Genomic DNA, 56,651 nt, shown 5'->3' with positions numbered 1-56,651 from the left:
AATCCAGGTCGTGTCTTTACTTCAAGCTATAAACTGAAAGATATCGACCAAGCTTATAAGGCTATGGATGAACGCAAGACTATCAAGTCTATGATTGTGATGGATTAATACTCTTCGAAAATCTCTTCAAACCACGTCATCTTCGTCTTGGATTATATATGTGACTGACTTCGTCAGTCTTATCTACAACCTCAAAGCAGTGCTTTGAGCAACCTGCGGCTAGCTTCCTAGTTTGCCCTTTGATTTTCATTGAGTATAAAAAGAAAAACCTAATAGGATTTGAGAATCTCTATTAGGATTTTTTTATGTTCAAGTGTTGTACTTAATGCAAGGTACTTTCTCTTAACGTCAGTTTGGTTCCAAGCATAGTGAGGCTTGGAATTTTACGGCCGTGAAGGACTTCTCTGTTCAAAATATCCATTCCTGTGCGTCCCATTTCTTCGGTGTAGACTGAGATACTGGAAAGGGGTGGGAACACTTGCTTGGTTAGAATGGTATCATTAAAGGAAATAATGCTGACGCGCTCTGGTATGCTGATGCTGGCTTCTTGAAGGGCGCGAAGAGCACCGATTGCCAAACTATCACTAGCTGCAAAAAAGGCTTGTGGAAGTTTATCTCCTAATTTTTCGATAGCCTCTTTCATCAAGTCGTATCCAGATTGGGCAGTAAATAGTCCTTGGAAAATGAATTTCTCGTTATAAATTCCTTTTTCTTGTGTATAGGATTTAAAGTAACCTAAGCGTTTATCTGCGATGACTTCTTCTTGGTCAGTAGTCGTTTCAAGACCGGATAAGATACCAATCTTCTTAATCCCGTGGTCTGTAAAGTAATCGACTACCTGTTTAACAGCATTATTAAAATCTGTAATGACACAGGTGTGTCCCAAGGCTATGGTGTCACTATCTAGAAAAACTAGAGGTTTTTGATACTCTTCAAATGATGCAATCTGTGCTTGGCTAAATTTTCCAATACAAAGAATTCCAATGACTTCTTCGCTAAGCGTAAAAGGTTGATCGTTGAAATAGCGTAAGATTTCGTAATCTAATTCTTGTGCCCTATTTTCGATTCCTAGTCGAATCTGGTAGTAGTAGAGGTCTTCCAACTCACCTTGTTCGCTGACCCACTGGATAATGGCAATCTTTTGTTTCAGTTTGTGACTTTCGCCTGTTTTAAGATGTTTGGTATAACCTAGTTCTTCGGCGACAGTTAAAATACGATGTCGGGTTTCTTCTGTGACAGATAGACTCTGATCGCGATTGAGGACACGGGATACAGTTGCGATTGAGACAGAGGCTAACTGAGCAATATCTTTGAGTGTAGCCATAATTCCCCTCCTTTTTAGGTTATTATATCATATTTTTCTATCTTTTTACTCATAGTTTAGTAAAATATCGGTAAAAATGTTGACCAAAGCAAAACCCTTGGGTACAATAGAAGAAAACGATTACAAGGTAAACTTTTTTACCTAACAAATTGTCAAAGGAGAATTCATATGACACAACATCTTACTGCTGATGCACTTCGCAAGGACTTTCTTGCTGTTTTTGGTCAAGAAGCAGATCAAACCTTCTTCTCACCAGGCCGTATCAACTTGATTGGGGAGCATACTGACTACAACGGTGGCCATGTTTTCCCAGCTGCTATTTCACTAGGAACTTATGGAGCAGCACGCAAGCGTGATGACCAAGTTTTGCGTTTCTACTCCGCAAACTTTGAGGACAAAGGCATTATCGAAGTTCCTCTGGCTGACCTTAAGTTTGAGAAAGAGCACAACTGGACCAACTATCCAAAAGGTGTCCTTCATTTCTTGAAAGAAGCTGGGCATGTGATTGATAAAGGGTTTGATTTCTATGTCTATGGGAATATCCCAAATGGTGCTGGTTTGTCTTCATCTGCATCCTTAGAGCTTTTGACAGGTGTCGTGGCAGAATACTTCTTTGACCTAAAATTGGACCGTCTAGATTTAGTAAAAATCGGGAAATTGACAGAGAATAACTTTATCGGTGTTAACTCTGGTATCATGGATCAATTTGCTATCGGTATGGGGGCAGACCAACGTGCTATTTACTTAGATACTAATACTCTAGAATACGACTTGGTCCCCCTTGATCTGAAGGACAATGTTGTTGTTATCATGAATACCAATAAACGCCGTGAACTAGCAGATTCTAAGTACAATGAACGTCGCGCTGAGTGTGAAAAAGCAGTAGAAGAACTCCAAGTGGCCTTAAATATTCAAACCTTGGGTGAATTGGATGAGTGGGCTTTTGATGAATATAGCTATCTCATCAAAGACGAAAATCGCTTGAAACGTGCTCGCCATGCCGTTCTTGAAAATCAACGTACACTTAAAGCGCAGGCGGCTCTTCAAGCAGGAGATTTGGGCAAATTTGGTCGTTTGATGAATGCATCTCACGTTTCTCTTGAGCATGATTATGAAGTGACTGGTTTGGAATTAGACACCCTTGTTCATACAGCTTGGGCTCAAGAAGGTGTTCTTGGTGCTCGTATGACAGGAGCAGGTTTTGGCGGTTGTGCGATTGCCTTGGTTCAAAAGGATGCTGTTGAGTCCTTTAAAGAAGCTGTAGGCAAACACTACGAGGAAGTAGTTGGTTACGCTCCAAGTTTCTATATCGCTGAAGTGGCAGGTGGAACTCGCATTCTTGAATAGTCAGAAGGAGGTTATCTAGTGACCTTAGTAGAAAATTTTGTGACCAAAGTCATTGCTGGAAGTAGCTTTGAAGAGTTGGATCGGATCTATCTGACCAATCGCGTCTTGGCACTGGTGGGAGATGGAGTTCTCGATGTTGAGACTGACCAAGATAACTTGATTGACCTTAAAGATCAGCTTGTCGAGGAAGCCGTTTGCATGGAAACGATTGAAGATAGTCAGGCTGCGCGTGAGATTCTTGGTACTGACCTCATGGACTTGGTAACCCCTTGTCCAAGTCAGGTCAATCATGACTTTTGGGCTAGCTATGCCCATTCACCAGAGCAGGCAATTGCGGATTTCTACCAACTCAGTCAAAAAAATGACTACATCAAACTGAAGGCTATCGCAAAGAATATTGCTTATCGTGTACCATCTGACTACGGTGAACTAGAGATTACCATCAATCTCTCTAAGCCTGAAAAGGATCCAAAAGAGATAGCGGCAGCTAAGTTGGTTAAGTCGAGTAACTATCCTCAATGTCAGCTCTGTATGGAAAATGAAGGATACCATGGTCGTGTCAATCATCCAGCTAGAAGCAACCATCGTATTATACGTTTTGATATTTCTGGTCAGGAGTGGGGCTTCCAGTATTCGCCTTACGCTTACTTTAATGAGCACTGTATTTTCCTAGATAGCAAGCATCGTCCTATGGCTATTAGTCGCCAAAGTTTTGAACGTTTGTTAGCAATTGTGGAGCAATTTCCAGGCTACTTTGCTGGTTCAAATGCTGATTTACCAATCGTGGGTGGTTCCATCCTGACACACGATCATTATCAAGGTGGTCGTCATGTTTTCCCAATGGAAGTGGCTCCTATTCAGAAAAGCGTTACATTTGCAGGTTTTAAAACTGTTAAAGCAGGGATTGTTAAATGGCCTATGTCTGTGATTCGACTAACTTCAGATTCTAAAGAGGATTTGACAGAACTAGCGGATAAAATCTTACTGGCTTGGCGTCAGTATTCTGACCCAAGTGTGCAGGTCTTGGCAGAAAGTAATGGAACACCGCATCACACTATCACACCGATTGCGCGTAAAAGAGATGGGCAGTTTGAGTTGGATTTGGTCTTGCGGGACAATCAAACATCTCCAGAGCATCCTGATGGTATCTATCATCCCCACAAGGATGTCCAACATATCAAGAAGGAAAATATCGGCTTGATAGAGGTCATGGGTTTGGCAATCTTGCCACCACGCTTGAAGGAAGAAGTGGAGCAAGTAGCAGCTTACCTAGTCGGAAAGGATGTTTCAGTAGCAGATTATCACCAAGCATGGGCGGATGAATTGAAAGACTCCCATCCTGACTTGACTGACAAAGACCAAGCTCTTGAAATCGTCCAAGAATCTGTAGGTAAAATCTTCGCTCGAGTTTTGGAAGATGCAGGAGTTTACAAGCAAACAGAAGAAGGACAAGCTGCCTTTATGCGCTTTGTGGAGAAGGTTGGTATTTTACCCGAATAAGTACTTGTCTCTTGCGTAGAGTCTTGAAAAGTAGTATCATAGTGTCGTTTGAAATATCAGGAGGAACGTATGAAAGATTTTCACTTTGACGCTATATCTGCCTTTGAAAATTACGAAATTGAAAAAATGAGAGACGGTCACGTGGTGGTGACAACAAAAGTAGTGGACTCTTCACTCAACTACTATGGAAATGCTCATGGAGGCTATCTCTTTACCCTATGTGACCAAATCAGTGGACTTGTGGTGATTTCGCTAGGATTAGACGGGGTGACACTCCAGTCTTCCATCAACTATCTGAAAGCTGGAAATCTAGAAGATGTTCTCACTATCAAAGGAGAATGTGTCCATCAAGGACGTACCACTTGTGTCGTCGATGTTGACATCATCAACCAAGATGGCCGAAATGTCTGCAAGGCAACCTTCACCATGTTTGTCACAGGACAACGATCTGAAGATAGACAGGTGAGGATATAAAAGAAAGAATGAGTAGGAAAACTATCCTACTCATTTTAGTTTATAAGAGTAGTGAAATACCAAGCTAATGGTTATGTTTCTGTGGTATAATAATCTTAGTTTATTTTAATAGCTAATATCAAGTGAATTCTCATTTGTGTGAGGAATTTTTTAATGAATTTACAGTTTAATTTAGAATTAGTAGAAACTTATAAAAGTAATAGCCAAAAGGCTCGTATCTTAACAGAGGATTGGGTTTATCGTCAGTCTTATTGTCCCAATTGTGGAAAGAAATCGTTAAATCATTTTGAAAACAATCGGCCTGTAGCAGATTTTTTCTGTCATGACTGTAGTGAGGAGTTTGAGCTAAAAAGTAAAAAAGGAAATTTCTCATCAACAATCAATGATGGTGCTTATGCAACAATGATGGAGCGTGTTCAAGCAGATAATAATCCCAACTTCTTTTTTTTAACTTACACAAAAAATTTTGAGGTGGATAATTTTCTTGTCCTTCCGAAGCAATTTGTTACACCGAAATCAATTATTAAAAGGAAACCACTTGCGCCCACTGCTAGACGAGCAGGTTGGATTGGTTGTAACATTGATTTATCACAAGTACCTTCTAAAGGAAGAATATTTCTTGTAAAAAATGGACAAGTTAGGGATCCAGAAAAAGTTACAAAAGAATTTAAGCAAAGTTTATTTTTAAGGAAGAACTCTCTTTCATCAAGAGGATGGACAATAGAAATTCTAAATTGTATAGATAAGATAGAGGGTTCAGAATTTACTCTTGAAGATATGTATCGTTTTGAAGGTGACTTAAAAAATATCTTTGTTAAAAACAATCATATCAAAGAAAAAATTAGGCAACAGCTTCAAATACTAAGAGATAAAGAAATAATAGAATTTAAAGGTAGAGGAAAGTATCGGAAATTATGAAAATGAAACAACTTATTGCACCTGAAGAGGTATATGATTTCTTAAAAGTCATCTGGTCTGATTATGAAACAGAGAGTAATTATGAAAACTTAAGTATAATGGTCTATACTTTATCAGATCCTGATTGTGTCAGATGGTTATCTGAAAATATAGAATTTGGTGATAGGGAACAACTTTCTTTACTGAATAAAAAATATAGCTGGGAATATGGAGATGAGTTACCAGAGTGGTTGGAAAGTCCAAAACATAGATTATTGCTAATTAGTGAGTTATTGGAGAGAAACTTAAGATGAAAAAGTATACTATAGAAATTACTGAAACTCTAACTCGTATAGTGAGTATAGAAGCTGATACTGAATATGAGGCAGAACGCATTGTGAGAGAAAAGTATAAGAATTGTGAAATAGTTCTTGATGATGATGATTTTGTTGACTATGAAATCCATATATGTGAATAGGTGAGCGCATAGAAGACAGCTAGATTAGGATTTAGTAATAAAAAAAAAGAGGCAGATGCCTCTTTTCTTATTTTTTTCCACTGTAGTGCTCGATTATCCTATTCACTAAATCTTAAAAAATAGCCATCTGGGTCTAAAACTGCAAATTCATGAGGATAGATATAATGGTCGTCAACACGAAATTTTCTTTTGGTCAAAGGACGATGGATGGGATAGTCAGCTTCCAGCAGTTTTTGGTGGAGCTGAGGAACATCCTCAATGCCAAAGGAAATATTGACACCACGCCCGAAAGGATAAGTCAGCTGAGCTAATTCTTCTGCGTCGCCTTCTTCTAACATGAGTTGGCAGTCTTCAAGGGAGAGGAAGAGAAATTTTTCCTCGGGGCGTTCGTATTCGACAGAGAAGCCCAGCAAGTCACAGTAGAAGGAACGGGACTTTTCGATGTTGGATACCACAAATTCGGGGATGACAGCTTGATAGTCCATTAGCTTTCTCCTTAGAGTTCAATCTCCAAGACAATCGGTGTGTGGTCTTGGCGTGGGCCTGAGTCGATCATGTCTGACTTGGTAACCTTATCTGCTACACGGTTACTTGTGAGCCAGTAGTCGATTCTCCAGCCTGTGTTGTTGATTTTTGAAGTCTTGCTACGTTGTGCCCACCAAGTATAGCGTTCTGGAACATCTCCGTGAACATGGCGGAAGGTGTCAGTAAATCCTTTGGCTAAAAGGTTTGTAAATCCTTCACGTTCTTCGTCTGTGAAACCTGGTGAACGGCGATTGCTGGCTGGGTTGGCAAGGTCGATTTCCTTGTGGGCGACGTTGTAGTCCCCTGTTGCTAGAACAGGTTTTTGCTTATCTAGTTGAGCCAAGTATTCTGCATATTTGACATCCCAGACTTGACGTTCTTCCAAACGTTTGAGCCCATCTCCAGCATTAGGAGTGTATACTTGAGTCACGAAAAATGTATCAAATTCTAGGGTAATGATACGGCCTTCAGAGTCCATGGTAGAAGGAGCACCGATTTCTGGGAAGCTGATAGTTGGAGTCAGTTCTTTCTTATAGAGGAACATGGTTCCAGCATAGCCTTTACGAGCAGGCTCTTGAGAGGAACGCCAAGTATTTTCATATCCAGGGAAGAGTTCTTCTAACACCTCGAGGTGTTTCTTTGTAGGTCCTGTAGCTGAAAGCTTGGTTTCTTGGATAGCGATAATATCGGCATCTTCGGCTACCAAGGTTTGGAGGACGTCTTGTGATAATTTCGCACGCGCAGAATCACTTGTCAATGCTGCATTGAGGGAATCAATATTCCATGAGATCAATTTCATAATGTTTACCTTTTCATTCAGATTATAGACAATATTATACCAGAAAAAGAAGCAATTCCCCAGCGTATAGTTTGAAAAATCAAGGTCATTCCTATATAATAAAGAATGATTTATGTAAAAGATTGAAAATAAATGAAATGTTACTCCTTTGAGTATCTTTATCGCTGAATATGACAAAGTTTAAGTTAGTGTCATCACCTATGAATAGGAAAAACCTGAGGCAGTCGCCTCAGGTTTCCATTTGTCATTAGAAAGGAATTTTATGTCCATCATCCAAAAACTCTGGTGGTTTTTTAAATTAGAAAAACGCCGTTACCTAGTTGGAATCGTAGCTTTGGTTTTGGTTTCTGTACTAAACCTTATCCCACCTATGGTCATGGGGCGCGTGATTGATGCCATTACTTCGGGACGATTAACACAAGATGAGCTCCTACGTCATCTCTTTTATCTCCTGCTGGCAGCTTTCGGGATGTACTACTTGCGTTACGTTTGGCGCATGTATATCCTAGGAACCTCCTACCGACTTGGACAAATCATGCGTTCAAGACTATTTGAGCATTTTACAAAAATGTCTCCCGCTTTTTATCAGAATTATCGAACTGGGGATTTGATGGCTCACGCCACCAATGATATCAATGCTCTGACTCGTCTAGCAGGTGGTGGTGTCATGTCTGCGGTAGATGCCTCTATCACTGCCTTGGTGACTCTCTTGACCATGCTCTTTAGCATTTCTTGGCAGATGACCTTGGTTGCCATTCTGCCCTTGCCATTTATGGCCTATGCGACTAGTCGTCTGGGGAGAAAGACCCATAAGGCTTTTGGCGAATCCCAAGCAGCCTTTTCTGAACTCAACAATAAGGTTCAAGAATCTGTATCGGGTATCAAGGTAACCAAGTCCTTTGGTTATCAGTCTGATGAATTGGCATCTTTCCAGGAAGTCAATGATTTGACCTTCCAAAAGAATCTGCAAACCATGAAATATGATAGTCTCTTTGACCCCATGGTTCTACTCTTTGTTGGTTCTTCCTATGCCTTAACTCTCTTAGTCGGTGCCTTTATGGTGCAAGCGGGACAAGTAACCGTTGGTAATCTTGTCACCTTTATCTCTTACTTGGATATGTTGGTCTGGCCCTTGATGGCTATTGGTTTCCTCTTTAATATTACTCAAAGAGGGAAGGTTTCTTATCAACGAATTGAGAGTCTCTTGTCTCAAGAGTCACCTGTCAAAAATCCAGAATCTCCACTTGACGGGATTGAAAATGGGCGCTTGGACTATGCCATTGATCGTTTTGCCTTTGAAGACGAAGAGACGCTGAGAGATATACATTTTAGTCTCGAAAAAGGGCAAACCTTGGGCTTGGTTGGACAGACTGGTTCAGGGAAAACAGCTTTGATTAAATTGCTCCTACGTGAGTATGACGTTGACCAAGGAGCTATTTATCTAAATGGTCATGACATTCGTGATTATCGACTAGCTGACTTACGAAGTTTGATGGGATACGTTCCACAGGACCAATTTCTCTTTGCTAGCTCTATCTTAGAGAATATTTGTTTTGGAAATCCCGACCTGCCTTTCTCAGCAGTAGAAGAAGCGACAAAGTTGGCTCAAGTCTATCAAGATATTCAAGACATGCCTGAGGGATTTGATACAGTTATCGGGGAAAAAGGTGTCAGTCTATCCGGTGGACAAAAGCAACGTCTGGCTATGAGTCGGGCTATGATTTTAAATCCTGATATCTTGATTTTAGATGATTCCTTGTCAGCTGTGGATGCTAAGACAGAGTTCGCAATCATCGATAATCTCAAGGAAACTCGCAAAGATAAAACGACTATCATCACTGCCCATCGTCTCAGTGCAGTTGTTCATGCAGATTTGATTTTGGTCATGCAGGATGGTCGCATCATTGAACGAGGTAGGCATGAAGATTTACTAGCCTTGGATGGTTGGTATGCCCAAACCTACCAGTCTCAACAGTTAGAAATGAAAGGAGAAGAAGATGCGGAATAAACAAGAACAATGGACTGTATTGAAGCGTTTATTGTCTTATCTCAAGCCCTATAGTCTCCTCACCTTTTTAGCCCTTGCTTTTCTCCTCGCGACGACTGTTGTTAAGAGTATTATCCCCTTGGTAGCTTCGCACTTTATCGACCAGTATCTAAACAATCTCAATCAGCTTGCTGTTACAGTTTTGCTCGTTTACTATGGGCTTTACATTCTTCAAACCATTGTCCAATATGTGGGGAATCTCCTTTTTGCGCGCGTGTCTTACAGTATCGTTAGAGATATTCGACGTGATGCCTTTGCCAATATGGAGAAGCTAGGCATGTCTTATTTTGATAAAACACCTGCAGGATCCATCGTTTCTCGTTTGACCAACGACACTGAGACTATTAGTGATATGTTTTCAGGGATCTTGTCCAGCTTTATCTCGGCGATCTTTATCTTTGTGACGACCCTTTATACCATGCTTGTTTTGGACTATCGTCTGACAGCTTTGGTTCTACTCTTTTTACCCTTGATTTTCCTTTTGGTCAATCTCTATCGTAAAAAATCTGTCAAGGTTATCGAAAAAACCAGAAGTCTCTTATCAGATATTAACAGTAAGTTGGCTGAAAATATCGAAGGTATTCGCATCATTCAAGCCTTTAACCAAGAAAAACGTCTGCAAGAAGAGTTTGATGAGATAAATCAGGAACATCTGGTCTACGCTAATCGTTCAGTAGCCTTGGATTCTCTCTTTTTACGCCCAGCTATGAGTTTGTTGAAGCTGTTGGGATACGCAGTTTTGATGGCTTACTTTGGCTATCGTGGTCTTTATCTAGGAATAACGGCAGGGACTATGTATGCCTTTATCCAGTACATCAATCGTCTCTTTGATCCCCTCATCGAGGTGACACAAAACTTTTCTACCCTTCAAACATCCATGGTGTCAGCAGGTCGTGTTTTTGCACTTATCGATGAGACCAACTATGAACCGACTCAAGAAAATGGACAAGCCGAGATTAAAGAAGGAAATATCCGTTTTGAACATGTATCTTTCTCCTATGATGGGGAACACCAGATTCTTGATGATATCTCCTTTACCGTTAATAAAGGTGAAACCATCGCCTTTGTCGGGCATACTGGCTCTGGGAAATCTTCTATCATTAATGTTCTCATGCGCTTTTATGAATTCCAGTCTGGTCGAGTTCTCATAGATGGTGTGGATATTCGTAAGTATAGCCAAGAGGAGTTGAGAAAAAACATCGGTCTGGTCCTACAGGAACCTTTCCTCTATCATGGGACCATCAAGTCCAATATCGCTATGTACCAAGATATCAGCGATGACCAAGTCAAGGCTGCAGCAGAGTTTGTGGATGCAGATTCTTTCATTCAGGATCTTCCATTAGGCTATGATGCCCCTGTGTCTGAGCGTGGTTCGAGTTTTTCAACCGGGCAACGTCAACTTCTTGCCTTTGCTAGAACGGTTGCCAGTCAACCGAAAATTCTGATTTTGGATGAAGCGACAGCTAATATTGACTCTGAAACAGAATCCCTGGTTCAAAATTCTCTAGCCAAGATGAGACAGGGCCGGACAACCATTGCCATCGCCCATCGTCTCTCTACTATCCAAGATGCCAACTGTATCTATGTCCTTGATAAGGGACGTATTATTGAGAGTGGAACCCATGAGGAACTTTTGGCCTTGGGTGGAACCTATCACAAGATGTATAGTTTGCAAGCAGGGGCCCTTTCCTAGGGAAGAATTCCTTTAAAATACAGATTTCTTGTACCGCCTCTTTCATTTTGTGGTATAATGTAGAATGTTTAAAGATTACATATTAAAAAACAGAGGAGAATGTGCATGCTGAAATGGGATGAACTACCTCAGGAGATGAAATTGAGCGAGGTAAAACCATACTACCAGCTCGTCTCTGGAAGAAAAGGTTCACTGATTCTCAAGCGTTGTCTAGACTTGTTTCTAGCCTTGGTCTTGTTAATCTTGACTTCTCCCGTATTTCTGATTCTAAGCATTTGGATCAAGCTAGATAGCAAGGGTCCAGTTATTTACAAGCAGGTGCGGGTAACCCAGTACAACCGACATTTCAAGATTTGGAAATTCCGGACCATGGTGACCGATGCGGATAAGAAAGGAAGTCTCGTAACTTCTGCAAATGACAGTCGTATCACTAAAGTTGGAAATTTCATTCGACGTGTTCGTTTGGATGAATTGCCGCAATTGGTCAATGTCCTCAAAGGCGAAATGTCCTTTGTAGGAACACGCCCAGAAGTACCACGCTACACAGAGCAGTATAGCCCTGAAATGATGGCTACCTTGCTCTTACCTGCGGGGATTACTTCCCTTGCCAGCATAAACTATAAGGATGAGGATGCCATCATCAGTCAAATGACTGCAAAAGGTATGACAGTTGACCAGGCTTATGTGGAAAGAGTCCTTCCAGAGAAAATGCACTTTAACCTAGCCTATCTACGTGATTTTAGTTTCTTCGGAGATATCAAAATCATGTTCCAGACTGTAGTTGAAGTTTTAAAATAAAGTAGTCACAAGAGTGAATACAGTAAAAGGAGTAAATCAATGACAAAGTATAATATTCCATTTTCACCACCCGATATTACCGAAGCTGAAATTGCTGAAGTAGCCGATACCCTTCGTTCTGGTTGGATCACAACAGGTCCGAAGACAAAAGAACTAGAGCGTCGTCTGTCCGTCTATACTCAAACGCCTAAGACAGTCTGCCTCAACTCTGCAACAGCAGCTCTTGAATTGATCTTGCGCGTGCTTGAAGTAGGGCCTGGTGACGAAGTCATCGTTCCAGCTATGACTTATACAGCATCATGTAGTGTCATCACTCACGTAGGTGCGACACCAGTGATGGTTGATATCCAAGATGATACCTTTGAAATGGACTATGACAAGCTTGAGCAAGCAATTACTGAGAAGACTAAGGTTATCATCCCAGTTGAACTTGCAGGGATTATCTGTGACTATGACCGTTTGTTCCAAGTTGTAGAAAAGAAACGTGACCTCTTTACAGCAGCTAGCAAGTGGCAAAAGGCCTTTAACCGTATTGTGATTGTCTCTGATAGTGCCCACGCTTTGGGTTCAACCTACAAGGGACAACCAGCCGGTTCAATTGCAGACTTCACATCATTTTCTTTCCACGCAGTCAAGAACTTTACAACTGCTGAGGGAGGAAGTGCCACTTGGAAAGCCGATCCAGCTATTGATGATGAAGAAATGTACAAGGAATTCCAAATCCTTTCTCTTCATGGTCAAACCAAAGATGCGCTTGCCAAGATGCAACTGGGTTCATGGGAATACGATATCGTAACTCCTGCCTACAAGTGCAACATGACGGATATCATGGCTTCGATTGGTTTGGTACAATTGGATCGTTATCCTGGCTTGCTTCAACGTCGTAAAGAAATCGTAACTCGCTATGACCGTGGATTTGCAGGAACTCGGATTCACCCATTGGCTCATGAGACAGATGCAGTTGAATCTTGTCGTCACCTCTACATCACCCATGTAGAAGGAGCAAATCTCGAACAACGCAACCAAATTATTCAAGAATTAGCCAAGGCAGGAGTCGCAAGTAACGTCCACTACAAACCACTTCCGCTTTTGACAGCCTATAAGAATCTTGGCTTTGATATGGCAGATTATCCGCGAGCTTATGCCTTCTTTGTAAACGAGATTACACTACCACTTCACACGAAATTAACGGACGAAGAAGTAGATTATATCATTGAGACATTTGTCAGAGTTTCCGAAGAAGTTCTAGGTACTTCACAAAAATAATTAAAAAAATTAGTAAAAAATGAATGAAAACGATTGACAAAGAAAAAACAATAACATATAATTAACTCAACAAATCAGAAAAGTAGTTATTTTTGATCTTCAGGGAGCCTGTGGTTACTGTGAACAGGTGTTTGAAAGTAGTGAAATTGGGCTGATTTGAAAAAATGAATTTGAAACAATGAAAATTCGGTAGGCACACCTTACAGTGCAACTTGTTGTTAGACAAGGCAGAGATGTAAAGAGGATATTCTCTTTACAATTGAGGTGGTACCGCGTTACGAACGCCCTCACATGGAAGTAGATTCCGTGTGTGGGCTTTTTCTATCCGTCATTTTGTTTATCTTTTATTAGGGCGTTAACTGAGAGTAATATTCAAGTTTCACTTGTTCTTTTAGTAAAGGCTGAAATGGTCCCCCAGACCATTTCACTACCAAAAGCAAATAAAAAGCCGGATTCATATAGAAGGAGGAAAAATTTATGACAACTAAAGGATATTTTGGACAATTTGGTGGTAGTTTTGTACCAGAACCAATTCAGGTTTTGCTAGATGAATTGGAAGTGACTTTTGAAAAATACAAGGATGATCCAGAGTTTTTAGCTGAGTTTCGCCATTACTTGAAGGATTATTCAGGTCGTGAAACACCGCTTTACTATGCAGAGAGCTTGACAGAGCACTTAGGTGGCGCTAAGATTTATCTCAAGCGCGAAGATCTGAATCACCTTGGTTCTCACAAGCTCAACAACGTTTTAGGACAAATCCTTCTAGCAAAACGCATGGGTAAAAAGCGTGTCATTGCTGAGACAGGAGCTGGTCAGCACGGTGTTGCGACTGCGGCTGCTGCAGCCAAGTTTGGTATGGCTTGTGACGTCTACATGGGGGCAGAAGATGTGGAGCGTCAACGTCTCAATGTCTTCCGCATGGAGATGATGGGAGCAACTGTTCACGCAGTTGAAACTGGGACTCGTACCCTCAAAGATGCGGTTGATGCAGCCTTTGGAGCATGGATGAACGACCTTGAAGCCTTCTACGTTTTAGGTTCTGCTGTTGGACCTCACCCTTATCCAACTATTGTTCATGAATTCCAAAAGGTTATTAGTGAAGAATCACGTCGTCAAATCTTGGAAAAAGAAGGACGTCTACCAGACTACGTCATTGCCTGTGTGGGCGGTGGTTCTAATGCCATCGGTGCCTTTTCACAGTATGTAGCTGATGAAGAAGTAAAATTGGTTGGGGTAGAAGCTGCTGGTCATGGTTTAGATACCGACAAACACGCGGCAACTATGACTAAGGGTAGTGTCGGAATTGTTGATGGAATGAAGACCTATGCAGTATTTAAGGAAGATGGAGAGCTCGCGCCAGTTTACTCTATTTCAGCAGGTTTGGACTATCCAGGGGTTGGTCCAGAACATGCCTTCTTTAAAGACTCTGGTCGAGTAGAATATGTAGCAGCGACAGATGAAGAAGCTGTCCAAGCCTTGCTTTTATTAAGCAAAACAGAAGGAATCATCCCTGCAATTGAAAGCTCACATGCTATTGCTGAAGCAGTCAAACGCGCACCAAAACTAAGTAAAGATGAGATTATCATCATCAATGTCTCTGGTCGTGGAGACAAGGACGTAGCTGCCATTGCAGACTACCTTGAAGCTAAAAAATAAAATATGGAAAAGATACAGAGATTTCTCTCACAGAGAGCTTGTGGTTGCTGAAAACAAGCAGAGAAAGCTGTAAGGTTGGGTCCATCTGAAATGAGAGAAGAAAACATAATTCTCAAGGGAGTGCCCTTTATCGCACAACCTGTTACAGGAGCTATCTGAGACAGGAATGAGAGATAGGAGAAATCCTATAATTGAGGTGGCACCGCGAATTTCGTCCTCACGCAAGTTATTTTGCGTGGGGATTTTTTGTAGAATCAACACGGGATTTAAGAAGAACTGAAAGGGAAATTACAATGGAACGAATCATTCATGGAGATGTTTTATCACCAATCTTGGCTTATATGCGTTTGAACGGAGAACACAAGGTCATACTTGAAAGTATCCCAAGAGAAAAGGAAAATGCTCGATTTTCTATCTTAGCCTATAACCCAGTTTTCGAGATTAAGTTTGAAAATGGAGTCCTTTATCAAAATGGTCAGGTGATTGATCGTGATCCTTTGGATTTCCTTTATGAGGTGACTCATAAGAGTCAGCACCATTCAGACCTACCTTTTGGTGGTGGAGCTATTGGCTTTGTCGGCTACGATATGATTTCTCTCTATGAAGAAATTGGCCAACTCCCTGAGGATACGATTGGGACACCAGATATGCATTTCTTCGTATATGAGAGTTATATAGTTTTTGACCATAAGAAAGAAAAAATTCATGTCATAGAGGATGCTCTTTACAGTGAACGTAGTAATGAAGAACTAGAAGTGGCTTTAGATCAGGTTTTAGAAGAGTTGAAAATCCCTGCTCCAAATGAATTTGAAGATTTGGACGTTTCTCCACTTCAGTTTATACCACATATTGCACCTCAGAAATTTGAAAAAATGGTAGAAACAGCTCGCGACTTGATTCGCAATGGAGATATGTTCCAATGTGTACTCAGTCAGCGCTTCTCCGCAGAGGTAACTGGAAATCCTTTTGACTTCTACAGAAATCTCCGAGTGACCAATCCATCAAATTACCTCTACTTTTATGACTTTGGAAATTATCAAATTATTGGTGCCAGTCCTGAGAGCTTGGTTTCCGTCAAAAATGGTATCGTGACAACCAATCCAATTGCAGGTACGCGACCTAGAGGTGCCAATGACGAGGAAGATGCAGCACTTGCAAGTGATCTACTTTCTGATGAAAAGGAAACGGCAGAACACCGAATGTTGGTGGACTTGGGACGAAATGATATCGGTAGAATTGCTGAAACAGCAAGTGTCCAAGTAACCAAGTATATGGAAGTGGAACTTTTCCGCTATGTCATGCATTTGACCAGCGTGGTTAAGGGACATTTATTACCAGAACTGACTGCCATGGATGCCTTGAAGGCGACACTTCCGGCAGGAACAGTATCGGGAGCACCAAAGATTCGGGCCATGAAACGCATCTATGAACTAGAAACAGAGAAGCGAGGTGTCTATGCAGGAGCTATCGGTTACTTATCAGCAACTGGAGACATGGATTTTGCTATTGCAATTCGAACCATGATTCTTAAAAATAAAACAGCCTATGTACAGGCTGGTGCAGGAATTGTTTATGATTCCATCGCCCAGAACGAATACCAAGAAACGATTAACAAAGCTAAATCTATGACAAGAATGGGAGAACTAAGACCATGATTTTATTGATTGATAATTATGATTCATTTACCTATAACCTAGCTCAATATATCGGGAATTTCGCAGAAGTTCAGGTTTTGAGAAATGATGATCCACATCTTTATGAACATGCTGAAAAGGCAGATGGACTGGTCTTTTCTCCTGGTCCAGGTTGGCCAGCTGATGCTGGGAAAATGGAAGAAATGATTCGTGATTTTGCAGGTAAGAAACCTATTCTAGGGATTTGTTTGGGGCACCAAGCCATTGCAGAAGTATTTGGTGGCAAGTTGGGCTTGGCTCCTAAAGTTATGCACGGTAAACAAAGCCAGATTCGGTTTGAGACTCCATCCGTTCTCTATCAAGGAATCGAGGACAATCGCCCAGTCATGCGTTACCACAGTATTTTAATTGAAGAGATGCCAGAAGAGTTTGAAGTGACAGCTCGTTCGATAGATGACCAAGCTATTATGGGGATTCAACACAAAACCTTGCCGATTTATGGCTTGCAGTATCATCCAGAAAGTATTGGAACGCCAGATGGCCTATCTTCTATTCAGAATTTTATCGAGAAAGTTGTAAAGTGAGGAACACAAAATGAAAGAAATTATTGAAAAATTAGCAAACTTTGAAGATTTATCAAGTGTTGAAATGACAGATGTGATCGAACGCATCGTGACAGGGCGAGTGACAGAAGCACAAATCGCTTCACTACTTTTAGCTCTTAAAATGAAGGGAGAAACACCTGAAGAAAGAACAGCCCTCGCTCAAGTCATGAGAGGACATGCTCAACACATTCCAACAAATATTCAAGATGCTATGGATAACTGTGGTACAGGTGGAGATAAGTCATTTAGCTTCAACATTTCTACAACTGCAGCCTTTGTCTTGGCAGGTGGGGGAATCCATATGGCCAAACATGGGAATCGCTCTATTTCTTCTAAATCTGGGTCAGCAGATGTCTTGCAAGCTTTGGGAATCAATATTGATCTCAAACCATCACAATTGGGTAAGGTATTTGACCAAACAGGAATCGTCTTTCTCTTTGCCAAAAACATGCACCCAGCCATGAAATACATCATGCCAGCTCGTTTGGAATTAGGAATTCCAACCATCATGAATTTGACAGGACCGCTCATCCATCCAATGGTCTTGGAAACACAGCTTCTAGGGATCAGTCGTCCTGAACTTCTGGAAAGTACTGCTCAGGTTTTGAAAAACATGGGTCGCAAACGTGCTATTGTAGTAGCTGGTCCAGAAGGGTTGGATGAAGCTGGTTTGAATGGAACTACCAGCATTGCCCTTCTTGAAAATGGAGAAATTACTTTATCAACTTTTACTCCAGAAGATTTGGGAATGGAACGCATTGCTATTGAAGACATTCGTGGGGGAAATGCTCATGAAAATGCAGCCATTCTTGTCAGTGTTCTTAATAACGAACCAAGTCCATTCTTGGAAACAACAGTCTTAAATGCAGGTCTCGGTTTCTATGCCAATGGTAAAGCAGACAGTATCAAGGACGGAGTTGAATTGGCACGACAAGTGATTGCCAGTGGTAAGGCCCTTGAAAAACTCAGACTATTACAGGAGTATCAAAGATGAGTCAGGAATTTTTATCACGTATCCTAGAGCAAAAGGCGCGTGAAGTTGAAAAGATGGAGCGAGAGGAGCTTCAATCCTTGCGTGAAAGCTATCGCTTAGCGGAATATTTGAAAAACCATCAGGACCGCTTGCAAATTATTGCAGAGGTCAAGAAGGCGAGTCCAAGTATGGGTGATATCAACCTGGATGTGGATATCGTTCAACAGGCCCAGACTTACGAGGCTAACGGCGCTGTTATGATTTCTGTATTGACAGATGAAGTTTTCTTCAAAGGTCATTTGGATTACCTTCGTGAAATTTCCAGTCAGGTACAGATTCCGACGCTGAACAAGGATTTTATTATCGATGAAAAGCAAATCATCCGAGCTCGCAATGCAGGTGCGACCGTCATCTTGCTCATCGTAGCGGCTTTATCAGAAGAACGCCTCAAGGAACTGTATGACTATGCGACAGAGCTTGGTCTGGAAGTGTTAGTGGAAACTCATAATCTGGCTGAACTAGAAGTTGCTCATAGACTTGGAGCTCAAATTATTGGTGTCAACAATCGCAATTTGACAACCTTTGAAGTTGACTTGCAGACCAGTGTAGACTTGGCCAAACACTTCAAGGACGATTGCTTCTACATTTCTGAATCTGCTATTTTTACAGAGCAGGATGCAAAACGAGTAGCACCATACTTTAACGGAATTTTAGTAGGAACAGCTCTCATGCAGGCAGAAGATGTAGCCCAGAGAATCAAGGAATTGCAGATTGACAAAGGTTAAGATTTGTGGCTTATCGACAAAAGAAGCGATAAAAACAGCTGTGTCGGCTGGAGCAGACTACATTGGTTTTGTCTTTGCTCCTAGCAAAAGACAGGTGACCGTAGAACAAGCCACAGAGCTGGCTAAGTTTATTCCTAGCCATATTCAAAAAGTTGGTGTATTTGTTTCACCCAGTCGGGCAGAACTGTTAGAAGCGGTAGACAAAGTTGGTTTGGACTTTGTACAAGTTCACGGTAAGGTAGTAGATAAACTATTTGAAAACTTACCTTGTGGCAGCATTCAGGCTGTTCAGGTCGATGAAGGGGGGCATGTACCCAATTCTCAGGCAGATTATCTACTTTTTGATGCTCCTGTGGCAGGGAGTGGACAAACCTTTGACTGGGGGCAACTGGATACGACAGAACTAGCCCAGCCTTTCTTCATCGCAGGCGGGCTAAATGAGGACAATGTAGCAAGAGCGATTCAGCATTTCTCTCCCTTTGCAGTAGATGTATCAAGCGGAGTAGAAACAGACGGACAGAAAGATCATGAAAAGATTAGAAGATTTATAGAGAGGGTTAAACATGGTATATCAAGAACCAAATAAAGATGGATTTTACGGGAAATTCGGTGGACGTTTTGTCCCAGAAACATTGATGACAGCAGTATTGGAATTAGAAGAGGCTTATCGTGAAAGTCAGGCAGATCCAAGTTTCCAAGAGGAGTTAAACCAACTTTTGCGCCAATATGTAGGTCGTGAAACACCTCTTTACTACGCAAAAAACTTGACCCAGCATATCGGCGGAGCCAAGATTTACCTTAAACGTGAAGACCTCAACCATACAGGCGCCCACAAGATTAATAATGCCTTAGGACAAGTTTTACTTGCTAAACGTATGGGCAAAAAGAAAATTATTGCTGAAACAGGTGCTGGTCAGCACGGTGTGGCAACTGCAACAGCTGCGGCACTCTTTAACATGGAATGTACCATCTACATGGGCGAGGAAGATGTCAAACGCCAAGCCCTCAATGTTTTCCGCATGGAGCTTTTAGGAGCTAAGGTAGAGGCAGTGACAGATGGTTCGCGCGTGCTCAAGGATGCAGTCAATGCAGCCCTTCGTTCTTGGGTGGCAAATATCGATGATACTCACTATATCCTTGGTTCTGCCTTGGGGCCTCATCCTTTCCCAGAAATTGTTCGTGATTTCCAAAGTGTTATCGGACGAGAAGCCAAACAACAGTACCGTGAATTGACAGATGAAAATTTACCAGATGCCCTAGTAGCCTGTGTTGGTGGTGGTTCGAATGCCATCGGACTCTTCCATCCATTTGTGGAAGATGAGTCAGTCGCTATGTATGGAGCTGAAGCAGCAGGACTAGGTGTGGATACAGAGCATCACGCAGCTACCTTGACCAAGGGTCGTCCAGGTGTTCTTCACGGTTCGCTTATGGATGTGCTCCAAGATGCTCATGGTCAAATCTTAGAAGCTTTCTCAATTTCAGCAGGTTTGGACTATCCAGGTATCGGTCCAGAGCATTCTCATTACCATGATATCAAACGCGCGTCCTATGTGCCTGTGACAGATGAAGAGGCCTTGGAAGGATTCCAACTCCTGTCTCGTGTGGAAGGAATTATCCCAGCTTTGGAATCTAGCCATGCCATCGCTTTCGCAGTGAAATTGGCCAAAGAACTTGGACCAGACAAGTCTATGATTGTCTGCCTATCAGGTCGTGGGGACAAGGATGTAGTTCAAGTTAAAGAGCGCTTGGAAGCAGACGCAACAAAGAAGGGAGAAGCTCATGCCTAAGACTTTAACAGAAAAATTGAACGCTATCAAAGAAACTGGAAAAGGAATTTTTGTTCCTTATATCATGGCTGGAGACCATGAAAAAGGATTAGATGGTCTCGCTGAAACAATCCATTTTTTAGAAGATTTGGGTGTTTCAGCCATTGAAGTGGGCATTCCCTTTTCAGACCCTGTTGCAGACGGTCCAGTTATCGAAGAAGCAGGCTTGCGCAGTCTAGCTCGCGGAACCTCTACCCAGGCTCTGGTTGAAACTTTGAAGACTATTGAAACAGAAGTTCCACTTGTTATCATGACCTACTTTAACCCCCTCTTTCAGTACGGTGTGGAGAAATTTGTCAGAGATCTTGCTGATACAGCGGTTAAGGGATTGATTATTCCAGACCTGCCTCATGAGCACGCTAACTTTGTAGAGCCCTTTTTGGTGAATACAGACATTGCTTTGATTCCACTTGTCAGCTTGACGACAGGAGTGGAGCGTCAAAAGGAACTCATTGAAGGGGCTGAAGGTTTTGTCTATGCCGTTGCTATCAATGGGGTCACAGGGAAATCAGGAAATTACCGAGATGACTTGGACAAGCACTTGAATCAACTTCATCAAGTGACAGATATTCCAGTATTGACCGGATTTGGTGTATCCACACAGGCTGATGTTGAACGCTTCAATGCTGTATCAGACGGCGTTATCGTCGGATCCAAGATTGTTAAGGCTCTACATGAAGGACAAGTAGCAGAAATCGCTGACTTTATCCGAGAAGCAGTAGCTTACCAAAAATAATCATACAAGCAGCCAGCAAGAGGAAGGGCACAAAAGGAAGTCTTTCCTTTTTCTTTAGTAGGAGAAAGGCTAGAATGCCAGTTGTGGAAGCAAATTGAATTAAAATCAGCATTTCAGTTAGGCTAAAAATAAGTGCACAAGAGGCCAGAAAGAGAAAATCCCCTGCACCTATGCGGATATCTATAAAGTGAGCCAAAATTCCCAAGATAAGAAAGAAAATCATAACTAGATTCCAACCACAGCAAACCATGAGGATTAAGTGAAAAATCAGCCAGATGATCAAGGGATATTCTTGATGACGAAAGTCATAAATTCCCAGAGTTAAGCCGGCAGTTATCAAGATGACTTGCCCCAAAGTTAAAAATCCCACAAACTCAGCTAGAAAGAGCAGTCCCAAAGACAACTCAAAGAAAGCATACCAGATTGGATAGCGAACCTTGCAGTAACGACAGCGAAAATTACTAATCACTTGAGAAATAATCGGAATCAAATCCAGTGATTTCAAGCGAGTCTGACAAGAATCACAGTGACTAGCAGGGAAAACAATGGATTGCTCAGGGAAACGCTCAATGACCAATCCAAGAAAGGAAGCAAAAATAGCTCCAACAAGAAAAAAGTAAAGGTGAATCATACTTATTAATTCGGAAAAAATAAGAGAAAGAGTATAATAGTTGGATGTAGGAGAAGTTTTAGGAGCAGATATGAAAATTCACTTTGAAAAAGGTCTTCAGTTAGAAAATGCCCAACTCATTTGTCGCTGGTCTAATGCTTTGGGAGAAAATTTTCAGAAGCAATGGATGGGAACAATGATTCCTTTTCCCTTGACAATTCAAGAATTGCAAGATTTGGAAGGAATCTTTTCAATCTTTGATGGACAAGAGTTTGTGGGGCTTATCCAGGAAATCAGGCTAGAAGACAGAAATCTTCATATCGGAAGATTTCTCATAGCTCCTCATAGGCAGGGGAAAGGATTAGGTCGAAAAGCTTTCCAGTACTTTCTTCAAGAAATGTTTGAAAATGAAGAAATAGCAAGTATTTCCCTAACGGTTTTTGAGTCCAATCAAAGAGCAAAAAATCTTTACCAAAAAGAGGGATTTGAAATCGTTCAAACCATTGAAGTTCCAGAACGTAAATATATAATGAGAAAATCGAGGTAAGGACTAGTTGATATCTAAAACTATCCCCGTACAATTTTTGGTTTTCAAACTTGTTGCAGAGAAATTTTCTTGATAAAATAGATACATGACTAGATATAAAGCAATCATTTCCTATGATGGTTACGCCTTCGCTGGCTTTCAACGGCAACCACACGCGCGTAGTGTCCAAGAGGAAATTGAAAAAACTTTAACCAAATTAAATAAAGGGCAGGCCATTACCATCCATGGTGCAGGGCGAACGGATAGTGGTGTTCATGCGCTAGGGCAGGTTATCCACTTTGACCTTCCCTCTCAGATGAATGAGGAAAAGCTTCGCTTCGCTCTCGATACTCAAAGCCCTGAAGATATCGATGTGATTTCGATTGAGATTGTGGCTGATGCTTTTCATTGCCGTTATGCCAAGCATAGCAAGACCTATGAGTTTATCGTGGATAGAGGGCGTCCTAAAAATCCTATGAGACGTCATTATGCCACCCACTATCCCTATCCACTAGATGTGGGACGCATGCAAAAGGCTGTAAAGAAATTAGAAGGAACCCATGATTTTACCGGTTTTACTGCTGCCGGAACGAGTGTGGAGGACAAAGTAAGAACAATCACGGAAGCCAGTCTTAGGGTTGACGATACCGGTCAATTTTTGACCTTTACTTTCTCTGGCAATGGCTTCCTCTATAAGCAGATTCGAAATATGGTTGGGACCTTGCTGAAAATTGGTAATAACAGAATGCCGATAGAGCAGATTGACCTGATTTTGGAGAAAAAAGACAGACAGTTGGCAGGCCCGACTGCAGCACCCAATGGTTTGTATTTGAAGGAGATTCGTTATGAAGAATAATCGTATTTTAGCACTTTCAGGAAATGATATTTTTAGTGGTGGTGGACTAGCTGCTGACCTTGCGACCTATACCTTGAATGGTTTGCATGGTTTTGTAGCTATGACTTGCTTAACTGCTTTGACAGAAAATGGATTTGAGGTCTTTCCGACAGATGAGACTATTTTCCAACAACAGTTGGATAGTCTGAAGAGCGTAGACTTTGGAGGGATTAAGATTGGTCTCTTACCGACTGTTGGTGTTGCTGAGAAAGCTCTTAACTTTATCAAGGAACGCACAGGAGTTCCAGTGGTATTGGATCCAGTTCTTGTTTGTAAGGAAACGCATGACGTTGCAGTCAGCGAGCTCTGTCAAGAGTTGATTCGCTTTTTCCCTTATGTGACTGTAATTACACCCAATCTTCCTGAGGCAGAATTGCTAGCAGGTCAAAAGATTGAAACCTTGGACGATATGAAGGATGCAGCGCAGAAATTACATGACTTGGGTGCGCCAGCAGTGATTATTAAGGGTGGAAATCGTCTCAGTCAGGATAAGGCTGTGGATGTCTTTTATGATGGAGAGAATTTTACCATTCTTGAAAATCCAGTCATTCAAGGACAAAATGCTGGTGCAGGATGTACCTTTGCATCAAGCATTGCTAGTCAGTTAGTCAAGGGAGAGGAGCTATTACCAGCGGTTGAGAGTTCCAAAGCCTTTGTTTACCGTGCCATCGCACAAGCAGATCAATATGGAGTAAGACAGTATGAAGCAAACAAAAACAAGTAAAATCGCCCTATTATCAATACTGACTGCCCTATCGGTAGTTTTAGGTTATATTGTCAAAATCCCAACCCAAACAGGAATCTTAACTCTTTTAGATGCTGGTATCTTTTTCACTGCTTTTTATTATGGAAAACGAGAAGGAGCTATTGTGGGAGGTTTAGGAGGTTTTATTATTGACCTGATCTCAGGCTATCCTCATTGGATGTTCTTCAGCTTGCTTTTCCATGGTTTGCAGGGTTACTTTGCAGGTTTTAAAGGAAAATGGAAGTGGCTTGGATTAGTTTTAGCAACTTTTCTCATGGTAGCTGGATATGCATGTGCGACATCTTGGATGAAAGGTTGGGGTGTAGCTCTGACAGATATTCCTCACAATTTGTTGCAGAATTTTGTTGGAATGATTGTTGGGTATCTTCTCTATCAGAGTATTAAGAAAATTAGTAAGCAGTAAAAAGGAAGTATTCCCTGGGAACTATTGAAAAAAATCTGATTATTTGCTAAAATGAAAGCTATGAAAACACTCTACGATGTGCAACAATTTCTCAAACAGTTCGGTATTCTTGTCTATATGGGCAAACGTCTTTATGACATTGAATTAATGAAGATTGAACTATCTCGAATCTATGATGCTGGTTTGATGGATAAACTGGATTATCTAGAAGCGGAGGCTGTTCTTCGCAGAGAGCACAAACTAGAATTAGACTATTTAGAAAAAAATGGAGATTAGATATTATGGTAACTTGGGTATTATGGGGACTTGTAGTGGCGATGTTGGCATGGATGGGATACAACTATCTTCGTATTCGCCGTGCAGCAAAAATTGTAGACAATGCAGAATTTGAATCTTTGATTCGTACAGGTCAGCTAATTGACTTGCGTGAGCCAGCTGACTTCCACAGAAAACATATCCTCGGAGCTCGTAATATTCCTTCAAATCAATTGAAGACAAGTCTTGCAGCTCTTCGCAAGGATAAACCTGTCCTTCTATATGAAAACCAACGTGCGCAACGTGTAACCAATGCAGCACTTTTCTTGAAAAAACAAGGTTTCTCAGAAATTTATATCCTTTCTTACGGATTGGATTCTTGGACAGGGAAGGTTAAGACCAGCTAATATTCTGTAAAAAGTTATTGAATTGTAGATAAATCTAGCTTTTTATGATATAATTAATTTGTATTAAATTTAAGGAGTTTTTATTATGCAAGAAAAGAAAAAAGCATCACTTGTTTTAGGTATCCTATCTATCGTCCTTGGTTTGTTATCTCCAATCGTAGGTCTTATTTTGGGTATCATTGGACTTGTTTTGGCTAATTCGCACGAAAAACAATCTGGACTAGTGTATAAAACAGAAAAAATTCTCAATATCGTAGGGATTGTCATTTCTGTACTTAACTGGATTGCAGCCCTCGTAATGATTTTTGGCTAATCAAAAAGCAAAAACAAAAAAGCTTTAGTTTTAAAGCTTTTTTTTGTTTTATCCACTTTTCGTTAAGTGGTTTTTAATCATTTCTAGTTCTTTCTAATTCTTTTTGGCTCAGGGACAGGGTTTCATAGTTCTAAAACTTGTTACCTAATAGATAAAGCCGGTTTTTATGGTATAATGAATGGGTAAAAAATTTAAGGAGTTTTTATATAATGAATGCGCAGCAAAAGAAAAAAGCCTCACTTGCTTTGGGTATTCTATCTATCGTCCTTGGATTGCCATCTCCAATAGTAGGACTGATTCTAGGTATCGTTGGACTAGTCATGGCTAATTCAAGTCAAAAAGAATCTGGTCTAGACTTTAAAAGAGAAAGAATCCTAAGTATCGTGGGGATCGTAGTTTCTGTCCTTAGCTGGATTGTGGACATCGCTTTATTTTATAGCTTAGCAAGAATCTAAAAAAGCTTTAGTTTTAAAGCTTTTTTGTTTTATCCACTTTTTTCTAAGTAGTTTTTAATGATTTTCAATTCCCCTTGATTCAAGGGTCGGTATTGACCTTCTGCTAGGTCAGGATCTAATAGAAAATCTCCGAACTGAACTCGTTTGAGGGCAGTGACCTTGACACCAACTGAGAGGAACATTTTCTTGACCTGATGAAATTTCCCTTCAGAGATGGTGATGGTGGCTCGGCTGAGACTAGGGCTTGAAGATAGAATCTCAAGCTGAGCAGGTTTACAAATAGTTCCATCAAGAAAGACAATCCCATTTTTGAACTGCTGGATGTGATCTGGTGTGAGCAAGCCGTTCACCTCAACTTGATAAGTTTTATCGACATGATATTGAGGGTGGAGAAGTTGAAAACCTAGAGGGCCATTGTTTGTTAAGAGGAGGAGCCCTGTCGTATCTCGATCTAGCCGACCGACAGCATAGAGTTGGTCTGATTGGAGGTGTTGAGGCAGTAAGTCCATAATCGTCGGGAGCTTCTTGTCCTTGCTTGCTGTCACGACACCATTTGGTTTGTGAAGCATGAGATAGGTGTGCTCATATCCTTGGATTTTTCTACCCTGAAAAATCAACTCTTGTAATCCCGTATCAACATTCTGTGCAAGGGAAGTAGCAGGGACTCCATCTACCAAGATTTCTTTTTTTAGGAGAGCCTGTTTCATGGCTTTTCGACTGATTTTTTCCTGGGCTAATAAATTATCTAAACGCATACCAGCCTATCTTATCACAAGTCGGGATTTTTGAAAAGAAAAGATAAGTCATGAATTTTCTTTTGAAAACATTTACACTTACTTGAGTTAAGTCATTTTCTTAAAATTGTGGTATAATTGCTCAGTTAGAAAATAAATTTTTGAATATAACAGAGGAAATCATGACAAAATTAAGAGAAGATATCCGTAACATCGCGATTATCGCCCACGTCGACCACGGTAAAACGACCCTCGTTGACGAATTATTAAAACAATCTGAAACTCTTGATGCGCGTACAGAATTAGCTGAACGTGCAATGGACTCAAACGATATTGAAAAAGAGCGTGGAATTACCATCCTTGCGAAGAATACAGCAGTTGCCTACAACGGAACTCGTATCAATATCATGGACACACCAGGACACGCGGACTTCGGTGGAGAAGTTGAACGTATCATGAAAATGGTTGACGGTGTAGTCTTGGTAGTGGATTCTTACGAAGGTACTATGCCTCAAACTCGTTTCGTATTGAAAAAAGCTTTGGAACAAGACCTTGTCCCAATCGTTGTTATCAATAAAATTGACAAACCATCAGCTCGTCCAGCAGAAGTAGTGGATGAAGTTTTGGAACTCTTCATCGAGCTTGGTGCAGATGATGATCAGCTTGACTTCCCAGTAGTCTATGCTTCAGCAATCAACGGAACATCTTCATTGTCAGATGATCCAGCCGACCAAGAAAAGACTATGGCGCCAATCTTTGATACCATTATTGACCACATTCCAGCTCCAATCGATAACTCAGATGAGCCCCTTCAATTCCAAGTGTCACTTTTGGACTACAATGATTTCGTTGGTCGTATCGGTATCGGCCGTGTCTTCCGTGGTACTGTTAAGGTCGGAGACCAAGTTACTCTTTCTAAACTTGATGGTACAACTAAGAACTTCCGTGTTACAAAACTCTTTGGTTTCTTTGGTTTGGAACGTCGTGAAATCCAAGAAGCTAAGGCTGGTGACTTGATTGCCGTATCAGGTATGGAAGATATCTTCGTTGGGGAAACAATCACTCCAACAGATGCAGTTGAAGCTCTTCCAGTTCTTCACATCGACGAACCTACTCTTCAAATGACCTTCTTGGTTAACAACTCACCATTTGCTGGTCGTGAAGGAAAATGGGTGACTTCTCGTAAGGTTGAAGAGCGTCTTCAAGCAGAATTGCAAACAGACGTATCTCTTCGTGTAGATCCAACAGACTCACCAGATAAGTGGACAGTTTCAGGACGTGGGGAATTGCACTTGTCAATCCTCATCGAGACTATGCGTCGTGAAGGTTACGAGCTTCAAGTATCTCGTCCAGAAGTTATCGTCAAAGAAATCGATGGTGTGAAGTGTGAGCCATTTGAGCGCGTGCAAATCGACACACCAGAAGAATACCAAGGATCTGTTATCCAAAGCCTTTCTGAACGTAAGGGTGAAATGTTGGATATGATTTCAACTGGTAATGGTCAAACTCGTTTGGTCTTCCTAGTTCCTGCGCGTGGTTTGATTGGATACTCAACTGAGTTCTTGTCAATGACTCGTGGTTACGGGATTATGAACCATACCTTCGACCAATACTTGCCATTGATTCCAGGGGAAATTGGCGGACGTCACCGTGGTGCCCTTGTTTCGATCGATGCTGGTAAGGCTACAACCTACTCTATCATGTCTATCGAAGAACGTGGTACTATCTTTGTCAACCCAGGTACTGAGGTTTACGAAGGAATGATCATCGGTGAAAACTCTCGTGAAAATGACTTGACTGTTAATATCACGAAGGCAAAACAAATGACTAACGTTCGTTCTGCTACTAAGGACCAAACAGCGGTTATCAAAACTCCTCGTATCTTGACACTTGAAGAATCACTTGAGTTCTTGAACGATGATGAATACATGGAAGTAACACCTGAATCTATCCGTTTGCGTAAGCAAATCCTCAACAAGGCAGAGCGTGAGAAAGCAAACAAAAAGAAAAAATCAGCTGAATAAGAGCTAGAAAGAGATAAAGATGGTCTATTTAATCATAGGGATACTCTTATTACTACTCTATGTATTTGCGACACCTCAAAGTATCAAGGGGACGGTCAATGTTGTAATATTAGTCTTTGGACTTGTTGCCCTCGTAATCTTGTTGCTCTTGTCTGCCCTACAGATTTTCCAACTTCCAGCAGAAATCTTTATTACATTGGGAATGCTGGCTCTTACTTACTTTAGTTTGAGAGATATCAGTCTCATGTCGATTCGAAAGAAGCGCGAAAATTAAATCTATTCATAACAAAAAACTTCTATCAGCAACTGAGTTGCCGATAGAAGTTTTTATTTGTTACTGTTTTTGTCAGAATAACGGTTGTAGAAATCTACTTTTATCTGGATAAAATGTTCTAATTCACGAAAGAGTTGTAATAGGGTTGCCCGTGTCTCAAACTCTTCTCTAGTTTTAGGGAGAGAGCGATTGCGAAACACCTCTAGGTAGCTCTCAATATCATTCAATAAGTCGTAGGCTGGATTTGTTTGAGTCAATTGGCTAGCTGTTTTTGAAAAGAGCTGAGCGACAATCAAACTCTCACTAGCGGCTAGTTGGCATGTGTTGATTTGTTGAGCCATATTTCTTAAGATACGCGTTTGTCTTTGTCGCATCTCAAAGTAGTGGATATGATAATCTGTCTGGTGAAAGAGATGGTCAGAGTGATCGAGGTAAACTAACTTAAGAGCATCCTCAAGTAGTTGATCAAGTTCGTTGACTAGTTGAGCTTGATTTCGACCATCTCCTCTTTTCAGATAGTAAGAAAGTCGTAGAAGAACATCTCTGAGTTTTCCTTCAACAAGAGTATGATAATGTTGAATTTCTTTTTGCCTTGAAGGCATGTAGAGATTGACCAGAAGTGCAAAGCCAGTACCGATTAGGAAGAGTAAGAGCTCATTCAGTAAAAGTGCTGGTGCTGTTGATTGTTGGATTAAGAGATGGCTGACCAGAACGCTACTAGGAGTGATTCCAATTTCCCAACCCAGTTTATAGGCAAGGGGAACATAGAATGCTAAGTAGAGTCCAAAGCTCCAGATATGATAACCAGTTAGTTGAAAGGCAATAACACCAATCATTAACGCCAGCAAGGTTGAAAAAAGTCGATTGCGGGCTAGCTTGATCGTGCTTCTTCGAGTATCAGAAAGACTCAAGATAGCAATGATACCAGCTGATACAGCTGATGACAAATCAAAAAAGTAGGCTAGTAAACAAGCAAAACAGGTTGCCAGGACTAGTTTTAAAGTACGTTGAGTGATAGACATAGAATATTTCCTTGAGATAAATGCTTTAAAGTTTTAGTAGTAGGTGAGGTAGAAAGGTCTATTCCAAGAGAGTTATTGAGAAACTAATTTGTTCTCTATGTAGTGGTTTGATTATAGTATAAATATTTTTTGAAATCAAGTGAATCTAATAATAGTATAGGCAGAATGAATATTTACCAAACTGGTTCAGATATCGTTTTATGGTATAATTGATAAAAGGAGTTTTACATGCAAGAATTTTTTAAAAGTTATTTTAATAAGCTAGATTTAACAACGGTATTTGAGAATCTTTTAACGAAAGTGATTTCTCTTTTAATTTTATTTGTGCTATTTTACATAGCTAAACAGCTTCTCCATGCAGCTGTCAAGAGAATTGTGAAGCCTTCACTTAAGTATTCAAAGCGTGATGCAGGTCGACAAAAGACAATCTCGCGTTTATTAGAAAATATTTTTAATTACACCCTTTATTTCTTTTTAGTTTACTGCATTTTGTCTATCCTAGGATTACCTGTATCTAGTTTACTAGCTGGTGCTGGGATTGCTGGGGTTGCAATTGGTATGGGGGCACAGGGTTTCTTATCAGATGTTATCAATGGCTTCTTTATCCTCTTTGAACGCCAGTTGGATGTAGGGGATGAAGTTATTTTGACAAATGGTCCCATTACTGTATCGGGAAAAGTAGTTAGTGTCGGAATTCGAACCACTCAACTAAGAGGTGAAGACCAGGCTCTCCACTTTGTTCCCAACCGTAATATTACTGTGGTTAGCAATTTTTCAAGAGACGAATTGAACTGAAATTTTACTTGATTTGTGGTACAATAGAGGGAGTTTGGTAAAGGAGAAACGATGTTTTTAGATGAGCAATTAGGAAATGGTTGTGTTTGGATCAATCTAGATGTAGAAAAAATTAAAAATCTTGAAGATTTATCTGAAATCTACGGATTGGATAAGGAAACCATCGAATATGCGCTGGATAAAAATGAACGTGCCCATATGGATTACAACCGTGAGAATGGGACTGTGACCTTTATCTACAATGTTTTGGACTTAGAAAAGGACAAGGATTACTATGAAGCGATTCCCATGACCTTTATCGTTGAAAACAAACGAATGATTACCATCAGCAACCATAAGAATGCTTATGTCATTGATCAGATGTTAGCTTATCTGGATAGCCATGAGTCGCTTTCTATTTACAAATTTCTTTTTGCTAGTCTAGAAATCATTAGTAACGCCTATTATCCAATCATTGAAAAGATGGATAAGAGTAAAGATGAAGTCAACAGCTTACTTCGTCAGAGAACAACCAAGAGAAATCTTTTTGCTCTTTCCGACTTGGAGACTGGTATGGTTTACTTGACAGCAGCGGCAAAACAAAATCGACTCCTCTTGGAACATATCCAGGGCCATGCTCTTTATCGGAGATTTAATGATGTCGAACGAGAGCAGTTTGATGATGCCATGATTGAAGCCCATCAGTTGGTGTCTATGACAGACTTGATTTCTCAAGTCTTGCAACAACTCTCAGCTTCTTACAACAACATCCTAAACAATAACCTGAATGATAGTTTGACAATTTTGACTATTATCTCCGTCTTACTAGCAGTACTTGCGGTTATTACAGGTTTCTTCGGAATGAATGTTCCTCTACCATTTACAGAAGAGCCAAATGCTTGGATTTATATCTTGGTGACTAGCTTGATTTTATGGGCGGCATTATCTCAATGGCTGAAGAAAATTACTAGAAAATAAAAGAAAAGGAGCCAAAATGGTAATTGAAAACTACATGCCAGACTTTGCTGTAGAAGCAGTTTATGATTTGACAGTCCAAAGCCTGAAAAACCAAGGGATCAAAGCTGTTTTGGTGGATTTGGACAACACTCTGATTGCTTGGAATAACCCTGATGGGACTTCAGAGATGAAGCAATGGTTACATGACCTTCGTGATGCTGGTATTCGCATTATCGTAGTGTCCAACAACTCTAAAAAACGAGTTCAACGTGCGGTTGAAAAATTTGGGATTGACTATGTTTATTGGGCTTTGAAGCCTTTTACTTTCGGGATTGATCGTGCTATGAAAGAATTTCACTATGAGAAAAATGAAGTCGTCATGGTTGGGGATCAGCTCATGACAGATATTCGTGCAGCTCACCGTGCAGGAATTCGCTCGATTTTGGTCAAACCTTTGGTCCAGCATGACTCTATCAAAACACAGATTAACCGCGCTCGTGAGCGCCGTGTCATGAAACAAATCACTGAAAAGTACGGGCCTATCACATATAAAAAAGGAATCTAACTATGGAAGAAATTCTCTGTATTGGCTGTGGAGCAACCATTCAGACGACAGATAAGACTGGTCTAGGCTTTACGCCTCAGTCAGCACTCGAAAAAGGTTTGGAGACTGGTGAAGTTTATTGCCAACGCTGTTTTCGTCTTCGTCATTACAATGAAATCACAGATGTGCAGTTGACGGATGATGGTTTCCTAAAACTCTTGCACGAGGTGGGAGACAGTGATGCCTTAGTAGTGAACGTCATCGATATCTTTGACTTTAATGGCTCTGTTATCCCAGGATTGCCTCGTTTTGTATCAGGTAATGATGTGCTCTTGGTTGGAAATAAAAAAGACATCCTCCCTAAGTCAGTTAAACCAGGCAAGATTAGTCAATGGCTTATGGAACGTGCCCATGAGGAGGGTCTTCGTCCAGTCGATGTCGTCCTGACTTCAGCCCAAAACAAGCATGCTATCAAGGAAGTCATTGACAAGATCGAGCACTATCGTAAGGGTCGTGACGTCTATGTAGTTGGGGTTACCAATGTTGGGAAATCAACTCTTATCAACGCAATTATCCAGGAAATTACGGGTGACCAGAACGTCATCACAACATCACGTTTCCCAGGGACAACCTTAGATAAGATTGAGATCCCACTTGATGATGGTTCTTATATCTATGATACACCGGGAATTATCCATCGTCATCAGATGGCCCATTACTTGACGGCTAAAAACCTCAAGTATGTCAGTCCTAAAAAGGAAATCAAACCTAAAACCTACCAGCTCAATCCTGAGCAAACCCTCTTTTTAGGAGGTTTGGGACGATTTGATTTCATTGCAGGAGAAAAGCAAGGTTTCACAGCTTTCTTTGATAATGAACTCAAACTTCATCGTACCAAGCTTGAAGGAGCGAGTGACTTTTACGATAAGCACCTTGGAACCCTCCTTACACCACCAAATAACAAGGAAAAAGAAGACTTTCCAAAACTGGTCCAACATGTCTTTACTATCAAGGATAAGACAGACCTCGTTATCTCAGGACTAGGCTGGATCCGTGTAGCAGGAACTGCCAAAGTAGCCGTCTGGGCACCAGAAGGCGTAGCAGTCGTCGCACGAAAAGCAATTATTTAAACACAGAAAGGAAAGGGTTGTCTTTATAAAGGCGAGCATTACGAGCCCTTAGAAGATACTTTTCGCCGTGGTGTTAGTTGGTACAAGTGATTGTACCAACTGCGGAAAATTTGAGACCTTAGGCTCAAATTTTAGTCATGAAAGTCCGAAGGACTTTGCTGACGTCCGTCACCACTTCAGAAAAGTATAAAAAGAAACTCTTTTAAATGAATTATGTCATTAACATCAAAACAACGTGCCTTCCTCAACAGCCAGGCACACACCCTCAAACCCATCATCCAAATCGGGAAAAATGGACTCAACGACCAAATCAAAACTAGCGTTCGTCAGGCACTTGATGCCCGCGAATTGATCAAGGTTACTCTCTTGCAAAACACAGATGAAAACATCCACGAAGTAGCTGAAATCTTAGAAGAAGAAATCGGTGTGGATACAGTCCAAAAAATCGGTCGTATCTTGATTTTATATAAACAATCAAGCAAGAAAGAAAATCGTAAGATTTCTAAAAAAGTTAAAGAAATCTAAAAATATACTCCCAAACTGTTTTTACAGAAGACTAAAGGAGATTAGCCTATGGCAATCGAATTATTAACTCCCTTTACAAAAGTGGAGTTAGAGCCAGAAATCAAGGATAAAAAACGTAAGCAAGTTGGAATCTTAGGGGGAAATTTTAACCCTGTTCACAATGCCCACCTTATCGTGGCAGACCAAGTGCGCCAACAGTTAGGATTGGATCAAGTTCTGCTCATGCCTGAGTATCAACCGCCTCACGTAGACAAAAAGGAAACCATTTCTGAACACCACCGCCTCAAGATGCTTGAATTGGCTATCGATGGAATCGAAGGTTTAGCTATTGAGACCATCGAGCTAGAGCGTAAGGGTATTTCCTACACCTACGACACCATGAAGATTTTGACAGAGAAGAATCCAGATACAGATTATTACTTTATCATCGGCGCTGACATGGTAGACTATTTACCTAAATGGTATAGAATTGACGAACTGGTCGACCTCGTTCAGTTTGTAGGAGTTCAGCGACCACGATACAAGGCTGGGACTTCTTATCCAGTCATCTGGGTGGATGTGCCTCTCATGGATATTTCATCCAGTATGGTACGTGATTTCATCGCCCAAGGTCGCACACCTAACTTTCTCTTGCCAAAATCAGTGCTAGACTATATTGAGAAAGAGGGGCTTTACTGATGGCATACCAAGACTATATCAACTGTTCGCGTGAAGAATTGTTGGAAAAAATGGCAGAGCTCCTACCTGAAAAACGTCTAACCCATTGTCTGGGTGTAGAGCGTGCAGCCATAGAATTGGCTCAGCGCTTTGGTGTGGATGTTGAGAAAGCTGGTTTGGCAGGTCTCCTTCATGACTATGCTAAAAAGCTATCAGATCAAGAATTTTTAGACTTGATAGATCGTTATCAACTTGACTCTGATCTTAAAAACTGGGGCAATAATGTCTGGCATGGCATGGTCGGTATCTACAAGATTCAGGAAGATTTGGATTTGAAAGATACTGAAATTTTGCGTGCAATAGAAATCCATACAGTTGGAGCTGGCCAGATGACGGAACTTGATAAGGTTATCTACGTCGCAGACTACATCGAGCATAATCGTGCCTTTCCAGGGGTGGACCAGGCGCGTGAGATTGCAAGTTTGTCGCTTAATAAGGCAGTAGCCTATGAAACAGCTCGCACTGTGGAACATTTGGCTCGCCAGGGATTGCCTATCTATCCCCAAACCCTTGAAACCTATAACGCCTATGTACACTATTTGAAAGAGGACTAAATGAACGAAAAAGAATTATTAGAACTAGTCGTGAAAGCGGCTGATGAGAAACGTGCCGAGGACATTCTCGCACTTGATGTACAAGAATTGACCAGTGTGACAGACTACTTTGTTATCACTAGTTCTATGAATAGCCGTCAATTGGACGCTATCGCTGAAAATATCCGTGAAAAAGTAGCCCAAGCGGGCTTTAAAGGTAGTCACGTTGAAGGCGATGCAGCTGGTGGCTGGGTCTTACTTGACCTTGGTGGAGTCGTTGTGCATATCTTCTCAGAAGAAATGCGTGCCCACTATAACCTAGAAAAACTATGGCATGAAGCAAGTTCTGTAGACATCTCAGAAACTCTGGCTTAGAAGATGAACTCAGTTGCAGTCAACTGGGTTTTATTTGCTTATTTTAGAAGAAAATGGATAGAAAGGTGAGGGCGAGTGGTATTTGCCAGGGACGCCCTTTGTAACTTAATTATGCCTACTTATGAAACTTTTGCAGCGGTTTACGATGCAGTCATGGATGATAGTTTATACGATAAATGGACGGATTTTTCCCTCCGTCATTTGCCTAAGACTAAGGAGAGAAAGAAACTCTTGGAATTGGCTTGTGGTACAGGCATCCAGTCTGTGCGCTTTTCTCAGGCTGGTTTTAATGTGACTGGACTGGACTTGAGCGCGGACATGTTGAAGATTGCTGAGAAGAGAGCTACTTCAGCCAAGCAAAAGATTGATTTTATGGAAGGCAATATGCTGGATTTGTCCAAGGCTGGTAAATACGACTTTGTGACCTGTTATTCTGATTCTATCTGCTACATGCAGGATGAGGTGGAAGTCGGGGATGTCTTTAAAGAAGTCTATAATGCTCTCAATGAGGACGGGGTCTTTATCTTTGATGTGCATTCGACCTACCAGACAGATGAGGTCTTTCCTGGCTATTCCTATCATGAAAATGCAGAAGACTTTGCCATGCTTTGGGATACCTACGAGGATGCAGCGCCACATTCTATCGTGCATGAGTTGACCTTCTTTATCAAGGAAGCAGACGGTTCTTTTAGTCGTCACGACGAAGTGCATGAGGAGCGTACATACGAGGTCTTGACCTATGATATTTTGCTGGAACAGGCTGGTTTCAAATCCTTCAAGCTTTATGCTGACTTTGAGGATAAGGAGCCTACAGAAACCAGCACCCGTTGGTTTTTTGTCGCGCAGAAGTAGGAGAACATCATGACCATTACAGGTATTATAGCGGAGTTCAATCCCTTTCATAATGGCCACAAATACCTGCTAGACCAGGCGGATGGGCTGAAAATCGTTGCCATGTCTGGAAATTTCATGCAGCGTGGAGAGCCTGCTATCGTGGACAAGTGGACAAGGGCTCAAATGGCACTTGAGAATGGAGCGGACTTGGTAGTGGAATTGCCCTTTTTAGTCAGTGTACAAGCAGCGGATTTCTTCGGACAAGGAGCAGTAGATATCTTGGCGCAGTTAGGAATTGACAGCCTAGCTTTTGGGACAGAGGAAGTTCTAGATTACCAGAAAATTGCAGATTTATATGCAGAACGTGGTCAAGAGATGGAAGCCTTCGTGGAAAACTTACCTGATTCTCTATCTTACCCACAGAAAACCCAAGTCATGTGGAAGGAATTTGCAGGTCTTGATTTTTCAGGTGAAACGCCAAATCATGTTCTTGCTCTTGCCTACGCCAAGGCAGTTGCTGGAAGAGATATCAAACTTCATCCAATCAAGCGTCAGGGGGCAGGCTATCATTCGGTGGACAAGGATGTGGACTTTGCCTCGGCCACAGCTCTCCGTCAGCACCAAACAGACCAAGATTTCTTAGAACGCTTTATGCCTTCTGTTAATCTCTTTGAAAATGCTAGTAAGGTGAGCTGGGAAGATTATTTTCCACTTTTACGCTATCAAATCTTGTCAAATCCAGACCTAACTACTATTTATCAGGTCAATCAAGAAATGGCTGTGCGTATTAAGGAAGCCATCAAAATAGCAAAATCTATTGAGGAATTGGTTGAGTTAGTGGCTACCAAACGCTACACCAAGGCGCGTGTGCGACGACTCTTGACCTATATCTTGGTGCAGGCTAGAGAAAGTGACTTGCCAGAAGCCATTCATGTCCTAGGTTTTACCGAAAAAGGTAGACAACACCTTAAAGCTCTCAAAGAGCAGGTTAATCTAGTTAGCCGAATCGGCAAAGAACCCTGGGATGCCATAACACAAAAGGCAGACCAAATTTATCAACTGGGACACCCGAGTATAGCAGAACAAAATTTTGGTCGAGTGCCAATCAGAATCGAATTGAACTAAGTCTACTGTGAGGTGGACTTTTTTCTTATTTTTTGCAAAAAAATTCTTTTAAAAAATAGTTAGGTTTAAGAAGCTTATTTTACTAAGGAAAATGAAGATATTGCTCCTAAAAATAACTATAACAACTTCCATTTAAGGTTTGTTAAAAATATTTTTTTGTGGTAAAATGTATAAGAATGCATGTCATTCAGATAAACAAATAAATTGAGGTAAAAACATGGAAATTATGACAATTGTTATAGTTGTTTTTGCCGTCATCATTGGTTTAGTCATTGGATATGTCAGCATCTCAGTCAAGATGAAATCATCACAAGAGGCTGCAGAGTTGATGCTTTTAAATGCTGAACAAGAAGCAACTAATTTACGAGGACAAGCTGAGCGCGAAGCGGATTTATTACTTAATGAAGCTAAAAGTGAAAGCAAATCCCTTAAAAAAGAAGCACTATTGGAGGCTAAAGAGGAAGCCAGAAAATACCGCGAAGAAGTGGACGCTGAATTTAAGTCGGAGCGTCAAGAACTCAAGCAAATCGAAAGTCGTTTGACGGAGAGAGCTACGAGCCTTGACCGTAAAGACGATAATTTGACGAACAAAGAAAAAACACTTGAACAAAAAGAACAAAGTATTTCTGATAGAGCAAAAAACCTTGATGCACGTGAAGAGCAACTAGAGGAAATTGAAAAGCAAAAGCAAGCAGAACTAGAGCGTGTCGGAAGTCTGACACAGTCAGAGGCAAAAGACATTATCTTAGCTCAAACAGAGGAAGACTTGAGCAAGGAAATTGCTAGCCGTATTCGTGAGGCTGAGCAAGAAGTTAAGGAACGTTCTGATAAACTTGCTAAGGATATTTTGTCCCAAGCCATGCAGAGAATTGCTGGTGAGTATGTAGCTGAGTCTACCAACTCAACAGTTCATCTGCCTGATGATACCATGAAAGGTCGTATCATTGGTCGTGAAGGTCGTAACATCCGTACCTTTGAAAGTTTGACAGGGGTTGATGTCATCATTGATGATACGCCAGAAGTGGTAACCTTGTCAGGTTTTGATCCTATCCGCCGTGAGATTGCCCGTATGACGATGGAAACCTTGCTCAAGGATGGACGTATTCACCCAGCTCGCATCGAAGAGTTGGTTGAGAAAAACCGTCAAGAAATTGATAATCGTATTCGTGAATATGGTGAAGCAGCAGCCTATGAAATCGGTGCACCTAACCTTCACCCAGACTTGATGAAGATCATGGGTCGCTTACAGTTCCGTACTTCGTACGGACAAAATGTCTTGCGACACTCAATCGAAGTGGCTAAGTTAGCTGGTATCATGGCTAGCGAACTTGGTGAAAATGCAGCTCTTGCCCGCCGTGCAGGATTCCTTCACGATATTGGTAAAGCCATTGACCGAGAAGTAGAAGGTAGCCACGTTGAGATTGGTACTGAATTAGCTCGCAAGTACAAAGAACATCCAGTCGTGATTAACACAATTGCTAGTCACCATGGTGATGTAGAGCCTGAAAGTGTGATTGCAGTTCTCGTTGCTGCAGCGGACGCCTTGAGCGCAGCCCGTCCAGGAGCTCGTAGCGAATCGCTTGAAAGCTACATCAAACGTCTCCATGATTTAGAAGAAATCGCTAATAGCTTTGAAGGTGTTCAAAATAGCTTTGCCCTTCAAGCTGGTCGTGAAATCCGCATCATGGTAAACCCAGGTCAAATCAAGGACGACAAAGTCACAATTTTAGCTCACAAAGTTCGTGAGAAAATTGAAAGTAATCTCGATTACCCAGGTAATATCAAGGTAACCGTGATTCGTGAACTTCGTGCAGTTGATTATGCAAAATAAATAAGAAAGAGCAGTTGAAAAATTACTGCTTTTTTGTTACACTAGATAGAAAGATTGTAGTAAGCAGAATGGCTTTACATAGTGAATTCAGATGAATTTTCAAGTCATTTCACAAACTATCCAAAGGAGACATCATGGCAGACCGTGGCTTACTAATCGTTTTTTCAGGTCCTTCAGGAGTTGGAAAAGGAACGGTTAGACGAGAAATTTTTGAGAGTTCTGAAAACCAATTCCAATATTCTGTATCTATGACAACGCGGGCGCAACGTCCAGGTGAAGTAGATGGAGTTGACTATTTCTTCCGTACGCGTGAAGAATTTGAAGAATTAATTCGTCAAGGACAGATGTTAGAGTATGCAGAGTATGTAGGCAACTACTACGGAACTCCTCTGACCTATGTCAATGAAACCCTTGATAAGGGGATTGACGTCTTTCTTGAAATTGAAGTACAGGGAGCTCTTCAGGTCAAGAAAAAAGTTCCAGATGCAGTCTTTATCTTTTTGACACCACCAGATTTGGAAGAATTGCAAGATCGTCTCGTAGGCCGTGGTACCGATAGCGCAGAAGTGATTGCCCAACGTATCGAAAAAGCCAAAGAAGAAATTGCTTTGATGCGTGAGTACGACTATGCTATTGTCAATGATCATGTTCCTCTTGCCGCAGAACGTGTCAAACGTGTGATTGAAGCAGAACATTTCCGCGTCGATCGTGTCATCGGTCACTACCAGGATATGCTACCAAAGTCTCCAACTATTCGCTAAACTATAGAAAACAGGTACAAACAAATGATGCTTAAACCCTCTATTGATACCTTGCTTGACAAGGTACCATCAAAATATTCACTCGTCATCTTGGAAGCAAAACGTGCTCACGAATTAGAAGCTGGAGCAACTCCAACACAAGAATTCAAATCTGAAAAATCTACACTTCGTGCCTTGGAAGAAATTGAATCAGGGAATGTAACCATCCACCCAGATCCAGAAGGAAAACGCGAAGCTGTTCGTCGTCGTATCGAAGAAGAAAGACGATTGAGAGAAGAAGAAGAAAAGAAAATCAAAGAGCAAATCGCGAAAGAAAAAGAAGAAGGTGAAAAAATTTAAGGTTGGGGGGACTCAATCTTATTTTTTCTATTGCAAGAATACTCAATCAATTAAAAGGATTTAAGTTGAGAAGGAGGTGAGGATATGGCTATTGCAAAAATTATTGTGGATGTTCCCTTGATGCAGACGGATCAACCATACAGTTACAAGATTCCTGAGGAATTTGTAGATATGCTGGAAGTTGGCATGCGAGTTCATGTACCCTTCGGGAAGGCTAATCGCTTGATTCAAGGGATTGTTCTTGGAATAGAACAAGAATCTGATGTAGATGTGGCAGATGAGGACTTGAAAGAAATTGCTGAGGTGCTGGACTTTTCTCCTGTCTTAACGGAGGAACAACTCTGGCTGGCCGAAGAACTACGTAAGTCAGTTTTTTCATACAAGATTTCCATTCTAAAAGCTATGCTTCCAGGATTTTTGAATTCTAGCTATGATAAAATCCTCTATCCTCTGGAAGGCTTGAGTCAGGAGGAAAAGGAGCGCTTATTCGGTTCGCAAGAATCTCTAGCCTTTTCATCGCTTGACTTGAAAAAGCAGGCCGAGATGATGCGATTGACTCGCAAAGGACTTTTGAAGTTAGAGTATCAGGCTATAGATCAAAAGAAGGTCAAAACACAGTCTTGGATTCAAGTGAATCTTGACAAATTAGAAAAGCTAGAAATCTCAAACCGTGCCAAGAAGAAATTGGAACTGCGAGATTATTTATTAGCACATCCAGAAAGTACTCCTTTGGCTACTTTGTTAGAACATTATTCTCGCGAACAAATCAATTTCTTTGTGGAACAGGGTGCTTTGACGATTCTTCAAAAAGAAGTTCAACGTTCAGCTGCCTACTTTGAAGGAATCGAGTCAAATCAAGCCTTAGAGTTAAACCCAGAGCAAAAACAAGCCTGTGAGGCGGTTGTTGGAGCGATTGGAAAGAAACATCCTCCCTTTCTTCTACAAGGAATCACTGGAAGTGGGAAAACCGAGGTTTACTTGCAGATTATCCAAGGTGCCTTGGATATGGGAAAAACAGCGATTGTTCTAGTTCCGGAAATCTCTCTGACACCTCAAATGACCGAGCGCTTTATTGCTCGTTTTGGTGAGCAAGTTGCCATCCTCCACTCAGGCTTGTCCAACGGTGAAAAGTATGATGAGTGGCGCAAGGTGGAGCGTGGAGATGCTCAGGTAGTTGTTGGGGCCAGGTCTGCTATTTTTGCACCTTTGAAAAATCTAGGTGTTATCATTATCGATGAAGAGCATGAGGCTAGTTATAAGCAAGATAGCAATCCTCGCTATCATGCTAGAGATGTGGCTCTTTTACGAGCTCAATACAATCAAGCTGCCCTAGTTCTTGGTTCTGCAACACCAAGTCTAGAAAGCCGTGCGCGTGCTGGAAAAGGCGTTTATCAACATCTACTTCTGACTCAGCGGGCCAATCCTTTAGCAAGCATTCCTGAAGTTCAACTGATTGACTTCCGAGACTATATCGGGCAGAATGAGACATCAAACTTTACACCACCACTGATTGAGGCCATTCAAGATCGACTGGATAAAAAAGAGCAGGTTGTTCTCATGCTCAATCGTCGTGGTTATTCTAGCTTTGTCATGTGCCGGGAATGTGGGACAGTTGATACCTGTCCCAACTGCGATATTTCTCTGACGCTGCACATGGATACTAAGACTATGAATTGTCATTATTGTGGTTTTACGAAGGAAATTCCACATGTCTGTCCAAACTGTCAGAGTCGTAGCATTCGTTACTATGGAACAGGGACTCAAAAGGCCTACGATGAGCTAACAGAACTCTTTCCAGAGGCACGCATTCTACGCATGGATGTGGATACAACTCGTAAAAAAGGCAGTCACCAAGCTTTACTTGAGCAGTTTGGCAAAGGGGAGGCAGATATCCTGTTGGGAACTCAGATGATTGCCAAGGGCTTGGATTTTCCAAATGTGACCTTAGTTGGTGTTCTCAATGCGGACACAGCCTTGAACCTGCCTGATTTTCGTTCTTCTGAGAGAACCTTCCAACTCTTGACCCAGGTGGCAGGTCGCGCCGGTCGTGCTGAAAAGGCAGGTCAGGTCTTGATTCAGTCCTATAATCCACAACACTATGCCATTCGATTTGCCAAGGATCAGGACTACGAAGGTTTTTATGCCTATGAAATGGGTATCAGACGTCAGTTGGGTTATCCACCTTATTATTTTACTATTGGAATCACCTTATCTCATAAAAAAGAAGAAGAGGTTCTTAGACGTGCATATCAAGTCATGGATATTTTGCGGTCAGGTTTATCGGATGCTAGTGTAATTCTAGGTCCGACACCAAAACCTATCGCTCGCACTCATAACCTCTATCATTACCAAATTTTGATTAAATACCGTTTAGAAGATGAGTTAGCTTCAACCCTTAATCAGGTCCTAGCCCTAACTCAAGAACGTGAAAATAGCGAACTTCGTCTCAGTATTGACCACGAACCGCAACAATTTTTATAGAAGGAGAAAAGATGACAAAACTAATCTTTATGGGAACTCCCAATTTTTCAGCAACTGTTTTAAAGGGGCTTTTATCAGATGACCGCTACGAGATTGTAGCGGTTGTAACTCAGCCAGATCGTGCGGTTGGACGTAAAAAAGTTATTCAGGAAACCCCAGTGAAACAAGCTGCCAAAGAGGCAGGCCTACCTATCTACCAACCAGAAAAATTATCAGGTAGTCCAGAAATGGAAGCTATCATGAATTTGGGAGCTGACGGGATTGTGACTGCAGCTTTTGGACAATTTCTCCCAAGTAAACTCCTTGATAGCATGGATTTTGCAGTCAACGTTCATGCTTCCCTCCTTCCCAAACACCGTGGTGGAGCTCCTATTCATTATGCCTTGATTCAGGGTGATGAGGAGGCAGGAGTAACCATTATGGAAATGGTCAAGGAAATGGACGCAGGAGACATGATTTCTCGTCGCAGTATTCCCATTACTGATGAGGACAATGTTGGAACTTTGTTTGAAAAATTGGCCATTGTTGGGCGTGATTTGCTTTTGGAAACTCTACCTGCTTATATAGCTGGTGAAATTCAGCCTCAATCGCAAGATCCAAGCCAAGTAACTTTCTCACCAAATATTAAACCTGAGGAGGAAAAACTGGACTGGAACAAGACCAACCGTCAACTTTTCAACCAAATCCGTGGGATGAATCCATGGCCAGTTGCTCATACCTTCCTAAAAGGAGAACGTTTCAAAATCTATGAAGCCCTACCTGTAGAAGGCAAGGGGAATCCAGGTGAGATACTCTCCATCGGTAAGAAAGAATTGATTGTCGCAACAGCAGAAGGAGCTCTATCTCTCAAACAGGTTCAACCAGCAGGGAAACCTAAAATGGACATTGCTTCCTTCCTCAACGGAGTTGGACGGACATTGGCTGTAGGAGAACGATTTGGTGACTAAAGTAGAAACGGCTAGAAGTTTAGCCTTAGAGGCACTAGAGGACGTCCTTGTCAATCAAGCCTACTCCAATATCGCCTTAAATAAACACCTTAAGGGAAGTCAACTGTCAGTAACTGACAAAGGTTTGGTGACAGAGCTTGTTTATGGAACCGTAGCTCGTAAACTAACTTTAGAATGGTATTTGTCTCACTTTATTGAGGATAGAGACAAGCTAGATAACTGGCTCTATGTTTTGCTTCTCATGAGCGTCTACCAACTCCAATACCTAGATAAGCTACCTGATCATGCAGTGGTCAATGAAGCGGTAGAAATTGCAAAACTTCGTAAAAAAGGTAGCGAAAAACTGGTCAATGCAGTCCTTCGTCGTATCTTGCGTGATGGCTTGCCAGATATTGCTAGTATCAAACGTAAGAACAAGCGTGATTCTATCGCCTACTCTTTGCCAGTGTGGTTAGTTTCTAAGCTCAAGGAAGAGTATGGAGAAGAGCGAGCGCGAGCGATTTTTGAGAGTCTTTTGCAACGCAATAAAGCCAGTATTCGGGTGACAGATTTGAGCCGAAAAGAGGAAATTAAAACTCTGCTTGATGCGAGTGATTCTGCTTTATCAGCTTCTGGTCTGGTCAAGGAGCAGGGACATTTTGCGGGTCATGACTTATTTGCTGAAGGGGCTATTACTATCCAGGATGAGTCTAGTCAGCTGGTTGCACCAACACTAGAGCTACAAGGAGAGGAGCAGGTTTTGGATGCTTGTGCAGCTCCAGGTGGGAAAACAGCCCATATGGCCTCTTATCTCACGACAGGTCAGGTAACAGCTCTGGATCTCTACGACCACAAACTCACTTTAATTCAAGAGAATGCAGAGCGCCTAGGAGTAGCAGACCGTGTTCAAACACAAAAATTGGATGCCCGAAAGGTTCACGAGTTTTTTGGTAAGGATCAATTTGATAAGATTCTTGTTGATGCCCCTTGCTCAGGGATTGGTCTATTGCGTCGGAAACCAGATATCAAATACAACAAAGACACTGCTGATTTCGCGTCATTACAGGAAATTCAGTTGGAAATATTAGGTAGTGTTTGTCAAACGCTACGTAAAGGTGGTATAATAACTTATAGTACCTGCACTATTGTCTCTGAGGAGAACTTTCAAGTGGTTCAAGCATTTTTAGAAAGTCATCCAGAGTTCGAGCAGGTAAAACTAGAACACGAATGCAAGGATATCCTAAAAGACGGCTGCATCCTTATTACTCCTGAATTGTATGGAAGTGATGGATTTTTTATTAGCCAATTTCGTAAGATATCCAATTAGGAAGGAACTGACACAATGGAGATTTCATTATTAACAGATGTGGGTCAGAAACGTACAAATAATCAAGACTATGTCAATCTTTTTGTCAACCGTGCCGGTCGTACGATGATTATCTTGGCTGACGGGATGGGAGGACATCGAGCGGGTAATATTGCCAGTGAGATGGCAGTTACGGACTTAGGTGTTGCCTGGGTAGATACTCAGATTGATACCGTGAATGAAGTTCGTGAATGGTTTGCAGAACACCTAGAAATTGAAAATCAAAAGATTTATCAATTGGGGCGTGATGAAGCATATAAAGGAATGGGTACAACTCTAGAAGCCCTTGCAATTATTGATAACCAAGCCATCTATGCTCATATTGGTGATTCTCGTATCGGCTTGGTTCGTGGAGAAGAGTACCACCAATTAACGAGTGATCATTCATTAGTCAATGAGTTGCTCAAGGCAGGTCAATTAACACCTGAAGAAGCTGAGGCTCACCCACAGAAGAATATTATCACCCAGTCTATCGGACAAAAAGATGAGATTCAACCTGATTTAGGGATTGTGAGCTTGGAACCTGGTGACTATATCGTTATGAACAGTGATGGTCTCACGAATATGATTTCAGGAAGCGAAATCTATGACATCGTGACAAGTGATATTTCACTTGAAGACAAGGCGGCAACCTTAGTACGTTTTGCAAACAATGCCGGAGGGCTTGATAACATTACTGTTGCCTTGATTGCGATTGAGGAGGAATCAGAATGATCCAGATCGGCAAGATATTTGCCGGACGATATCGGATTATCAAACAAATTGGCCGTGGTGGGATGGCAGATGTCTACCTGGCCAAAGATTTGATTCTGGATGGGGAAGAGGTAGCGGTGAAGGTTCTGAGGACCAACTACCAAACGGACCCAATCGCTGTTGCACGTTTTCAGCGTGAAGCACGTGCGATGGCGGACCTAGATCATCCTCATATCGTTCGAATTACGGATATCGGTGAAGAAGACGGTCAACAATATCTAGCTATGGAATATGTAGCTGGGCTTGACCTCAAACGTTATATCAAAGAACACTATCCTCTATCAAACGAGGAAGCTGTTCGTATCATGGGTCAAATTCTCTTGGCTATGCGTTTGGCGCACGCAAAGGGGATTATTCACCGTGATTTAAAACCTCAAAATATACTCTTGACTCCTGATGGAACTGCAAAAGTTACTGACTTTGGGATTGCAGTGGCCTTTGCAGAAACCAGTTTGACACAGACCAACTCCATGTTGGGTTCTGTTCACTATCTATCACCTGAGCAGGCGCGTGGTTCTAAGGCGACCATACAGAGTGATATTTATGCAATGGGAATTATCTTTTTCGAAATGTTGACAGGTCATATCCCTTATGATGGAGATAGTGCTGTTACCATTGCACTTCAGCATTTCCAAAAACCACTCCCTTCTGTCATTGCTGAAAATCCATCCGTACCACAATCCTTGGAAAACGTCGTTATAAAAGCGACAGCTAAAAAGTTAACAGACCGTTATCAAACTGTCTCAGAAATGTATGTTGACTTATTGAGCAGCCTTTCTTATAACCGTCGAAATGAACCAAAGTTAGTATTTGAAGATACGAGTAAGGTTGATACAAAAACTTTACCGAAAATGACTCAGTCTACCTTAACAGCGATTCCTAAAGTGCAACCGAAGGAAGAAGCTCCACAGAGTCAAAATTCGACTAAAAAGGCACCGAGTAAAGAAGCTGTTGCAAAACCAGTCAAGAAGCGTCGTTTTAAAGCGAGATATTTGGTGCTTTTAGCCAGCTTTATACTTGTTTTGGCTTCTCTATTTTGGATTGTGTCGAAGACACCAGCAACCGTTGAAATTCCAAAAGTAGCAGGTCAGACTGTAGCAGAAGCTAAGGAAAATCTTAAAAAAGCTAATTTTGAAATTGGTGAGGAGAAGTCCGAAGCTAGTGATACAGTAGAAGAAGGCCGAGTTATTCGAACAGATCCAGATGCTGGTTCAGCTCGAAAAGAAGGAACTAAAGTTAACCTCATCATCTCTTCAGGTCAGCAATCGTTTAAGATTGGAAACTATATTGGACGCAAATCTACGGACGTCATAGCAGAACTGAAAGGGAAAAAAGTCCCTGAAAATCTCATTAAAGTTGTAGAAGAGGAATCAAGTGAAACAGAGGCAGGCCTTGTTATGAAACAGAGCTTGTCAGAAGGAACCACTTATGATCTTAGTAAGGCAACAGATATTACCTTGACAGTAGCCAAGAAGGTAACTAGTGTTCCTATGCCAAGTTATATTGGATCAAGCCTTGAATTTACCAAGAATAACTTGATTCAGATAGTCGGTGTTAAAGAGGCGAATATTGAAGTGGTAGAGGTTTCTACAGCACCAGAAGGGACTGTTGAGGATACTGTGGTTAGTCAAAGTCCAAAACCAGGTGAAGGTGTAGATTTAAATACAACTCGTATCAAAATTTCTATCTACAAACCGAAAACAACAACAACGACAACAAATCCTTCACAAGGAAATCCATATCGTGGAGAGACAACACCACAGATTAGAGAACCACAGACTACTACAGCTCCATCATCTAATGTTCCTTCAGAGAACCATAATGGTGAGAACTAATCAATCTTTGTCACAGTTTTTGTGACAAAGATTTTTTTTCCTTAAAATTTATGATAAAATAAAAGGAGTTTAAAAAGGAGGGGAACATGGACGAATCAAAAGAACTGAATGCAGTCATTGATGTCATTATGTTAGCAGGAACAATTCTGCTTCGCAATGGATCTGAAATCTATCGTGTCGAAGACACCATGATTCGAATTGCTCATTCACAAGGCATCATGGATTGTAATGTTTTGGCCATGCCTGCAGCTATTTTTTTCTCCATTGAAAATACAAATATCTCTCGAATGAAACGAGTAACCTCCTCTGCTTATAATATTGAGAAGGTGTGTGATGTCAATCAGATTTCACGGCAGCTTGTATCAGGACAGCTTGATTTGGAGACAGCCTTTATTCAGCTCAAGCAATTAAATGCTAAGGCATCTCCCTACACCAATGTTCAGCTAACTGCTGCAGCGACCCTTAGTGCTCCCTTCTTCTCTATCATGTTCGGGGGGAATGTCTACGATGCCATTGGTGCAGGAGTAGCAACCATATTTGCTTTCACCTGTTCTCTTTACGTAGAAAAATTTATCCGTATTCCCTTTATGACAGCTTTTGCAGGTGCTCTTGTTTTTGGTTTGATTGCACAATTTTGGGCGCGCTATTCTGGTTTACCATCTACAGCTGATTTGGTCATTGCAGGTGCGGTCATGCCATTTGTACCTGGAATTGCTCTGACCAATGCTGTTAGAGATATTATGACCAATCACATTAACTCTGGTATGAGCAAGATGTTTGAATCCTTGCTGGTTACCCTTGCCTTAGGGGCAGGCACCTCTGTCGCCCTCCTACTCATGAACTAATATGACTCTAACAACATTTTTATTGCAGGCTCTAGCTAGTTTGCTAGCTATTATCACTTTTTTAATCGTTTTAAACGTCCAACGTTCTATGCTCATTCCTGGTGGAGTTTTGGGAATGTCAATCTGGTTGCTTTATCTAATACTCAAGGAGCCAACTAATGTTATTTTGGCGACCTTTATTGCCGCTGTAATTGGTTCTTGTATCAGCCAGATTATGAGTATTCTCTACAAAACACCAGCAGTTGTGTTTGCTTTGGCCATCTTGGCTCCGCTGGTACCGGGTTACCTCTCTTATCGAACAACTTCATTTTTTGTGACAGGCGACTATAGAAACGCCATTGCCAGTGCAATGTTGGTGATGATGTTGGCCCTTGTTATTTCAATAGGAATGGCAAGTGGGACAGTTGTACTGAAGTTGTATCACTATCTCAAAAAAAAATCGAGCTAGCTAAGTCTCGGTTTTTTCGTGGGTAGAGTGGTTGAAAGAACATGAGTACGACGATAGAAATGAACTTGATTTGGGGAATCAAGTCTTTTTTCGCTCATTTGACCTCAATTATGATAAAATAGAGGTGAACGAATTTTTACAATGAATGATAAAAATAGAGGTAAATATGAAAATCGGTATTGATAAGATTGGTTTTGCGACCAGTCAATACGTTTTGAAATTACAAGATTTAGCAGAAGCTCGAGGAACTGATCCTGAAAAATTGAGTAAAGGACTCCTTTTAAAAGAATTGAGTATTGCTCCTTTAACAGAGGATATTGTTACCTTGGCTGCCAGTGCAGGAAATTCTATCCTGACTGAAGAAGAGAAGCAAGAGATTGATATGGTTATCGTAGCGACAGAATCTGGAGTCGATCAAAGTAAGGCGGCTGCAGTTTTTGTACACGGTCTACTTGGAATTCAACCTTTTGCTCGTAGTTTTGAAATCAAAGAAGCTTGCTATGGTGCAACTGCGGCCCTTCACTATGCTAAGTTACACGTAGAAAATTCTCCTAAATCAAAAGTCTTGGTATTAGCTAGTGATATTGCAAAATATGGTGTCGAAACCCCTGGGGAACCAACTCAAGGAGCAGGTTGTGTTGCCATGTTGATTAGTCAAAATCCACGTGTTATGGTCTTCAACAACGATAACGTTGCGCAGACTCGTGATATCATGGACTTTTGGCGTCCAAATTATTCAACGACACCATTTGTAAATGGAGTCTACTCAACACAGCAGTATTTGGATAGCTTAAAAACGACTTGGGAAGAGTACCAAAAGCGTTATGATTGCGACTTGAATGATTTTGAAGCTATTTGTTTCCATTTGCCTTATCCAAAGCTAGCTCTCAAGGGATTGAAAAAAATTCTTGACAAATCTCTACCTCAAGAGAAAAAGGATTTACTTCAAAAACACTTTGATGAGTCCATTATTTACAGCCAAAAGGTTGGAAATATCTATACAGGTTCACTCTTTTTAGGACTCTTGTCTCTTCTTGAAAATTCTGATAGTCTCAAAGCAGGGGACAAGCTAGCTCTCTATAGCTACGGAAGTGGTGCTGTATCTGAGTTTTTCAGTGTGGAATTGGTTGAAGGCTATGAACAGCAATTGCAGAAAAATCGCTTAGAATTGCTAGACCAGCGTCAAGCATTGAGCGTAGCTGATTATGAACGAATCTTCTTTGAGGAAGCAAACTTGGATGAGTCCGGTTCTGCAACCATGTCAGGCTATGAAGGACAGGACTATGCTCTGGTTGAGATTGTAGAACACCAACGTCGCTACAGCAAGGTTGAAAAATAATGAAAAAAAATTGGAATGGATTTGCTAAAAAATCAATTCAAGAACGCCTTGAGTTCGTTAAGTCTCAGGCGCTTACTTCTATGGAAGCCCAAGAAAGTCTTGAGCAAAATGAAAATCTTAGTATAGCAGTTGCGGACCAACTGAGTGAAAATGTAGTGGGGACCTTCTCACTTCCATACTCAGTAGTTCCAGAAGTGTTGGTAAATGGTCAAGAGTACACCGTTCCTTATGTGACCGAAGAGCCATCTGTCGTTGCTGCGGCTAGTTTTGCTAGTAAGATTATCAAACGTGCGGGTGGCTTTACTGCTCAGGTTCATCAACGCCAAATGATTGGTCAAGTAGCTCTTTATCAGGTTCCAGATAGGGATAAAGCATGTCAGGCTATTTTGAGTCAGAAGGCAGAGCTACTCGAGCAAGCAAACCAAGCCTATCCATCTATTGTCAAACGTGGTGGTGGAGCTAGAGAGCTAAAAGTTGAGAAAATTTCTGGTGAGGCTGACTTTTTAGTAGTCTATCTCCATGTGGATACTCAGGAAGCCATGGGAGCCAATATGCTCAATACCATGCTTGAGGCTTTAAAACCTAGCTTAGAGGCTCTAAGTCAAGGGCAAAGTTTAATGGGCATTTTATCCAACTACGCAACAGACTCTCTAGTAACTGCAACTTGTCGGATTGCCTTTCGTTATTTGAGTCGCCAGAAGGATGAAGCGCGTGAACTAGCTGAAAAAATGGTTTTAGCCAGCCAGTTTGCTCAAGCAGATCCTTATCGAGCAACCACCCATAATAAAGGAATCTTCAACGGAATCGATGCTCTCTTGATTGCGACAGGAAATGATTGGCGTGCCATCGAAGCAGGAGCGCATGCCTATGCCAGTCATGATGGTGCTTATCGAGGTCTTAGTCGTTGGACGATGGATTTGGAAACAGAAGAGCTAATTGGAGAGCTGACTATGCCGATGCCAGTTGCTACCAAGGGTGGATCAATTGGTCTTAATCCTCGTGTCGTTCTCAGCCATGAGTTGCTAGGTTATCCATCAGCTAAGGGATTGGCTCAAATTATCGTGTCAATTGGTCTTGCACAAAACTTTGCAGCTCTTAAAGCTCTTGTCAGCACAGGAATTCAGAATGGACACATGAAACTTCAAGCGAAGTCACTAGCCCTTCTTGCAGGAGCCACAGAGGCTGAAGTGCCTAAGTTGATAGAAAGCTTGATTGATGAAAAAATTTTTAATCTAGAAAAAGCACAAACTCTTTTGAAAAAATTAAGATCATAAGAAAAACTCAGACGAAACTAGTCTGAGTTTTTTGTTTATACTCAATGAAAATCAATGAACAAACTAGGAAGCTAGCCGCAGGTTGCTCAAAACACTGTTTTGAGGTTGTAGATGGAAGCTGACGTGGTTTGAAGAGATTTTCGAAGAGTATTAAATACTTTTACCTGGTAAGAGACTAACTGGTAAGAAATAACCAGTCGTGGCAACTTCTTTCCCCTCGATTTTTTGGAGTAGTAAATCAACTGTCAGGCGAGCAATTTCTTCTAAGGGTTGTTTAATGGTAGTAAGCTGAGGATAGAAATTCTCGATAAAATAAGTTCCGTCGTATCCAATAACCTTAAGTTGTTCTGGAACAGAAATACCAAGTTCCTGAGCAACCTTCATCACCAAGATGGCTGTCAAATCATCCGATGCGAAAATCGCATCTGGTTTTTGTTTGGTCAGGATATTTTTAATTTCCATTTCCTTACGAAGGGGCGAAAAGTCACTGGAAACATTGATAATAGGAGCCTTGGGTAAGATAGAAGCAAAGCCTGCATGACGAAGTCCAGTTGGTGAGTTGGAGTTATCATTACCTGTAATCATAATAACAGATTTAGCTCCAGTTTTAGCCAAAGTCTGAGCGGCTAGGACACCACCAGCATAGTTGTCAGAAGAAACGACAGGGATATCTGGTGATAGGTTACGGTCAAATGAAATAATCGGAGCAGTAACGCGATTGTAATCCTCAATCCCAAGGTTATGACTTCCCGAAATGATGCCGTCTACCTGGTTGGCTTCTAGCATTTCGATGTATTCACGTTCTTTTTCCGAATCGTGTTCACTATTACAAATGATTGTCTTGTAACCTTTTTTGAAGAGTTCGTGTTCCAATTTGTCAATCAATTCAGCATAGAAAACATGGCTGATTTTAGGGAAAATCAAACCGATTAACTTGGCTGATTTTCCTTGAAGACTTCGAGCTAAGTTATTGGGTTTATAGCCCAGCTCACGCATAGCATCATTAACCTTTTGAATGGTTTTTTCTGACAGATAACCCTTTTTGTTGATGACACGTGAAACAGTAGTAGGGCTGACGCCAGCTAATTTTGCGACATCAGTTAGTTTTGCGACCATATTCTAATTCGTAGTATGTTCCAGTTGGGTTTCCAGATTTGATAAGGATTCCATTTTGATCTTCGTGAGGGAAGACACGACCAGAAAATACCTTTTCTCCTTTATTGATGAAAATTTCAAAGACTGAGTTGTCGATGAAGATATTGACAGTAGTTGCTTGATTAGTAACTGAGCAAGAGCGAGTAGTTCCAAATTCTTGAGCATATTGCTCACCTGCTTGACTACGATCAACGGTTACTTGACCATTGACAAGGTCAAAATTGATAGATAGCCCCTTGCCGTCTTTATCAGCAAGAAGGACGATTTCGCTTTGACTATCGGCTTCTAAGTTAAGCTCAAGTTCGTAGGTATTTTTGGTTTCAGAACGATTTGAAAATTCCTCTTCTGAAGCACGGAGTTCCTTGATAGCAGCTACAGGATACTGATAGAGTTTGCCATCCTTGATTGTAAGTTCTTTGACCAATGAGAAAGTTCCTTGGTGGTCAAAACGGTCAGATGGATAAGACACATCTGGTAAACCAAGCCAACTTACTGCCAGGGCACGTCCATCAGGAGCGTTAAAAGCTTGAGTAGCGTAGGCTTCAAAACCATAGTCTAGATTGTGAAGTTCAGAAACATCTATCATACGAGCATTTTCTGGGTCAAAGGAAGCACCGATTTTATACATATTTGGATAGATATTGTCATAGTCAAGAACCTTTTTATCCAAACCTTGTGGACAGTAGAGAAGAACTGGCTGTTCCCCAACAAAGACTAGGTTTGGGCACTCCATCATATAGGCAGTACGGTCATTGTTGAAGTCCAAATCACCAACTTCTTGCCAGTTTGTATAATCGTTATCGACTGCTTTGTAGAGACGGACAAATCCTTTTTTCTCCAAGTCCTGACCGCCGACGATAGCATAGTATTGTCCTTTAAAGTTAAAAATTTGTGGATCACGGAAGTGGTCAGTAGCATCAGCTGGTTGATCAATTAAGATTTTATCAATCTTTTCGATTTTTCCATCCTTATCCATTAAGGCACCGATTTGATAAGGGTGACGTACCCAGTTTTCGTCACGAACATTTCCTGTATAAAATAAGAACAGTTGATCGCCAAACTGCATAGCAGATCCTGAGTAAGCGCCGTGGCTATCAAGTGGAGTATCAGGTAAGATTTTAACACCAGTTTCAGTAAAGTGAACCAAATCGTCACTTTCAAGCTGAACCCAAGATTTTAAACCATGAGCTGCACCAAAGGGGAAGTTTTGGTAAAAGACAACCCACTTGCCATCAAAGTAAGAAAAACCGTTCGGGTCGTTGAGAAGACCTTGCTTGGGTTCGATGTGATAGCTGACATGCCATGGGGATTGTGCCATCTTTTCTTGGATTTGTTTTATTTCTTCTTGTGTCCAATCTTCATATCGTCTATAACGACGCTCGGTAGTCCATTCCATTTATATTCCCTCCATAAATTCTACTATCTTTATAGTAAACGTTTCCTTTTAAAAAAGCAAGTCTTTTATCATAAAATTAAGAAAAAAATGTCAAACGATTAACAGAAAACAGAGTCTATATTTTATGAAAATAAATGAAAATATGAAAGTTTTTGAAAACTTTTTAGCAAAAACCTTTTAATAATAGGTATTTGTCGAAGAAATACTATTCAAAAACATCAAAAACCGTCAAAAAACAAAAAAACAAATAATTTTTTCTGCAAAACGCTTGACATATTTTTAAAACGTGATAGAATAATAGTTGTAGGGCGAATAAATCGCTTTCAAACATTTTACAAATTTTTTATAAGGAGATTTTTGCAAATGACCAATACAGAAATTGCAAAAAAAGTCATCGAAGCCTTAGGTGGACGTGAGAACGTTAATAGTGTAGCTCACTGTGCGACTCGTCTTCGCGTTATGGTTAAAGATGAAGCGAAAATTAACAAAGATGCTATCGAGAGCTTGGAAAAAGTTCAAGGTGCTTTCTTTAACTCAGGTCAATACCAAATCATCTTTGGTACTGGTACAGTAAACAAGATGTACGATGAAGTCGTAGCTCTTGGTTTGCCAACTTCAACAAAAGCTGAAATGAAAGCAGAAGCTGCTAAACAAGGAAATTGGTTCCAACGTGCCATCCGTACTTTCGGTGACGTCTTCGTTCCAATCATTCCAGTTATCGTAGCAACTGGTCTCTTCATGGGTGTTCGTGGTCTCTTGACTGCTCTTGGAATGACACTTCCAGAAGATGTGACAACTTATACTCAGATCTTGACTGACACTGCCTTTATTATCTTGCCAGGTTTGGTTGTTTGGTCAACTTTCCGTGTATTCGGTGGTAACCCAGCCGTTGGTATCGTTCTTGGTATGATGCTCGTTTCTGGTTCGCTTCCAAATGCCTGGGCTGTTGCGTCTGGTGGTGAAGTAACTGCAATGCAGTTCTTCGGATTTATCCCAGTTGTAGGTTTGCAAGGTTCAGTTCTTCCAGCCTTCATTATCGGGGTTGTCGGAGCTAAGTTTGAAAAAGCAGTTCGCAAGGTTGTTCCAGATGTACTTGACCTCTTGGTAACACCGTTCGTAACACTCCTTGTAATGTCAATTCTTGGATTGTTTGTTATCGGACCAGTCTTCCACGTTGTTGAAAACTACATCCTCATTGGAACTAAAGCAATTCTTAACTTGCCATTCGGACTTGGTGGTTTCTTGATTGGTGGAGTTCACCAATTAATCGTCGTATCAGGTGTTCACCACATCTTCAACTTGCTTGAAGTTCAATTGCTTGCTGCTGACCATGCTAACCCATTCAACGCTATCATCACAGCTGCCATGACTGCTCAAGGTGCTGCGACAGTAGCCGTTGGTGTGAAAACTAAAAATCCTAAACTTAAAACACTTGCTTTCCCAGCTGCTCTTTCTGCCTTCCTAGGTATTACTGAGCCTGCTATCTTCGGGGTTAACTTGCGTTTCCGTAAACCATTTTTCCTTTCATTGATTGCTGGTGCAATCGGTGGTGGATTGGCATCTATCCTTGGACTTGCTGGTACTGGTAATGGTATCACAATCATCCCTGGTACAATGCTTTACATTGGTAACGGACAACTTCTACAATACCTTCTTATGGTAGCTGTATCATTTGTACTTGGTTTTGCTCTTACTTACATGTTTGGTTATGAAGATGAAGTAGAAGAAGCTGCAGGTGCTATTACTGAAGCTGAAACAGATCGTTTGACTGAAGAAGCAGTTACTGGTGCTGTTGTTGCACCGAGCGAAGGTGTTATTCAAACACCAATCGTTGGTGATGTCGTTGCTCTTTCAAATGTGAATGATCCAGTCTTCTCAAGTGGAGCTATGGGACAAGGTATCGCTGTAAAACCTAGTGAAGATGTCGTTTACGCACCAGCTGATGCTGAAGTGACAATTGTCTTCCCAACAGGACATGCTTATGGCCTAAGAACAGCTAACGGAGCTGAAATTTTGATCCACGTTGGTATCGACACTGTTTCAATGAACGGTGAAGGATTCAACCATAAAGTTGCTCAAGGTGACAAGGTTAAAGCTGGAGATGTTCTTGGAACATTTGACTCAGCTAAGATTGCTGCTGCAGGTCTTGATAACACTACTATGGTTATCGTAACAAACACTGCGGACTTTGCTTCAGTAAATCCAGTTGCTTCTGGATCAGTTGCTAAGGGTGATGCAATCATCGAAGTTAAAGCTTAATACTCTTCGAAAATCTATTCAAACTGCGTCATACTCGCTTTGCCGTATGTATGTGTTACTGACTTCGTCAGTTCTATCTACA

General features: G+C 41.3%; 60 protein-coding genes and 2 other annotated features (1 of these 62 cut by a window edge). Of the genes, 52 read left to right on the top strand and 8 right to left on the bottom strand.

Translation table 11 applies throughout. The annotated features are described in order from the left end of the window. A protein-coding gene (locus ACXYSM_RS05805) for a zinc-binding dehydrogenase (protein WP_458634683.1) crosses the window boundary here: on the top strand, positions 1-108 show its final stretch. Its footprint begins 930 nt before the window's first position; only the last 108 of its 1,038 coding nucleotides appear in the window; its start codon lies beyond the left edge, outside the window; the stop codon is at positions 106-108. A 214-nt stretch (positions 109-322) separates the two neighbouring features. Here ACXYSM_RS05805 and ACXYSM_RS05800 read toward each other — a convergent pair whose 3' ends face one another. Then, complete coding sequence (locus tag ACXYSM_RS05800; protein ID WP_458634682.1) at positions 323-1,324, bottom strand: LacI family DNA-binding transcriptional regulator; 1,002 nt, start codon at positions 1,322-1,324, stop codon at positions 323-325. A 168-nt stretch (positions 1,325-1,492) separates the two neighbouring features. Between ACXYSM_RS05800 and ACXYSM_RS05795 the strand changes: the two genes are divergently transcribed. The 6 genes from ACXYSM_RS05795 (at position 1,493) to ACXYSM_RS05770 (ending at position 6,020) form a co-directional block, all read left to right on the top strand. After that, on the top strand, positions 1,493-2,671 hold the full coding sequence (locus tag ACXYSM_RS05795; protein ID WP_458634681.1) for a galactokinase: 1,179 nt from the start codon (positions 1,493-1,495) through the stop codon (positions 2,669-2,671). 18 nt (positions 2,672-2,689) lie between these two features. Next, positions 2,690-4,171: a UDP-glucose--hexose-1-phosphate uridylyltransferase gene (locus ACXYSM_RS05790; RefSeq protein WP_458634680.1), complete on the top strand. Its 1,482-nt coding sequence runs from the start codon at positions 2,690-2,692 to the stop codon at positions 4,169-4,171. A 69-nt stretch (positions 4,172-4,240) separates the two neighbouring features. Further along, on the top strand, positions 4,241-4,645 hold the full coding sequence (locus ACXYSM_RS05785; protein ID WP_458634679.1) for a PaaI family thioesterase: 405 nt from the start codon (positions 4,241-4,243) through the stop codon (positions 4,643-4,645). Between the two features lie 153 nt (positions 4,646-4,798). Continuing rightward, positions 4,799-5,563 (top strand): DpnI domain-containing protein, encoded by a 765-nt coding sequence (locus ACXYSM_RS05780; RefSeq protein WP_458634678.1) that lies wholly within the window; start codon positions 4,799-4,801, stop codon positions 5,561-5,563. After that, positions 5,560-5,856, top strand: a complete 297-nt coding sequence (locus tag ACXYSM_RS05775; RefSeq protein WP_458634677.1) for a hypothetical protein — start codon at positions 5,560-5,562, stop codon at positions 5,854-5,856. Before ACXYSM_RS05780 ends, ACXYSM_RS05775 begins: the two co-directional genes overlap by 4 nt. After that, on the top strand, positions 5,853-6,020 hold the full coding sequence (locus ACXYSM_RS05770) for a DpnD/PcfM family protein (protein ID WP_458634676.1): 168 nt from the start codon (positions 5,853-5,855) through the stop codon (positions 6,018-6,020). Before ACXYSM_RS05775 ends, ACXYSM_RS05770 begins: the two co-directional genes overlap by 4 nt. A 98-nt stretch (positions 6,021-6,118) precedes the next feature. On the opposite strand, the gene ACXYSM_RS05765 is transcribed toward ACXYSM_RS05770, so the two are convergent. Then, a complete protein-coding gene (locus ACXYSM_RS05765; RefSeq protein ID WP_458634675.1) occupies positions 6,119-6,505 on the bottom strand; it encodes a bleomycin resistance protein in 387 nt (128 codons plus the stop codon). A gap of 11 nt (positions 6,506-6,516) precedes the next feature. Then, a complete protein-coding gene (locus ACXYSM_RS05760; RefSeq protein WP_458634674.1) occupies positions 6,517-7,344 on the bottom strand; it encodes an exodeoxyribonuclease III in 828 nt (275 codons plus the stop codon). 262 nt (positions 7,345-7,606) lie between these two features. On the opposite strand from ACXYSM_RS05760, the gene ACXYSM_RS05755 reads away from it, so the two are divergent. The 12 genes from ACXYSM_RS05755 to trpA all read left to right on the top strand — a co-directional run bounded on the left by ACXYSM_RS05755 (position 7,607) and on the right by trpA (position 21,363). Further along, entirely contained in the window at positions 7,607-9,352 is a 1,746-nt protein-coding gene (locus ACXYSM_RS05755; RefSeq protein ID WP_458634673.1) for an ABC transporter ATP-binding protein, read from the top strand. Continuing rightward, positions 9,342-11,084 carry an ABC transporter ATP-binding protein gene (locus ACXYSM_RS05750; RefSeq protein ID WP_458634672.1) on the top strand — a complete coding sequence of 581 codons (1,743 nt, stop codon included), beginning with the start codon at positions 9,342-9,344 and terminating at the stop codon, positions 11,082-11,084. Before ACXYSM_RS05755 ends, ACXYSM_RS05750 begins: the two co-directional genes overlap by 11 nt. Before the next feature lie 105 nt (positions 11,085-11,189). Then, positions 11,190-11,882 (top strand): sugar transferase, encoded by a 693-nt coding sequence (locus ACXYSM_RS05745; RefSeq protein WP_458634671.1) that lies wholly within the window; start codon positions 11,190-11,192, stop codon positions 11,880-11,882. A 39-nt stretch (positions 11,883-11,921) separates the two neighbouring features. After that, positions 11,922-13,148 carry a DegT/DnrJ/EryC1/StrS family aminotransferase gene (locus ACXYSM_RS05740; protein ID WP_458634670.1) on the top strand — a complete coding sequence of 409 codons (1,227 nt, stop codon included), beginning with the start codon at positions 11,922-11,924 and terminating at the stop codon, positions 13,146-13,148. Between the two features lie 60 nt (positions 13,149-13,208). Beyond that, positions 13,209-13,440: a binding site (T-box leader), on the top strand. Positions 13,441-13,625: 185 nt separating this feature from the next. Further along, a complete protein-coding gene (gene trpB, locus ACXYSM_RS05735) occupies positions 13,626-14,804 on the top strand; it encodes a tryptophan synthase subunit beta (RefSeq protein ID WP_060956118.1) in 1,179 nt (392 codons plus the stop codon). Then, positions 14,795-15,026, top strand: a binding site (T-box leader). Its footprint overlaps the gene before it by 10 nt. A gap of 71 nt (positions 15,027-15,097) precedes the next feature. After that, positions 15,098-16,459 carry an anthranilate synthase component I gene (gene trpE, locus ACXYSM_RS05730; protein WP_458634669.1) on the top strand — a complete coding sequence of 454 codons (1,362 nt, stop codon included), beginning with the start codon at positions 15,098-15,100 and terminating at the stop codon, positions 16,457-16,459. Next, positions 16,456-17,022, top strand: a complete 567-nt coding sequence (locus ACXYSM_RS05725; RefSeq protein ID WP_075231477.1) for an aminodeoxychorismate/anthranilate synthase component II — start codon at positions 16,456-16,458, stop codon at positions 17,020-17,022. The genes trpE and ACXYSM_RS05725 overlap by 4 nt, the downstream gene beginning before the upstream one ends. A 10-nt stretch (positions 17,023-17,032) precedes the next feature. After that, entirely contained in the window at positions 17,033-18,037 is a 1,005-nt protein-coding gene (trpD, locus tag ACXYSM_RS05720; RefSeq protein WP_036759294.1) for an anthranilate phosphoribosyltransferase, read from the top strand. Continuing rightward, positions 18,034-18,801, top strand: coding sequence for an indole-3-glycerol phosphate synthase TrpC (gene trpC / locus ACXYSM_RS05715; RefSeq protein ID WP_458634668.1), 768 nt, complete (start codon positions 18,034-18,036; stop codon positions 18,799-18,801). The genes trpD and trpC overlap by 4 nt, the downstream gene beginning before the upstream one ends. Next, positions 18,788-19,387, top strand: a complete 600-nt coding sequence (locus ACXYSM_RS05710; protein WP_458634667.1) for a phosphoribosylanthranilate isomerase — start codon at positions 18,788-18,790, stop codon at positions 19,385-19,387. The genes trpC and ACXYSM_RS05710 overlap by 14 nt, the downstream gene beginning before the upstream one ends. After that, positions 19,365-20,588, top strand: a complete 1,224-nt coding sequence (gene trpB, locus ACXYSM_RS05705; RefSeq protein WP_458634666.1) for a tryptophan synthase subunit beta — start codon at positions 19,365-19,367, stop codon at positions 20,586-20,588. The genes ACXYSM_RS05710 and trpB (ACXYSM_RS05705) overlap by 23 nt, the downstream gene beginning before the upstream one ends. Then, complete coding sequence (trpA, locus tag ACXYSM_RS05700; protein ID WP_458634665.1) at positions 20,581-21,363, top strand: tryptophan synthase subunit alpha; 783 nt, start codon at positions 20,581-20,583, stop codon at positions 21,361-21,363. The genes trpB (ACXYSM_RS05705) and trpA overlap by 8 nt, the downstream gene beginning before the upstream one ends. On the opposite strand, the gene ACXYSM_RS05695 is transcribed toward trpA, so the two are convergent. Then, positions 21,332-21,994 carry a prepilin peptidase gene (locus ACXYSM_RS05695; RefSeq protein ID WP_458634664.1) on the bottom strand — a complete coding sequence of 221 codons (663 nt, stop codon included), beginning with the start codon at positions 21,992-21,994 and terminating at the stop codon, positions 21,332-21,334. The two genes, trpA and ACXYSM_RS05695, sit on opposite strands and share 32 nt — an antisense overlap. Positions 21,995-22,064: 70 nt before the next feature. Between ACXYSM_RS05695 and ACXYSM_RS05690 the strand changes: the two genes are divergently transcribed. From ACXYSM_RS05690 to ACXYSM_RS05655, 8 genes are all read left to right on the top strand, one after another. Continuing rightward, on the top strand, positions 22,065-22,520 hold the full coding sequence (locus ACXYSM_RS05690; protein ID WP_458634663.1) for a GNAT family N-acetyltransferase: 456 nt from the start codon (positions 22,065-22,067) through the stop codon (positions 22,518-22,520). Positions 22,521-22,605: 85 nt separating this feature from the next. Further along, on the top strand, positions 22,606-23,355 hold the full coding sequence (gene truA, locus ACXYSM_RS05685) for a tRNA pseudouridine(38-40) synthase TruA (RefSeq protein WP_458634662.1): 750 nt from the start codon (positions 22,606-22,608) through the stop codon (positions 23,353-23,355). Next, positions 23,345-24,118 carry a bifunctional hydroxymethylpyrimidine kinase/phosphomethylpyrimidine kinase gene (locus tag ACXYSM_RS05680; protein WP_458634661.1) on the top strand — a complete coding sequence of 258 codons (774 nt, stop codon included), beginning with the start codon at positions 23,345-23,347 and terminating at the stop codon, positions 24,116-24,118. Before truA ends, ACXYSM_RS05680 begins: the two co-directional genes overlap by 11 nt. Beyond that, a complete protein-coding gene (locus ACXYSM_RS05675) occupies positions 24,096-24,563 on the top strand; it encodes an ECF transporter S component (protein ID WP_195183890.1) in 468 nt (155 codons plus the stop codon). Before ACXYSM_RS05680 ends, ACXYSM_RS05675 begins: the two co-directional genes overlap by 23 nt. Positions 24,564-24,614: 51 nt before the next feature. Then, positions 24,615-24,839, top strand: a complete 225-nt coding sequence (locus tag ACXYSM_RS05670; protein WP_024053574.1) for a YqgQ family protein — start codon at positions 24,615-24,617, stop codon at positions 24,837-24,839. A gap of 5 nt (positions 24,840-24,844) precedes the next feature. Next, positions 24,845-25,225 (top strand): rhodanese-like domain-containing protein, encoded by a 381-nt coding sequence (locus ACXYSM_RS05665; RefSeq protein ID WP_004251440.1) that lies wholly within the window; start codon positions 24,845-24,847, stop codon positions 25,223-25,225. An 85-nt stretch (positions 25,226-25,310) separates the two neighbouring features. Beyond that, positions 25,311-25,538: a hypothetical protein gene (locus ACXYSM_RS05660; protein ID WP_004251438.1), complete on the top strand. Its 228-nt coding sequence runs from the start codon at positions 25,311-25,313 to the stop codon at positions 25,536-25,538. 209 nt (positions 25,539-25,747) lie between these two features. Continuing rightward, positions 25,748-25,993, top strand: a complete 246-nt coding sequence (locus tag ACXYSM_RS05655) for a DUF4190 domain-containing protein (protein ID WP_247912919.1) — start codon at positions 25,748-25,750, stop codon at positions 25,991-25,993. Positions 25,994-26,022: 29 nt separating this feature from the next. On the opposite strand, the gene ACXYSM_RS05650 is transcribed toward ACXYSM_RS05655, so the two are convergent. Then, a complete protein-coding gene (locus ACXYSM_RS05650; protein ID WP_458634660.1) occupies positions 26,023-26,748 on the bottom strand; it encodes a pseudouridine synthase in 726 nt (241 codons plus the stop codon). 161 nt (positions 26,749-26,909) lie between these two features. On the opposite strand from ACXYSM_RS05650, the gene typA reads away from it, so the two are divergent. Both typA and ACXYSM_RS05640 read left to right on the top strand, forming a co-directional pair. Beyond that, the gene (typA, locus tag ACXYSM_RS05645; RefSeq protein ID WP_004251427.1) at positions 26,910-28,751 is read left to right on the top strand and encodes a translational GTPase TypA; all 1,842 of its coding nucleotides are present in this window, start codon (positions 26,910-26,912) and stop codon (positions 28,749-28,751) included. Between the two features lie 19 nt (positions 28,752-28,770). Further along, on the top strand, positions 28,771-29,025 hold the full coding sequence (locus ACXYSM_RS05640) for a DUF3165 family protein (RefSeq protein ID WP_004251425.1): 255 nt from the start codon (positions 28,771-28,773) through the stop codon (positions 29,023-29,025). Positions 29,026-29,078: 53 nt separating this feature from the next. Here ACXYSM_RS05640 and ACXYSM_RS05635 read toward each other — a convergent pair whose 3' ends face one another. Further along, entirely contained in the window at positions 29,079-30,047 is a 969-nt protein-coding gene (locus tag ACXYSM_RS05635) for an aromatic acid exporter family protein (RefSeq protein ID WP_458634659.1), read from the bottom strand. 228 nt (positions 30,048-30,275) lie between these two features. On the opposite strand from ACXYSM_RS05635, the gene ACXYSM_RS05630 reads away from it, so the two are divergent. From ACXYSM_RS05630 to ACXYSM_RS05525, 22 genes are all read left to right on the top strand, one after another. Then, complete coding sequence (locus ACXYSM_RS05630) at positions 30,276-30,842, top strand: mechanosensitive ion channel family protein (RefSeq protein ID WP_458634658.1); 567 nt, start codon at positions 30,276-30,278, stop codon at positions 30,840-30,842. Between the two features lie 51 nt (positions 30,843-30,893). Beyond that, positions 30,894-31,799 carry a magnesium transporter CorA family protein gene (locus ACXYSM_RS05625; protein WP_458634657.1) on the top strand — a complete coding sequence of 302 codons (906 nt, stop codon included), beginning with the start codon at positions 30,894-30,896 and terminating at the stop codon, positions 31,797-31,799. A 16-nt stretch (positions 31,800-31,815) separates the two neighbouring features. Further along, entirely contained in the window at positions 31,816-32,343 is a 528-nt protein-coding gene (locus ACXYSM_RS05620) for a YqeG family HAD IIIA-type phosphatase (protein WP_016465499.1), read from the top strand. A gap of 2 nt (positions 32,344-32,345) precedes the next feature. After that, entirely contained in the window at positions 32,346-33,452 is a 1,107-nt protein-coding gene (gene yqeH / locus ACXYSM_RS05615) for a ribosome biogenesis GTPase YqeH (RefSeq protein ID WP_458634656.1), read from the top strand. A 213-nt stretch (positions 33,453-33,665) separates the two neighbouring features. After that, the gene (gene yhbY, locus ACXYSM_RS05610; protein ID WP_000060171.1) at positions 33,666-33,977 is read left to right on the top strand and encodes a ribosome assembly RNA-binding protein YhbY; all 312 of its coding nucleotides are present in this window, start codon (positions 33,666-33,668) and stop codon (positions 33,975-33,977) included. Between the two features lie 48 nt (positions 33,978-34,025). After that, a complete protein-coding gene (locus tag ACXYSM_RS05605) occupies positions 34,026-34,655 on the top strand; it encodes a nicotinate-nucleotide adenylyltransferase (protein WP_075227798.1) in 630 nt (209 codons plus the stop codon). Next, positions 34,655-35,248 carry a bis(5'-nucleosyl)-tetraphosphatase (symmetrical) YqeK gene (gene yqeK, locus ACXYSM_RS05600; RefSeq protein ID WP_458634655.1) on the top strand — a complete coding sequence of 198 codons (594 nt, stop codon included), beginning with the start codon at positions 34,655-34,657 and terminating at the stop codon, positions 35,246-35,248. Before ACXYSM_RS05605 ends, yqeK begins: the two co-directional genes overlap by 1 nt. Continuing rightward, positions 35,249-35,602 (top strand): ribosome silencing factor, encoded by a 354-nt coding sequence (rsfS, locus tag ACXYSM_RS05595; RefSeq protein ID WP_458634654.1) that lies wholly within the window; start codon positions 35,249-35,251, stop codon positions 35,600-35,602. A 111-nt stretch (positions 35,603-35,713) separates the two neighbouring features. Further along, positions 35,714-36,454, top strand: a complete 741-nt coding sequence (locus ACXYSM_RS05590) for a class I SAM-dependent DNA methyltransferase (RefSeq protein ID WP_458634653.1) — start codon at positions 35,714-35,716, stop codon at positions 36,452-36,454. A 9-nt stretch (positions 36,455-36,463) separates the two neighbouring features. Continuing rightward, on the top strand, positions 36,464-37,561 hold the full coding sequence (locus tag ACXYSM_RS05585) for a nucleotidyltransferase (RefSeq protein ID WP_458634652.1): 1,098 nt from the start codon (positions 36,464-36,466) through the stop codon (positions 37,559-37,561). Positions 37,562-37,778: 217 nt separating this feature from the next. Next, positions 37,779-39,392, top strand: coding sequence for a ribonuclease Y (locus tag ACXYSM_RS05580; protein WP_458634651.1), 1,614 nt, complete (start codon positions 37,779-37,781; stop codon positions 39,390-39,392). Between the two features lie 134 nt (positions 39,393-39,526). Then, positions 39,527-40,153, top strand: a complete 627-nt coding sequence (gmk, locus tag ACXYSM_RS05575; protein ID WP_000775049.1) for a guanylate kinase — start codon at positions 39,527-39,529, stop codon at positions 40,151-40,153. A gap of 24 nt (positions 40,154-40,177) precedes the next feature. Further along, on the top strand, positions 40,178-40,492 hold the full coding sequence (rpoZ, locus tag ACXYSM_RS05570) for a DNA-directed RNA polymerase subunit omega (RefSeq protein ID WP_004251389.1): 315 nt from the start codon (positions 40,178-40,180) through the stop codon (positions 40,490-40,492). Between the two features lie 84 nt (positions 40,493-40,576). After that, complete coding sequence (locus tag ACXYSM_RS05565; RefSeq protein ID WP_458634650.1) at positions 40,577-42,973, top strand: primosomal protein N'; 2,397 nt, start codon at positions 40,577-40,579, stop codon at positions 42,971-42,973. Positions 42,974-42,984: 11 nt separating this feature from the next. Beyond that, positions 42,985-43,920, top strand: coding sequence for a methionyl-tRNA formyltransferase (gene fmt, locus ACXYSM_RS05560; RefSeq protein ID WP_458634649.1), 936 nt, complete (start codon positions 42,985-42,987; stop codon positions 43,918-43,920). Beyond that, on the top strand, positions 43,913-45,226 hold the full coding sequence (rsmB, locus tag ACXYSM_RS05555; protein ID WP_458634648.1) for a 16S rRNA (cytosine(967)-C(5))-methyltransferase RsmB: 1,314 nt from the start codon (positions 43,913-43,915) through the stop codon (positions 45,224-45,226). Before fmt ends, rsmB begins: the two co-directional genes overlap by 8 nt. Before the next feature lie 15 nt (positions 45,227-45,241). Then, positions 45,242-45,979, top strand: a complete 738-nt coding sequence (locus ACXYSM_RS05550; protein WP_045615317.1) for a Stp1/IreP family PP2C-type Ser/Thr phosphatase — start codon at positions 45,242-45,244, stop codon at positions 45,977-45,979. After that, on the top strand, positions 45,976-47,853 hold the full coding sequence (gene pknB, locus ACXYSM_RS05545) for a Stk1 family PASTA domain-containing Ser/Thr kinase (protein WP_458634647.1): 1,878 nt from the start codon (positions 45,976-45,978) through the stop codon (positions 47,851-47,853). Before ACXYSM_RS05550 ends, pknB begins: the two co-directional genes overlap by 4 nt. Positions 47,854-47,939: 86 nt before the next feature. Continuing rightward, positions 47,940-48,698: a threonine/serine exporter family protein gene (locus tag ACXYSM_RS05540; protein ID WP_458634646.1), complete on the top strand. Its 759-nt coding sequence runs from the start codon at positions 47,940-47,942 to the stop codon at positions 48,696-48,698. A gap of 1 nt (position 48,699) precedes the next feature. Beyond that, positions 48,700-49,146: a threonine/serine exporter family protein gene (locus tag ACXYSM_RS05535; RefSeq protein WP_458634645.1), complete on the top strand. Its 447-nt coding sequence runs from the start codon at positions 48,700-48,702 to the stop codon at positions 49,144-49,146. 166 nt (positions 49,147-49,312) lie between these two features. After that, a complete protein-coding gene (locus ACXYSM_RS05530; protein WP_074324859.1) occupies positions 49,313-50,485 on the top strand; it encodes a hydroxymethylglutaryl-CoA synthase in 1,173 nt (390 codons plus the stop codon). Beyond that, a complete protein-coding gene (locus ACXYSM_RS05525; protein WP_458634644.1) occupies positions 50,485-51,759 on the top strand; it encodes a hydroxymethylglutaryl-CoA reductase, degradative in 1,275 nt (424 codons plus the stop codon). The genes ACXYSM_RS05530 and ACXYSM_RS05525 overlap by 1 nt, the downstream gene beginning before the upstream one ends. 150 nt (positions 51,760-51,909) lie before the next feature. Here ACXYSM_RS05525 and ACXYSM_RS05520 read toward each other — a convergent pair whose 3' ends face one another. Further along, positions 51,910-52,875 (bottom strand): LacI family DNA-binding transcriptional regulator, encoded by a 966-nt coding sequence (locus ACXYSM_RS05520; RefSeq protein ID WP_458634643.1) that lies wholly within the window; start codon positions 52,873-52,875, stop codon positions 51,910-51,912. Next, positions 52,856-54,310 carry a sucrose-6-phosphate hydrolase gene (locus ACXYSM_RS05515; RefSeq protein ID WP_458634642.1) on the bottom strand — a complete coding sequence of 485 codons (1,455 nt, stop codon included), beginning with the start codon at positions 54,308-54,310 and terminating at the stop codon, positions 52,856-52,858. Before ACXYSM_RS05515 ends, ACXYSM_RS05520 begins: the two co-directional genes overlap by 20 nt. A 363-nt stretch (positions 54,311-54,673) precedes the next feature. Here ACXYSM_RS05515 and ACXYSM_RS05510 point away from each other — a divergent pair, with 363 nt between their 5' ends. Further along, positions 54,674-56,569, top strand: a complete 1,896-nt coding sequence (locus ACXYSM_RS05510; protein ID WP_214261581.1) for a sucrose-specific PTS transporter subunit IIBC — start codon at positions 54,674-54,676, stop codon at positions 56,567-56,569. The last annotated feature ends 82 nt before the right edge of the window (positions 56,570-56,651 follow it).

This window comes from Streptococcus sp. V940, from assembly GCF_054353495.1.
Note: the sequence above shows the minus strand (reverse complement) of the source record. Positions and strands in the feature narration are given on the sequence as shown.

Excerpts from the sequence above, each read along its gene's own strand:
- ACXYSM_RS05800 (WP_458634682.1), bottom strand. The coding sequence starts at position 1,324 with ATGGCTACACTCAAAGATATTGCTCAGTTAGCCTCTGTCTCAATCGCA.
- ACXYSM_RS05795 (WP_458634681.1), top strand. The coding sequence starts at position 1,493 with ATGACACAACATCTTACTGCTGATGCACTTCGCAAGGACTTTCTTGCT.
- ACXYSM_RS05785 (WP_458634679.1), top strand. The coding sequence starts at position 4,241 with ATGAAAGATTTTCACTTTGACGCTATATCTGCCTTTGAAAATTACGAA.
- ACXYSM_RS05780 (WP_458634678.1), top strand. The coding sequence starts at position 4,799 with ATGAATTTACAGTTTAATTTAGAATTAGTAGAAACTTATAAAAGTAAT.
- ACXYSM_RS05775 (WP_458634677.1), top strand. The coding sequence starts at position 5,560 with ATGAAAATGAAACAACTTATTGCACCTGAAGAGGTATATGATTTCTTA.
- ACXYSM_RS05770 (WP_458634676.1), top strand. The coding sequence starts at position 5,853 with ATGAAAAAGTATACTATAGAAATTACTGAAACTCTAACTCGTATAGTG.
- ACXYSM_RS05765 (WP_458634675.1), bottom strand. The coding sequence starts at position 6,505 with ATGGACTATCAAGCTGTCATCCCCGAATTTGTGGTATCCAACATCGAA.
- ACXYSM_RS05760 (WP_458634674.1), bottom strand. The coding sequence starts at position 7,344 with ATGAAATTGATCTCATGGAATATTGATTCCCTCAATGCAGCATTGACA.
- ACXYSM_RS05755 (WP_458634673.1), top strand. The coding sequence starts at position 7,607 with ATGTCCATCATCCAAAAACTCTGGTGGTTTTTTAAATTAGAAAAACGC.
- ACXYSM_RS05750 (WP_458634672.1), top strand. The coding sequence starts at position 9,342 with ATGCGGAATAAACAAGAACAATGGACTGTATTGAAGCGTTTATTGTCT.
- ACXYSM_RS05745 (WP_458634671.1), top strand. The coding sequence starts at position 11,190 with ATGCTGAAATGGGATGAACTACCTCAGGAGATGAAATTGAGCGAGGTA.
- ACXYSM_RS05740 (WP_458634670.1), top strand. The coding sequence starts at position 11,922 with ATGACAAAGTATAATATTCCATTTTCACCACCCGATATTACCGAAGCT.
- trpB (WP_060956118.1), top strand. The coding sequence starts at position 13,626 with ATGACAACTAAAGGATATTTTGGACAATTTGGTGGTAGTTTTGTACCA.
- trpE (WP_458634669.1), top strand. The coding sequence starts at position 15,098 with ATGGAACGAATCATTCATGGAGATGTTTTATCACCAATCTTGGCTTAT.
- ACXYSM_RS05725 (WP_075231477.1), top strand. The coding sequence starts at position 16,456 with ATGATTTTATTGATTGATAATTATGATTCATTTACCTATAACCTAGCT.
- trpD (WP_036759294.1), top strand. The coding sequence starts at position 17,033 with ATGAAAGAAATTATTGAAAAATTAGCAAACTTTGAAGATTTATCAAGT.
- trpC (WP_458634668.1), top strand. The coding sequence starts at position 18,034 with ATGAGTCAGGAATTTTTATCACGTATCCTAGAGCAAAAGGCGCGTGAA.
- trpB (WP_458634666.1), top strand. The coding sequence starts at position 19,365 with ATGGTATATCAAGAACCAAATAAAGATGGATTTTACGGGAAATTCGGT.
- trpA (WP_458634665.1), top strand. The coding sequence starts at position 20,581 with ATGCCTAAGACTTTAACAGAAAAATTGAACGCTATCAAAGAAACTGGA.
- ACXYSM_RS05695 (WP_458634664.1), bottom strand. The coding sequence starts at position 21,994 with ATGATTCACCTTTACTTTTTTCTTGTTGGAGCTATTTTTGCTTCCTTT.
- ACXYSM_RS05690 (WP_458634663.1), top strand. The coding sequence starts at position 22,065 with ATGAAAATTCACTTTGAAAAAGGTCTTCAGTTAGAAAATGCCCAACTC.
- truA (WP_458634662.1), top strand. The coding sequence starts at position 22,606 with ATGACTAGATATAAAGCAATCATTTCCTATGATGGTTACGCCTTCGCT.
- ACXYSM_RS05680 (WP_458634661.1), top strand. The coding sequence starts at position 23,345 with ATGAAGAATAATCGTATTTTAGCACTTTCAGGAAATGATATTTTTAGT.
- ACXYSM_RS05675 (WP_195183890.1), top strand. The coding sequence starts at position 24,096 with ATGAAGCAAACAAAAACAAGTAAAATCGCCCTATTATCAATACTGACT.
- ACXYSM_RS05670 (WP_024053574.1), top strand. The coding sequence starts at position 24,615 with ATGAAAGCTATGAAAACACTCTACGATGTGCAACAATTTCTCAAACAG.
- ACXYSM_RS05665 (WP_004251440.1), top strand. The coding sequence starts at position 24,845 with ATGGTAACTTGGGTATTATGGGGACTTGTAGTGGCGATGTTGGCATGG.
- ACXYSM_RS05660 (WP_004251438.1), top strand. The coding sequence starts at position 25,311 with ATGCAAGAAAAGAAAAAAGCATCACTTGTTTTAGGTATCCTATCTATC.
- ACXYSM_RS05655 (WP_247912919.1), top strand. The coding sequence starts at position 25,748 with ATGAATGCGCAGCAAAAGAAAAAAGCCTCACTTGCTTTGGGTATTCTA.
- ACXYSM_RS05650 (WP_458634660.1), bottom strand. The coding sequence starts at position 26,748 with ATGCGTTTAGATAATTTATTAGCCCAGGAAAAAATCAGTCGAAAAGCC.
- typA (WP_004251427.1), top strand. The coding sequence starts at position 26,910 with ATGACAAAATTAAGAGAAGATATCCGTAACATCGCGATTATCGCCCAC.
- ACXYSM_RS05640 (WP_004251425.1), top strand. The coding sequence starts at position 28,771 with ATGGTCTATTTAATCATAGGGATACTCTTATTACTACTCTATGTATTT.
- ACXYSM_RS05635 (WP_458634659.1), bottom strand. The coding sequence starts at position 30,047 with ATGTCTATCACTCAACGTACTTTAAAACTAGTCCTGGCAACCTGTTTT.
- ACXYSM_RS05630 (WP_458634658.1), top strand. The coding sequence starts at position 30,276 with ATGCAAGAATTTTTTAAAAGTTATTTTAATAAGCTAGATTTAACAACG.
- ACXYSM_RS05625 (WP_458634657.1), top strand. The coding sequence starts at position 30,894 with ATGTTTTTAGATGAGCAATTAGGAAATGGTTGTGTTTGGATCAATCTA.
- ACXYSM_RS05620 (WP_016465499.1), top strand. The coding sequence starts at position 31,816 with ATGGTAATTGAAAACTACATGCCAGACTTTGCTGTAGAAGCAGTTTAT.
- yqeH (WP_458634656.1), top strand. The coding sequence starts at position 32,346 with ATGGAAGAAATTCTCTGTATTGGCTGTGGAGCAACCATTCAGACGACA.
- yhbY (WP_000060171.1), top strand. The coding sequence starts at position 33,666 with ATGTCATTAACATCAAAACAACGTGCCTTCCTCAACAGCCAGGCACAC.
- ACXYSM_RS05605 (WP_075227798.1), top strand. The coding sequence starts at position 34,026 with ATGGCAATCGAATTATTAACTCCCTTTACAAAAGTGGAGTTAGAGCCA.
- yqeK (WP_458634655.1), top strand. The coding sequence starts at position 34,655 with ATGGCATACCAAGACTATATCAACTGTTCGCGTGAAGAATTGTTGGAA.
- rsfS (WP_458634654.1), top strand. The coding sequence starts at position 35,249 with ATGAACGAAAAAGAATTATTAGAACTAGTCGTGAAAGCGGCTGATGAG.
- ACXYSM_RS05590 (WP_458634653.1), top strand. The coding sequence starts at position 35,714 with ATGCCTACTTATGAAACTTTTGCAGCGGTTTACGATGCAGTCATGGAT.
- ACXYSM_RS05585 (WP_458634652.1), top strand. The coding sequence starts at position 36,464 with ATGACCATTACAGGTATTATAGCGGAGTTCAATCCCTTTCATAATGGC.
- ACXYSM_RS05580 (WP_458634651.1), top strand. The coding sequence starts at position 37,779 with ATGGAAATTATGACAATTGTTATAGTTGTTTTTGCCGTCATCATTGGT.
- gmk (WP_000775049.1), top strand. The coding sequence starts at position 39,527 with ATGGCAGACCGTGGCTTACTAATCGTTTTTTCAGGTCCTTCAGGAGTT.
- rpoZ (WP_004251389.1), top strand. The coding sequence starts at position 40,178 with ATGATGCTTAAACCCTCTATTGATACCTTGCTTGACAAGGTACCATCA.
- ACXYSM_RS05565 (WP_458634650.1), top strand. The coding sequence starts at position 40,577 with ATGGCTATTGCAAAAATTATTGTGGATGTTCCCTTGATGCAGACGGAT.
- fmt (WP_458634649.1), top strand. The coding sequence starts at position 42,985 with ATGACAAAACTAATCTTTATGGGAACTCCCAATTTTTCAGCAACTGTT.
- ACXYSM_RS05550 (WP_045615317.1), top strand. The coding sequence starts at position 45,242 with ATGGAGATTTCATTATTAACAGATGTGGGTCAGAAACGTACAAATAAT.
- pknB (WP_458634647.1), top strand. The coding sequence starts at position 45,976 with ATGATCCAGATCGGCAAGATATTTGCCGGACGATATCGGATTATCAAA.
- ACXYSM_RS05540 (WP_458634646.1), top strand. The coding sequence starts at position 47,940 with ATGGACGAATCAAAAGAACTGAATGCAGTCATTGATGTCATTATGTTA.
- ACXYSM_RS05535 (WP_458634645.1), top strand. The coding sequence starts at position 48,700 with ATGACTCTAACAACATTTTTATTGCAGGCTCTAGCTAGTTTGCTAGCT.
- ACXYSM_RS05530 (WP_074324859.1), top strand. The coding sequence starts at position 49,313 with ATGAAAATCGGTATTGATAAGATTGGTTTTGCGACCAGTCAATACGTT.
- ACXYSM_RS05525 (WP_458634644.1), top strand. The coding sequence starts at position 50,485 with ATGAAAAAAAATTGGAATGGATTTGCTAAAAAATCAATTCAAGAACGC.
- ACXYSM_RS05520 (WP_458634643.1), bottom strand. The coding sequence starts at position 52,875 with ATGGTCGCAAAACTAACTGATGTCGCAAAATTAGCTGGCGTCAGCCCT.
- ACXYSM_RS05515 (WP_458634642.1), bottom strand. The coding sequence starts at position 54,310 with ATGGAATGGACTACCGAGCGTCGTTATAGACGATATGAAGATTGGACA.
- ACXYSM_RS05510 (WP_214261581.1), top strand. The coding sequence starts at position 54,674 with ATGACCAATACAGAAATTGCAAAAAAAGTCATCGAAGCCTTAGGTGGA.